41 protein-coding genes, 1 tRNA gene and 7 pseudogenes (2 of these 49 running past the window's edge) are annotated in these 57,671 nt (G+C 65.7%); 16 read left to right on the top strand and 33 right to left on the bottom strand.

Translation table 11 applies throughout. The features are described from left to right. Together LRS12_RS10900 and LRS12_RS10905 are read left to right on the top strand one after the other, a co-directional pair. Positions 1-2,119, top strand: partial view of a TonB-dependent siderophore receptor gene (locus LRS12_RS10900; protein WP_257844598.1) — the 3' portion only. 200 nt of this gene lie to the left of the window's left edge; the window shows 2,119 of its 2,319 coding nt (coding positions 201-2,319); its start codon lies off the left edge, out of view; the stop codon is at positions 2,117-2,119. 83 nt (positions 2,120-2,202) lie between these two features. Further along, positions 2,203-2,887: pseudogene (locus LRS12_RS10905) on the top strand (Fe2+-dependent dioxygenase). Between the two features lie 307 nt (positions 2,888-3,194). Here the strand turns inward: LRS12_RS10905 and LRS12_RS19995 are convergent. The 7 genes and pseudogenes from LRS12_RS19995 to LRS12_RS10935 all read right to left on the bottom strand — a co-directional run bounded on the left by LRS12_RS19995 (position 3,195) and on the right by LRS12_RS10935 (position 12,751). Next, on the bottom strand, positions 3,195-3,707 hold the full coding sequence (locus tag LRS12_RS19995; RefSeq protein WP_308223039.1) for an FAD:protein FMN transferase: 513 nt from the start codon (positions 3,705-3,707) through the stop codon (positions 3,195-3,197). After that, positions 3,598-4,071: an FAD:protein FMN transferase gene (locus tag LRS12_RS20000; protein WP_308223005.1), complete on the bottom strand. Its 474-nt coding sequence runs from the start codon at positions 4,069-4,071 to the stop codon at positions 3,598-3,600. The genes LRS12_RS19995 and LRS12_RS20000 overlap by 110 nt, the downstream gene beginning before the upstream one ends. Positions 4,072-4,169: 98 nt before the next feature. Then, a complete protein-coding gene (locus LRS12_RS10915; protein ID WP_257844599.1) occupies positions 4,170-5,000 on the bottom strand; it encodes a DUF4198 domain-containing protein in 831 nt (276 codons plus the stop codon). 17 nt (positions 5,001-5,017) lie between these two features. Then, a complete protein-coding gene (locus LRS12_RS10920) occupies positions 5,018-5,521 on the bottom strand; it encodes a DUF2271 domain-containing protein (protein ID WP_257844600.1) in 504 nt (167 codons plus the stop codon). Positions 5,522-5,536: 15 nt separating this feature from the next. After that, the gene (locus LRS12_RS10925; RefSeq protein WP_257844601.1) at positions 5,537-6,184 is read right to left on the bottom strand and encodes a PepSY-associated TM helix domain-containing protein; all 648 of its coding nucleotides are present in this window, start codon (positions 6,182-6,184) and stop codon (positions 5,537-5,539) included. A 468-nt stretch (positions 6,185-6,652) separates the two neighbouring features. Continuing rightward, a pseudogene (locus LRS12_RS10930) lies at positions 6,653-11,294 on the bottom strand (NAD-glutamate dehydrogenase domain-containing protein). Between the two features lie 176 nt (positions 11,295-11,470). Continuing rightward, a complete protein-coding gene (locus LRS12_RS10935; protein WP_257844602.1) occupies positions 11,471-12,751 on the bottom strand; it encodes a hypothetical protein in 1,281 nt (426 codons plus the stop codon). A 170-nt stretch (positions 12,752-12,921) separates the two neighbouring features. Here LRS12_RS10935 and LRS12_RS10940 point away from each other — a divergent pair. Beyond that, a tRNA-Thr gene (locus LRS12_RS10940) sits at positions 12,922-12,997 on the top strand. Positions 12,998-13,167: 170 nt separating this feature from the next. Here the strand turns inward: LRS12_RS10940 and paoC are convergent. From paoC to LRS12_RS10960, 4 genes are all read right to left on the bottom strand, one after another. Next, positions 13,168-15,366: an aldehyde oxidoreductase molybdenum-binding subunit PaoC gene (gene paoC, locus LRS12_RS10945; RefSeq protein WP_257844603.1), complete on the bottom strand. Its 2,199-nt coding sequence runs from the start codon at positions 15,364-15,366 to the stop codon at positions 13,168-13,170. Between the two features lie 3 nt (positions 15,367-15,369). Continuing rightward, positions 15,370-16,320 (bottom strand): xanthine dehydrogenase family protein subunit M, encoded by a 951-nt coding sequence (locus LRS12_RS10950; RefSeq protein WP_257844604.1) that lies wholly within the window; start codon positions 16,318-16,320, stop codon positions 15,370-15,372. Then, complete coding sequence (gene paoA, locus LRS12_RS10955) at positions 16,317-16,946, bottom strand: aldehyde dehydrogenase iron-sulfur subunit PaoA (RefSeq protein WP_257844605.1); 630 nt, start codon at positions 16,944-16,946, stop codon at positions 16,317-16,319. The genes LRS12_RS10950 and paoA overlap by 4 nt, the downstream gene beginning before the upstream one ends. Before the next feature lie 189 nt (positions 16,947-17,135). Continuing rightward, positions 17,136-18,050: a formylglycine-generating enzyme family protein gene (locus tag LRS12_RS10960; RefSeq protein WP_257845489.1), complete on the bottom strand. Its 915-nt coding sequence runs from the start codon at positions 18,048-18,050 to the stop codon at positions 17,136-17,138. Positions 18,051-18,161: 111 nt separating this feature from the next. Here LRS12_RS10960 and LRS12_RS10965 point away from each other — a divergent pair, with 111 nt between their 5' ends. Beyond that, positions 18,162-18,305 carry a hypothetical protein gene (locus LRS12_RS10965; protein ID WP_257844606.1) on the top strand — a complete coding sequence of 48 codons (144 nt, stop codon included), beginning with the start codon at positions 18,162-18,164 and terminating at the stop codon, positions 18,303-18,305. A gap of 285 nt (positions 18,306-18,590) precedes the next feature. Here the strand turns inward: LRS12_RS10965 and LRS12_RS10970 are convergent, their stop codons facing one another. From LRS12_RS10970 to LRS12_RS10990, 5 genes are read right to left on the bottom strand one after another with little or no spacing between them, the layout of a single operon-like run. After that, complete coding sequence (locus LRS12_RS10970; RefSeq protein WP_257844607.1) at positions 18,591-19,073, bottom strand: DUF892 family protein; 483 nt, start codon at positions 19,071-19,073, stop codon at positions 18,591-18,593. A gap of 30 nt (positions 19,074-19,103) precedes the next feature. After that, on the bottom strand, positions 19,104-19,376 hold the full coding sequence (locus LRS12_RS10975; RefSeq protein WP_257844608.1) for a hypothetical protein: 273 nt from the start codon (positions 19,374-19,376) through the stop codon (positions 19,104-19,106). A gap of 11 nt (positions 19,377-19,387) precedes the next feature. Beyond that, positions 19,388-20,173 carry an SDR family oxidoreductase gene (locus tag LRS12_RS10980; protein ID WP_257844609.1) on the bottom strand — a complete coding sequence of 262 codons (786 nt, stop codon included), beginning with the start codon at positions 20,171-20,173 and terminating at the stop codon, positions 19,388-19,390. 5 nt (positions 20,174-20,178) lie between these two features. Beyond that, positions 20,179-21,375: a zinc-dependent alcohol dehydrogenase gene (locus LRS12_RS10985; protein WP_257844610.1), complete on the bottom strand. Its 1,197-nt coding sequence runs from the start codon at positions 21,373-21,375 to the stop codon at positions 20,179-20,181. Further along, the gene (locus LRS12_RS10990; RefSeq protein WP_257844611.1) at positions 21,375-21,980 is read right to left on the bottom strand and encodes an SRPBCC family protein; all 606 of its coding nucleotides are present in this window, start codon (positions 21,978-21,980) and stop codon (positions 21,375-21,377) included. Before LRS12_RS10990 ends, LRS12_RS10985 begins: the two co-directional genes overlap by 1 nt. A gap of 171 nt (positions 21,981-22,151) precedes the next feature. Here LRS12_RS10990 and LRS12_RS10995 point away from each other — a divergent pair. Beyond that, positions 22,152-22,449: pseudogene (locus tag LRS12_RS10995) on the top strand (plasmid stabilization protein). 197 nt (positions 22,450-22,646) lie between these two features. Here the strand turns inward: LRS12_RS10995 and LRS12_RS11000 are convergent. Further along, the gene (locus tag LRS12_RS11000) at positions 22,647-22,826 is read right to left on the bottom strand and encodes a DUF202 domain-containing protein (RefSeq protein WP_257844612.1); all 180 of its coding nucleotides are present in this window, start codon (positions 22,824-22,826) and stop codon (positions 22,647-22,649) included. Continuing rightward, a complete protein-coding gene (locus tag LRS12_RS11005) occupies positions 22,823-23,338 on the bottom strand; it encodes a DUF421 domain-containing protein (protein WP_257844613.1) in 516 nt (171 codons plus the stop codon). The genes LRS12_RS11000 and LRS12_RS11005 overlap by 4 nt, the downstream gene beginning before the upstream one ends. Here LRS12_RS11005 and LRS12_RS11010 point away from each other — a divergent pair. Continuing rightward, positions 23,319-23,687, top strand: coding sequence for a hypothetical protein (locus tag LRS12_RS11010; RefSeq protein WP_257844614.1), 369 nt, complete (start codon positions 23,319-23,321; stop codon positions 23,685-23,687). The two genes, LRS12_RS11005 and LRS12_RS11010, sit on opposite strands and share 20 nt — an antisense overlap. On the opposite strand, the gene LRS12_RS11015 is transcribed toward LRS12_RS11010, so the two are convergent. From LRS12_RS11015 to LRS12_RS11025, 3 genes are read right to left on the bottom strand one after another with little or no spacing between them, the layout of a single operon-like run. Then, positions 23,684-26,215, bottom strand: a complete 2,532-nt coding sequence (locus LRS12_RS11015; RefSeq protein ID WP_257844615.1) for a cbb3-type cytochrome c oxidase subunit I — start codon at positions 26,213-26,215, stop codon at positions 23,684-23,686. The two genes, LRS12_RS11010 and LRS12_RS11015, sit on opposite strands and share 4 nt — an antisense overlap. Continuing rightward, entirely contained in the window at positions 26,212-27,141 is a 930-nt protein-coding gene (gene coxB, locus LRS12_RS11020) for a cytochrome c oxidase subunit II (RefSeq protein WP_257844616.1), read from the bottom strand. The genes LRS12_RS11015 and coxB overlap by 4 nt, the downstream gene beginning before the upstream one ends. A gap of 1 nt (position 27,142) precedes the next feature. Continuing rightward, a complete protein-coding gene (locus LRS12_RS11025) occupies positions 27,143-27,523 on the bottom strand; it encodes a cytochrome c family protein (protein ID WP_257844617.1) in 381 nt (126 codons plus the stop codon). A gap of 91 nt (positions 27,524-27,614) precedes the next feature. Between LRS12_RS11025 and LRS12_RS11030 the strand changes: the two genes are divergently transcribed. Then, on the top strand, positions 27,615-28,112 hold the full coding sequence (locus LRS12_RS11030) for a c-type cytochrome (RefSeq protein ID WP_257844618.1): 498 nt from the start codon (positions 27,615-27,617) through the stop codon (positions 28,110-28,112). After that, positions 28,064-28,177 (top strand): annotated as a pseudogene (locus LRS12_RS20360) (cytochrome c); the annotation flags it as partial. The gene LRS12_RS11030 and the pseudogene LRS12_RS20360, both read left to right, overlap by 49 nt. Position 28,178: 1 nt before the next feature. On the opposite strand, the gene LRS12_RS11035 reads toward LRS12_RS20360, so the two are convergent. After that, positions 28,179-28,856, bottom strand: a complete 678-nt coding sequence (locus LRS12_RS11035; RefSeq protein ID WP_257844619.1) for a cytochrome b — start codon at positions 28,854-28,856, stop codon at positions 28,179-28,181. Continuing rightward, complete coding sequence (locus LRS12_RS11040) at positions 28,853-29,584, bottom strand: cytochrome c oxidase assembly protein (RefSeq protein ID WP_257844620.1); 732 nt, start codon at positions 29,582-29,584, stop codon at positions 28,853-28,855. Before LRS12_RS11040 ends, LRS12_RS11035 begins: the two co-directional genes overlap by 4 nt. A 90-nt stretch (positions 29,585-29,674) precedes the next feature. Here LRS12_RS11040 and LRS12_RS11045 point away from each other — a divergent pair, with 90 nt between their 5' ends. After that, on the top strand, positions 29,675-32,092 hold the full coding sequence (locus tag LRS12_RS11045; RefSeq protein ID WP_257844621.1) for a membrane-bound PQQ-dependent dehydrogenase, glucose/quinate/shikimate family: 2,418 nt from the start codon (positions 29,675-29,677) through the stop codon (positions 32,090-32,092). Between the two features lie 200 nt (positions 32,093-32,292). Here LRS12_RS11045 and nagE read toward each other — a convergent pair whose 3' ends face one another. The 6 genes and pseudogenes from nagE to LRS12_RS11070 all read right to left on the bottom strand — a co-directional run bounded on the left by nagE (position 32,293) and on the right by LRS12_RS11070 (position 39,851). Continuing rightward, on the bottom strand, positions 32,293-33,972 hold the full coding sequence (nagE, locus tag LRS12_RS11050) for an N-acetylglucosamine-specific PTS transporter subunit IIBC (RefSeq protein ID WP_257844622.1): 1,680 nt from the start codon (positions 33,970-33,972) through the stop codon (positions 32,293-32,295). Beyond that, the gene (ptsP, locus tag LRS12_RS11055) at positions 33,969-36,278 is read right to left on the bottom strand and encodes a phosphoenolpyruvate--protein phosphotransferase (protein WP_308223006.1); all 2,310 of its coding nucleotides are present in this window, start codon (positions 36,276-36,278) and stop codon (positions 33,969-33,971) included. The genes nagE and ptsP overlap by 4 nt, the downstream gene beginning before the upstream one ends. Positions 36,279-36,351: 73 nt before the next feature. After that, positions 36,352-36,456, bottom strand: a pseudogene (locus LRS12_RS20005) (PTS glucose transporter subunit IIA); the annotation flags it as partial. Between the two features lie 19 nt (positions 36,457-36,475). Continuing rightward, entirely contained in the window at positions 36,476-37,642 is a 1,167-nt protein-coding gene (gene nagA / locus LRS12_RS11060; protein ID WP_257844623.1) for an N-acetylglucosamine-6-phosphate deacetylase, read from the bottom strand. Continuing rightward, complete coding sequence (locus LRS12_RS11065) at positions 37,639-38,682, bottom strand: SIS domain-containing protein (protein WP_257844624.1); 1,044 nt, start codon at positions 38,680-38,682, stop codon at positions 37,639-37,641. The genes nagA and LRS12_RS11065 overlap by 4 nt, the downstream gene beginning before the upstream one ends. Positions 38,683-38,774: 92 nt before the next feature. Next, positions 38,775-39,851, bottom strand: coding sequence for an acyltransferase family protein (locus tag LRS12_RS11070; protein WP_257844625.1), 1,077 nt, complete (start codon positions 39,849-39,851; stop codon positions 38,775-38,777). 217 nt (positions 39,852-40,068) lie between these two features. On the opposite strand from LRS12_RS11070, the gene LRS12_RS11075 reads away from it, so the two are divergent. From LRS12_RS11075 to LRS12_RS11090, 4 genes and pseudogenes are all read left to right on the top strand, one after another. Then, positions 40,069-43,233: a TonB-dependent receptor gene (locus LRS12_RS11075; RefSeq protein ID WP_257844626.1), complete on the top strand. Its 3,165-nt coding sequence runs from the start codon at positions 40,069-40,071 to the stop codon at positions 43,231-43,233. 116 nt (positions 43,234-43,349) lie between these two features. Beyond that, positions 43,350-44,803, top strand: a pseudogene (locus LRS12_RS11080) (tryptophan halogenase family protein). Further along, positions 44,800-46,191: a tryptophan 7-halogenase gene (locus tag LRS12_RS11085; RefSeq protein WP_257844627.1), complete on the top strand. Its 1,392-nt coding sequence runs from the start codon at positions 44,800-44,802 to the stop codon at positions 46,189-46,191. Before LRS12_RS11080 ends, LRS12_RS11085 begins: the two are co-directional and overlap by 4 nt. After that, positions 46,188-47,672: a tryptophan halogenase family protein gene (locus LRS12_RS11090; RefSeq protein ID WP_257844628.1), complete on the top strand. Its 1,485-nt coding sequence runs from the start codon at positions 46,188-46,190 to the stop codon at positions 47,670-47,672. The genes LRS12_RS11085 and LRS12_RS11090 overlap by 4 nt, the downstream gene beginning before the upstream one ends. On the opposite strand, the pseudogene LRS12_RS11095 reads toward LRS12_RS11090, so the two are convergent. Next, positions 47,669-48,441: pseudogene (locus LRS12_RS11095) on the bottom strand (GntR family transcriptional regulator). The gene LRS12_RS11090 and the pseudogene LRS12_RS11095 sit on opposite strands and share 4 nt — an antisense overlap. Before the next feature lie 39 nt (positions 48,442-48,480). After that, positions 48,481-49,542, bottom strand: a complete 1,062-nt coding sequence (locus tag LRS12_RS11100; protein WP_257844629.1) for a glycosyl hydrolase family 18 protein — start codon at positions 49,540-49,542, stop codon at positions 48,481-48,483. An 89-nt stretch (positions 49,543-49,631) separates the two neighbouring features. Here LRS12_RS11100 and LRS12_RS11105 point away from each other — a divergent pair, with 89 nt between their 5' ends. Continuing rightward, the gene (locus LRS12_RS11105) at positions 49,632-52,184 is read left to right on the top strand and encodes a family 20 glycosylhydrolase (RefSeq protein WP_257844630.1); all 2,553 of its coding nucleotides are present in this window, start codon (positions 49,632-49,634) and stop codon (positions 52,182-52,184) included. Positions 52,185-52,222: 38 nt separating this feature from the next. Here the strand turns inward: LRS12_RS11105 and ggt are convergent, their stop codons facing one another. Beyond that, entirely contained in the window at positions 52,223-53,944 is a 1,722-nt protein-coding gene (gene ggt / locus LRS12_RS11110; protein ID WP_257844631.1) for a gamma-glutamyltransferase, read from the bottom strand. Positions 53,945-54,510: 566 nt separating this feature from the next. On the opposite strand from ggt, the gene LRS12_RS11115 reads away from it, so the two are divergent. After that, the gene (locus LRS12_RS11115) at positions 54,511-56,151 is read left to right on the top strand and encodes a TonB-dependent siderophore receptor (protein ID WP_257844632.1); all 1,641 of its coding nucleotides are present in this window, start codon (positions 54,511-54,513) and stop codon (positions 56,149-56,151) included. On the opposite strand, the gene LRS12_RS11120 is transcribed toward LRS12_RS11115, so the two are convergent. Continuing rightward, positions 56,135-56,913 (bottom strand): IS5 family transposase gene (locus tag LRS12_RS11120; protein ID WP_374580061.1). Its coding sequence is split into 2 segments (ribosomal slippage): positions 56,135-56,556 and positions 56,556-56,913, totalling 780 coding nucleotides; the frame shifts between segments, so codons are not numbered across the junction. The two genes, LRS12_RS11115 and LRS12_RS11120, sit on opposite strands and share 17 nt — an antisense overlap. Positions 56,914-57,062: 149 nt before the next feature. Here LRS12_RS11120 and LRS12_RS11125 point away from each other — a divergent pair. After that, on the top strand, positions 57,063-57,671 hold the 5' portion of the coding sequence (locus tag LRS12_RS11125) for a TonB-dependent receptor domain-containing protein (protein ID WP_374580819.1). It continues 597 nt past the right edge of the window; only the first 609 of its 1,206 coding nucleotides appear in the window; its start codon is at positions 57,063-57,065; its stop codon lies beyond the right edge, outside the window.

A 57,671-nucleotide genomic window follows, 5' to 3' on the forward strand; every position in this document is an offset into this window, starting at 1 on the left:
CCGCGACACGCCGCAGACCGTCACCATCCTGACCAACAAGGTGATCGAGGAGCAGAATCTGCTCACCCTGCGCGACGTGCTGTCGACCGTGCCGGGCATCACCTTCGGCGCGGCTGAGGGCGGCATCGCGCCGAGCGACCAGATCACCCTGCGCGGCTATTCCGCATCGTCCGACATCACCACCGACGGCGTGCGCGACAGCGCGCCCTATTCGCGCAGCGACCCGTTCAACCTGGAACAGGTCGAGGTCACCAACGGCGCCAACTCGGTCTATAACGGGTCGGGTTCGGTCGGCGGGTCGATCAACATCGTGACCAAGCGCCCGCAGGCGGAAACGGCGATCGCGGTGCAGGGCGGGATCGGCACCGACGACTATTATCGCGGCACGATCGACGCCAATGTCCGCGTGAGCGAACTGATCGCCGTGCGCCTCAACGCGATGGTGCACCAGAACGACGTGCCCGGCCGCGACGTTGAAAATTACGAACGCTGGGGCGTCGCCCCGGCGGTGACGATCGGGATCGACGGCCCAACCAGCCTGACGCTGCAGTACCTGCATCAGGAAGAGACCAACATCCCGCAGTACGGCGTGCCCTATTACAAGAATGCCGTGTTCAACGGCGCACTGCCCGGCATCGATCGCAGCGACTATTTCGGCTATCGCAACATCGACACGCAGGAGATCACCGTCGATCAGGCGACGGCGACCTTCGCCCATGAATTCAGCGACAAATTGTCGATCCGCAACCTGACGCGGTGGCAGAAGGTGCAGCAGCTGACCATCGTTGGTCCGCCGCAGGGCAGCTTCTGCCTGCCCGGCAATGTGCAGGGCAACGGCACCGCCTGTCCCGCGACCGTCCCGGTCGGCTATTATCTGATCGGCGGTCCGCGCGGGAACCTGCGCGATACGACCAGCGAGCTGATGTACAATCAGGTCGATCTGTCGGCGCAGTTCGCGACCGGTGCGATCGAGCACAGCCTGGTCGTCGGCGCGTCGGCGGGGTGGGAGAAGTTCTTCCTCTCGACCGGCAACGTCTATCGCAACGCCAACGGCACCGTCGCCAACGCGACCTATCCGTTGATCAACTGGGCGAACCCCAATGAGGTGGTCCCCGGTCCGGCCGGCTTCAACTACGGGAGCAACGTCTATACCGGTCCGGTCAACTTCTTCGAGAGCGGTCGCCAGCGCGGCGAGGTGACCAACTATGCCGTCTACCTGTTCGACACGATGAAGCTCGGCAAGTTCGAGCTGAACGGCGGCATCCGCTACGAGCGCAACCAGGGCAATTACCAGACCGACACCGGCACCGCTGCGACGGTCACCACGCCGCAGGGCGCGATCGTCACCGGCCCGCGCTTCCGCAACACCGCCGATCTGTTCAGCTATCGCATCGGTCTGGTCTACAAGCCGGTCGAAGCGGTGACGCTCTACGCTGCATATGGCAACGCGCGGACCCCGTCGCAAAGCGCGGTCAATGGCGGCTGCACCGCGCTGACCTGCAACGTCGATCCGGAAAGCGCCAAGAACTACGAGATCGGCGCAAAGGCCGAGATCGGCCGCGCGCTGTTCAGCATGGCCGCGTTCCGCAACGAGCGCGACAAGTACAAGGTGCCGTCGAACGATCCGACGCTGCCCGATCAGGTGCTCGACGGCCATTCGCGCGTCGATGGCATCGCGGTCAGCGCAACCGGCAACATCACCCCGGCATGGTCGATCACAGCCAACTACACCTATCTCGAGCCGAAGCTGATCCGGTCGGTCGCGGTGGGCAGCCCGGACCCCGCAGCGGGCGCGGAGCTGCAGAATGTCCCCAACCATTCGGGCAGCCTCTACACCACCTACACGTTCCCGTTCGGGCTAAAGCTGGGCTATGGCGTCACCTATCAGGGCAGCTTTGCGCTGAACCTGCCGACGGCGACATCGGCGGTCGTCTATCGCTCGGACGATTATCTCGTCCACAATGCGTCGATCTCCTACGACATCACCAAGGATCTGAGCGTGCTGGTGAACGTCAAGAACATCACCAACGAGCTCTATTACACCCGCATCCGCAACAATGGCTGGGCCACGCCGGGTGACGCGCGCTCGGCGGTGCTGACCGTGGGCTACCGCTTCTAAAGGCTAAAGGGGGAGGAGCGGGTGACGGCAATCCCTGTCCCCCTGCTTTCATCCGCTCCGACCCCCCCTTTAGAAGGCACATCATGCTGATCGCGATTCCAGACCTGCTCGATCCCGCCACGCTCGCCGAGCTGCGCGCGACGATCGACGCGGCGGAGTGGATCGACGGCAACGCGACCTCCGGCCATCAGTCGGCGCTCGCCAAGCAGAATGAGCAGCTGCCCGAGGACAGCGCGGCAGCGAAGGCAGCGGGGAAGCTGGTGCTCGACGCGCTGGGGCGCTCGCCCTTGTTCTTCGCGGCGGCACTCCCGCTCAAGGTGTTCCCGCCCTTGTTCAACCGCTACGGCGTCGGCCAGACCTTTGGCGTGCATGTCGACAGCGCGATCCAGAATCCAGCGCGGCACCGATTTCCGCATCCGCAGCGACCTGTCGATGACCGTCTTCCTCGAAGACTCCGCAGCCTATGACGGCGGCGAACTGGTGATCGAGGACCAGTATGGCGTCCAGCGGGTCAAGCTCCCCGCCGGCCACGCGATCCTCTACCCCTCGTCCAGCCTGCACAAGGTCGAGCCGGTGACGCGCGGGACGCGGGTCGCATCCTTCTTCTGGCTCCAGTCGATGGTCCGCGACGATGGCGCGCGTCGCATCCTGTTCGACCTCGACCAGAGCGTCCAGCGCCTGACCGGGCAAGTGGGCGGCACGGACCGCAGCGTCATCGAACTGACTGGCGTCTACCACAACCTGCTGAGGCGCTGGGCGGACGCCTGACGAGCGACTATTTACAGGTGGGCCTCGATCGGTATCAATCGTTCGTGATGCAGGATCGACTCCGACTTCTATTCCGCATGTGCTCGGTTGCATTCTGGCTGGGCTTTGCAGTCGCGATGTTTCGACTCGCCCAAGGGTGGCATGTGCCAAACTGGCTCTGGTTATTGGTTCCTGTTTTCCTCGTGGCCGAGATTGCGGAACGAGTCCGAAGCAAGCCGGCCAATTAGGCGCGAAAAGCCAGCAAGTATTCTTCATCGGCGGCGGGCGGACGCGTAATGTTGCATGCGCTCCTGCCTCCGCAGGAGCGCTAGTCCAACATCGCCCGCAGCCCGCTCGACAACCACTCCCCGTTACCGCGTACCACCAGCTGCGCCGCCAGCCCCTCGCGCTCGGCCAGCGCCTTCGCCGCTTCCGGCTCCAGCACGGTCAGCGCGCTCGCCCAAGCGTCGGCGTGACAGCAATCGGCGTGGATCACCGTGACGCTCGCGGTACCGTGCGCGATCGGGCGGCCGGTGCGCGGGTCGATGCTGTGGCTGCCCTGTGCCGAGGCGCGGCGATAGTCGCCCGAGGTGGCGACCGCGATGCCGTGCAGAGCGATCCTCAGCGGGGCGAGCGCCATGCCCGGCGGCGGCTCGACATCCACCCACCAGGGCTGGCCATCCGGCTGAATGCCGACACCGACCAGCTCGCCGCCGATCTCGACGAGGAAATCAGCGCAGCCAAGGGCGCGCAACCGCGTCGCGACCGCGTCGACGGCATGGCCCTTGGCGATCCCCGACAGGTCGAGCCGCGCGGGGCGGACGCGGCGCAGGCGGAGCAGGGGGGGCGTCGAGCTCGATCGCGCCCGGCCCGGCCGCGCTGCGGGCGGCATCGATCGCGGCATCGCTCGGGGCATCCTCGCGCGGTCCCGGCGGACCAAAGCCCCACAGGTCGACCAGCGCTCCGATTGCCGGATCGAACGCCCCATCCGACCGCGCCGCGATATCAAGCGCAACACCCATGACGTGAATGAATTCCGGCGCGATGCCGTGCCACCCGCCCGGCGCAGCGGCGTTGATCTGGCTGAGCTGCGAGCAGCGCTCCCAATGGCTCATCTGCGCGAGGATATGGGTGAGCACGCCCTGGATCGCGGTCTGCACCCCCGGTGGCGGCGCGACGATCGTTGCCGACCAGCGCGTCCCCATCGTCTCCCCGCCAAAGCGCGCGACAGCGGCGTCGGCCCGCCGCCGGTGAAAGGCGGCGGGCGACAGCGTCGGGGGAATGGCGATACGCGGTTCGGGCGTCAGGGCGCCATCACCTCGACCGTCGTCACATAGCTCGCCCGGCGGCCACCCGGCGCGGGCGCGCCGCCCTCTTCGCCGCCCGCGCGCGGGGTGGTGACGTTGATCCAGGTCATGCCCGGATCGCTCCACTTGATCGTGACCTTGCCATCCGCGCCGGTCGTCAGATCCTGCTGATGCAGCTGGTCGCGATAGCGGATGCCGCCGGGGATCACCGTGACCGCCAACCCTGCGGTCGGCTTGCCGTCGAGCAGGAACTGGAAGGTCGCGTCCTCACCCATCACCAGGTCGTTGGGGTGCGTCACCGGTACCAGCTCGATGCCCTTGCCGGTCGGCTTGAACACGGTGGTGGTCGGCTCGCCTGCGGTCACGAAAATCTCGTTGCGGTTGCTGTTGATGCTGGTGCGCACATCGGTCGCGCCCGCCGGGATCACGCTCGCCAGCTTGTCGGCGGTGGTGCCGCGCGGGAGGCGAACCTCTTCCCCGTTCAGCTTGTAAGATCCCATCACGCCCTCGCTGGCGTAGAAGATCTTGTAGGTGCCGCGCTGCTGGATCTGGACGTCGAGCGTGGTGCGGTACCGGCCGGTCGCCTTGTTCTTGACCTCACCCGCCGTGCCGTCGGGCAACATCACCGCAATGTCGGCGCGCAGCGGCTGATGCTCGAAATAGAAGAGGTCGTTCGACACGGCGGCATCGACCGTGACCCACACGTCCGCGCCTTCGCCCGACACGACGGTCATCGACGGCATCATCCACTGGCGGTGCGCCTGGACGCTGGCGGGAAGTGCGACCGCAGCGACTGCGGTGGCGATCAGGATAGTGCGCAACTTCATGTGATGATCCCCTTGGTTCAGCGCTTGACGGTGAGCGTGACCGCTCCGAGTTCGGATGTGCCGGCGGCGCGGGCGGTGCCGCCCTTGGGCAGCGAGAAGGGGATGCGGACCAGTTCGCGCCCGCCCACTTCGCGCGCGGCCTCGACCACCAGCGTGTAGTTGCCCGGCGTCAGCTTGGGTTTGAAGCTCACCTTGTGCGTCCCGGGTGCCTTGGTCGCGCCGGTCACGCCGGCGGCGGGGAAGCGCATCGTGCGGCCCGACGCGCGCCACCATTGGCGCACGTCACGCAGCCACTTGGTGCCCTCATTGTTCTTCAGGTCGACATCGTACCACACCGACAGCGTCTGGGCCGGGCCGCCCTCCTTCTCGATCCACATGGCGACATAGGGCCGGTGATATTCGGCGACCGTCAGCCTTGGAATCGTGACCGAGACATCGAGCGTCTGCGCGGCGGCCATCCCCGGCGCGAACAGGCCAGCGCCCAGCGCGGTGGCGGTCAATCCGGTTACGCGAAACTGCATTTCGGGCGGCTCCCTTTAGATATGGATGAAGAAGATCGCGAGGAACGCGGGGATGACGAGGCCCGCGCCGACCAACGGCCAGGTGCTCGGGCGGTTCTTCGAATGCATCTGCAACAGCACCAGGCCGGTGAGCGAAAACACGATGCAGGCGAGCACGAAGATGTCGATGAACCACTTCCACACCGTGCCGCTGTTGCGGCCCTTGTGCAGGTCGTTGAGCCACGCGATCCAGCCGCGATTGGTGGCTTCGGTGGTCACCGCGCCGCTCGCCCGGTCGATCGCGACCCAGCCATCGCCGCCGGGGCGGGGAAGCGCGAGGTAGATCTCGTCCGCCGACCATTCGGCCTCGCCGCGCGCGTGGCGGATGTCCAGATTGCCCTCGACCCACTCGGCGACCGGGGCGGGCAGCGGCTTCTTCGCATCGGGCGCGTCGTCGGGCCTGATCGCGGGCAGCAGCTGCGCGGGCAACTGGCCCTTGCGCTCAATCGTCTGCGGCGATCCCTCGATCTCGGCGGCGTGGTTGAGCGTGAACCCGGTCACCGCGAACAGCAGCAACCCGACCAGGCTGATCGCCGAACTGATCCAGTGCCAGGTGTGCAGCTGCTTCAGCCAGAAAGCCTTGCGGCTGCGCTTGGCACGCGCGGTCGTGGTGGTTCCGTGCATCGGGGTGGGGACAGCCTAATTGCGATTCGTTCGCAGCACTAGCGCGAGTGATTCGCAATTACAATCTGGCGCGTGCGTCGGACTAATCTAACCCTCCCCCGCCAGGGGAGGTGGCACGCGCAGCGTGATGGAGGGGAGGAAGCACGACGGCCGAGGCCGCTGCGTTCTCATGACCGAACAGCTTTGCGACATTCCCGAGGGGATTCGTCGCATGCGTGCGTAGCCCCATGGCGCGCTTTCACGCGACATGTTCGCATGACGTGGTTCGGCTACCGCGCTTCATCGGCCCGATGACGACCGGTTTCGGCGCGGCCAGCGGGTCTTCCGCAGCCCAAAACCCTCGGAAACCCACGCCTCTCCGGGGGTGGGCTTTCCTACAATAACCTATTTGGTTGCAATGGCAGGACCGGATATCAGAAGGGAGGAGGCAAGTTCACACATTTCGCATGATCTCGCCCGCCTCCGTTTTCACCGCCCCAGCAGCACCCGTGCCTGCCCGGCAATCTGCGCCAGCATCGCGGCGTTGGGCGCAGGGGCCTTCTTCGCCCGCTCGACCAGCGTCACGAACTGGCCGACCCGCGCGGCATGTTCCGCCAGCCAGGCATCGACCTCGGCCTTGGGATCCTTGCCGGTGCCGCGCGCGAGGAACTCCAGCCGCAATTGCTGGAAATCGCGCGCCAGGCCCGCGATCAGCAACCGCTCCCACGGATCGCCCGCGACGATGCGCGCGGCATTGGCCTGTGCCCAGTCGAGCCCCAGCGCCTGTCCCAGATGCGTGAAGGCATGGGTCAGCTCGGTCTCGCCGATGCCGCGCCGCTGGCCCAGATCGGCAAGACCCACCGCGCCGTCCAGCTCAAAGATACGGACGATCTTTGCGACCAAGGCCGCCGGTGCGCCCGCCGCCTCCAGCTGCGCGGCGATGCGACCCGACTGCGCCAGCGCCTCTTCCTTGAGCAGCGTCTTGGCCTGGCGATCGAGGCTGTCGATGCCGGGCTTCAGGCGGTTGAGCATCGCGCTGATGTCTTCGCCCGGGCGGCACACGCGCAGCAGATCGGCGATCTGCGATCGGGTCGCGACCGCGATCTCGTCGAGCACCGCAAGGCGCGCGCCCTCGCTCATCGCCGCAGTCTCGATCTCTTCCCACAATGGCTGGAGGCCAAACAGCCGCTCGGTCACCACGAACATCATTGCGATGTCGCGCAGCGATGCGCCTTCCTCTTCGGCCAGCTCGAACGGGTGCAGCACGCCCAGCCGGTTGACGATGCGGTTGGCCAGCTTGGTCGCGACGATCTCGCCGCGCAGGCGATGCTCGCCGATCGCCTTGCGGAAGGTTTCGCGCATTGCGGGCGGGAAGGCGGCGATCAGGTCGCTCTCCAGCGCCGGGTCGAGGCCCAGCCCGCCGCTTTCGATCGCGTCCTGCAACGCCAGCTTCGACGTCGCGAGCAGCACGGCAAGCTCCGGCCGGGTCAGTCCCGCGCCGTCCTGCGCCCGGCGCAGATATTCCTCATTGGTCGCCAGCCCCTCGACCGCGCGGTCGAGCCGACCCGCACCCTCGAGAATCTCGGTCAGCCGCACGAAGCTCGGCACCGCGACCGGGCCATCATTCTCGAGGAACGACAGCGCCAGCGTCTGCAGGCGATTATCCTCCAGCACCAGATGCGCGACATCGTCGGTCATCGACGCGAGCAGGGTGTTGCGGTCGCCCATCTCCAGGCGACCCTCGATCACCTCGCGGTTGAGTGCGATCTTGATGTTGACCTCATTGTCCGAACAATCGACGCCCGCCGAATTGTCGATGAAATCGGTGTTGATCCGCCCGCCGCGCATCGAAAAGGCGATGCGCGCCGCCTGCGTCACGCCCAGATTGGCGCCCTCGCCGATCGCGCGCGCGCGCAGGTCCTCGGCATTGACGCGCAGGCGATCATTGGCGGGATCGCCGACCTCGATATGCGCCTCTGCGGCGGCCTTCACATAGGTGCCGATGCCGCCGAACCAGATCAGATCGACCGGCGCCTTGAGGATCGCGGAGATGAGCGCATTCGGCTCCATCTCCTCGGCCTCGATGCCCAGCGCCGCGCGGACTTCCGGCGTCAGCTTGATCACCTTTTTCAGACCGCGCGAACACGCCGCCGCCCGCCGAGATCAGCGATGGATCATAATCCGCCCAGCTCGATCGCGGCAGTGCGAACATCCGCTCACGCTCGGCCCAACTCGCCGCCGGATCGGGATCGGGGTCGAGGAAGATGTGGCGATGATCGAACGCCGCGACCAGCTTGATCGCCTTGGACAAGAGCATGCCGTTGCCGAACACGTCGCCCGACATGTCGCCGCAGCCCGCGACGCGGATGCTCTGCGTCTGGACGTCGGTGCCCATTTCCAGGAAGTGGCGCTGGACGCTGACCCACGCACCCTTGGCGGTGATGCCCATCGCCTTGTGGTCGTATCCGACCGAGCCACCGGACGCAAAGGCGTCGCCCAGCCAGAAACCGCGTTCGATCGCGATGGCATTGGCGACGTCGCTGAACGTCGCGGTGCCCTTGTCGGCGGCGACCACGAAATAGGGGTCTTCGCCGTCATGGATCACGACGCTGTCGGGGTGCACCACCGCGCCGCTGACGATATTGTCGGTGATCGACAGCAGCGATCGGATGAAGATGCGGTAGCTTTCCTTGCCCTCCTCGAACCACGCATCGCGGTCGATGCTGGGGCTGGGGAGCTGCTTGGGATAGAAGCCGCCCTTCGCGCCGGTCGGCACGATGACGGCGTTCTTGACGCGCTGCGCCTTCATCAGGCCGAGGATCTCGGTGCGGAAATCGTCGCGCCGGTCGGACCAGCGAAGGCCGCCGCGCGCGACCGGACCGGCGCGCAGATGGATGCCCTCGACGCGGGGCGAATAGACCCAGATCTCCCGCCACGGCAGCGGCGCGGGCAGATTCGGCACACGGCTGCTGTCCAGCTTGAACGCCAGCGCTTCGGCGGCGGCGGGAGCATAGGCGTTGGTGCGCAACGTCGCGCGGATGACACCGGAAATCGCGCGCAGGATACGGTCGTCGTCGATCGCGCTGACCGCGTCGAGGCCTGCGGCGATGGCGGCGTCGGCGGCGGCGATGGCGGCGGCGCTGTCCTTGGCGCGCGCCGGATCATGCGCGGCGGCAAAGCGGTCGACCAGGGCAGTTGCGACGGCCGGGGCGCGGCGCAGCGCCTCGACCACCGTGACCAGGCCGTAGCTGAGGCCGGTCTGGCGCAGATAACGGAACCAGGCGCGCAGCAGCACGACCGATGCCGGGGCCAGGCCGCCCTCGACGATCAGCCGGTTGAACGCATCATTCTCCGCGCGCGCCTCCAGCACGGCGGCAATCGCGCCCTCGACCGTCGCGGTCTCACCCTTGAGGCCGCCGCCGGGCAGCTCGACCTCGAAATCATGGATATAGGCGTCGGCATCGCCCGCCAGCGCGGTCGGCACTTCCTCGATCACGCGGAATCCGAAATTCTCGAATACCGGCACCGCGTCGGAGAGCGGAAGCGGCCCGCCCAGGCGATAAAGCTTGATCCGCAACTTGCCGTCATGGTCGTAGATGCGCACCGACCGGGCGTGGACGTCGCTCAACCCGGCGATCCGGACGATATCGCGCGCAGCCTCTTCGGGTATATTGCCGTTGCGGTAGCCGAACGGGAAGCAGGGGGCGTAGCGCAGCGCCAGCCGCGCCGCGCGAGACGGCGTTGCGCCATCCTCCCGCAGCGCATGCTCGACTGCGGGCAGCCAGCCGCGCACCATCCGCTCCAGTTCGACATCGAGCGCGGCGGCGTCGGGCATCCGCCCCTCGCCACGCAGGTCGAGCGTGTAGCGCAGCAGCGCCACCGGCCCGTCCTCCAGCGCGATCGACCAGCTGAGCAACGAGGCATTGGCGCGCTGTTCCAGCATCTCGCCAATCGCGACGCGACGTCCGGTCGAGACATCGTCGCGCGGCAGCCAGACAAAGGCGAACAGGTGGCGTCCGAGCTGGCTGCGGATCAGCACCAGCTTGGGGCGCGGGCGATCGGTCACCGACATGGCGGTGAGCGCGATTTCCTCCAGTGCAGCGCCGTGGAAGGCGGTGGTCAGATCGTGCGGCAGCCCGCTCAGTGCATGCGCCAGTGCCTTGCCGGTATGGCCGCGCGGGTCGAACCCGAACTTGCTCTCCAGGCTTGCAATGCGCGCCCGCAGCATCGGCACCTCATCCGGGGTCGAATGCAGCGCCGCGCTGGTCCACAGGCCGGCATGAATCGACAGCCCGGTTACTTCCGAGGCCCCGTCTTCCCCCTTCGCGCGCAGCGGCACCAGCACCAGATCGAGCGGCGCGCGTCGATGCACGGTCGAGATGAAGTTGGACTTGAGCAGCAGCGGCGGCTGTCCGCCCTGTTCGAACCATTCGACCGCCAGCTTGCGCGACGCCTCGGCGAGCAACGGCGTGTCGAGGTCCATGCGGCAAATGCCCGCCGCATCGGTGACGCTGCCATCGCGGTGCCAGTTTTCATGTCCGACCAAGGTCATGCTGCCGCCCTGGAACCACCGCAGCAGCGCGGCCCCTTCGGCATCAGCGATGCGGTTGGCGTCATCGCTCATCGCACGGCGCAGCTCGCTCCAGTCGGTGACTGCGGCGCGGACATGGCGCAGATTGCGCTCGAGATCGCGGACCAGCCCCGAGCGATCGCGCGCGTCGGCGCGTTCGAGTTCGAGATAGACCATCGATTCGCGCGATCCGACCCCGTCGCGACTGGCGCCGATCCCGACCAGCGTGCCGTCGCCCGCGCGCTCGACCGCGACGACCGGGTGAATGATCCGGCGGATCGCGATGTCATGTGCGGCGATCGTCGCGGCGATCGAATCGACCAGGAAGGGCATGTCGTCATTGACGACCGCCAACCGCATGGCGCGGCTATCGTCGCCAAGCCCGGTTTCGAGCGCCACCCCGGGCGTGCCCGGCGCGCGCGTCGCCGCGGCCTCCGCCACGAACCTTGCGGCCGCGGCGCGGGCGGTTTCGTCGAACCCCTCCAGCTCCCCCGGCAGGGCCCCATCGGTGAGGCGCGCATGCAGCGCCTCGGCGAGCGACTTGATCGGCGTCTTGCTCATGGAGCCGCGCTATGCGCCCGCAAAGGCTGCGGCTCAAGGCTTGCTGCACCGCACCGTAACATTTGAGACTAAATTGCCCGGATAGCGGTAACGCGGGACAAAAAAATGCGCGCGAACCGGGTTTTCGGACCAGTTCGCGCGCAGCTTGGGAGAAGACTTCGGGGAGGGTCAGGTGTTCATGCGGCAGCCTTGCGCAGCGCACGGTTGGACAGCGCGGCATCGTCGTCGATCCGCGCAACGATATCGAGTTCGCCATCGGCACCCGCGCGCGCGAGCAGCAGGACGAATTCCTCCGTGCCTGCCGCCATCTGAACATGCGCGATTGCCGGACGCGCGCGCAGTTCGGCGCGGACCTGATCGAACAGATCGGGCTGCGGCGCGGGCTTGCGCAGCGCGCGCTCGGCCTTGACGATCCCCTTGATGCCACCCTCGGCCGCGCCGATGAAGGCGTCGAGTCCGCCCTCCGCCACGTCGTGGCGGCGCGCATGGCTCATCACCGCGGCGAATTCGGTCAGGCGGGTCTTGTCGTAATCGGTGCCGAAGACGAGCTTGGCAGCAGCGGTCATTGGCGCGCGCGCCTGGACCGTGATGCCGGCATCGGCGAGCAGTTCCGCATAGTCCTCGGCATACGTCTCCGACGCGCGCGCGAAATCATAGGCGCGCGAGAGAGCGCGGTAGAGCGACGAGCGGCTGCGCGTGTCGGCGGCGCGCGCGGCGGCGGCGGTCTCGCGTGCGATCAGCAGCCGGTCGGCGAGCGAATCGGGGGCGGGGGCCGCGACCGGAGCCTCGGCATCCTCGACGATCACATCATCGTCGAACCCGGCGCTCGGCCCGTCAGCCCAGACCGGCGCGGCGACCAGCGGGGTCGGAGCGGTGCGGCGTGCTTCCTCGACCTCGCGCTCCAGCCGCGCCTGGGTCTCGGCGTCGACCAGTTCCTTCCAGTTGATCACGCCATAGATGAAATCGATCGCGTCGCCATCGGACGAGAACGGCATCAGGATGCCGCGGTACAGCGTGTTGTGACCGCGCTGGCCGACAAACTCGGCCTCGAAGCCGATCGGCGCGCGGTTGGCGATGATCTGGAGATAATGGTCGGTCAGCCGCGACAGCAGCGACCGGCTGGGCACCTCGCCGACATGAGTAATGTCGGCGGTGACCCCGCATTCCTCCCGCAGCGAACGGCCAAGATAGCGAATCGCAGGGTTCTCGACGCCCTGACTGAAGTCGAGCAGCACGCTGTGCGGACCGAAATCGGCGATATTGCCCGGATCGAGATCCTCGATCGACGGATAGGCGCGTCCCTGAAGTAGCGAAACCCAATGATTATAGGCGCGTACATGCATGCGCCGCTCGTCCGATCCGATCGACAGGCGATGCGCGTCATGCGCCGAATCGGTCACGCCGGTGTCGTCGTGATCGGTGTCGGGACGGTCATCGAGTCCGCGGGCGGTGTCCATGCGCATGCTCCACAAAGGGCAACGGCCCTCAATCCAGAGCGACTCTGCGCTGCTTGTGGTAAATACTGCGTAAAGGCCGCCAATCGGCAAAACCCGCCCGGCCCCGCTTGTCAGCTACAATCAAGGCTGGTAAGCGCCCCCACCTTCCCCGCCGAACACGCGCGGGGCGAGCCGCTTTAGCTCAGTTGGTAGAGCATCGCATTCGTAATGCGGGGGTCACAGGTTCGAGTCCTGTAAGCGGCACCAGCACATATTGAGAACATTGTAGAAAACCGCAGAAATCTGCGGTAAAATGACCACTGTCGGTCCGCTAAGGTCTCACTATGTTCCATCGGGGCCGCCCAAAAGGGGCCACGAATCGGTGGGCCACGAGAAATGACAGGAGGCGTGGCCCTCATTCGTCTGAGGCGTGCCAGTCACGCGATAGCGGGAAGCCTGTCGAGATACTTGTCCAGCGTCAGCGGATAGTGGCGGACACGGATGCCGGTTGCGTTGTAGACAGCGTTGGCGACCGCCGCGCCTGGGCCGCAAATCCCGAGTTCGCCGACGCCCTTCGCTTTCAGGGGCGAGATCACCGGATCGAGCGTGTCGAGAAACACGCAATCCTGATGCGGAATATCGGCGTGGACCGGGACTTCATATCCCGCCAGGTCGTGGTTCACGAACAGGCCGAAACGCTTGTCCACCGCCAGCTCCTCCATCAGCGCGGCGCCCGCCGACATCACCATCGCGCCGATCACCTGGCTGCGCGCCGAGAGCGGGTTGAGGATGCGACCTGCATCGCACACTGCCAGCATCCGACGAATGCGCGTCTCACCGGTATAGGCATCGACAGCGACCTCCGCGAAATGCGCGGCATAGGTCCCGATGTCATACTCGCGCTTGAAGGCACCGTAGCTCATCTCTCCTTCGGCGGACATCGCGCCTGCATCGGTCAGCGCGAGAGTGCGGTTGCCCAGCCTGATCCGGCCATCCTCGAACTGCGCCGCGTCACCGTCGAAGCCGAGCTTCTCACCGATCGCACGGCGCAGCGCGAGGCAGGCGGCATAGACGCCCGCCGTCGAACTTGCCGCGCCCCATTGCCCACCCGATCCGGCAGCGACCGGAAAATCGGAATCGCCCAGGTCCACGGAGACGCGGTCCAGTGGCACGCCCATTGTCTCCGCTGCAGTCTGGGCGATGATCGTGTAGCTGCCGGTGCCGATATCGGTCATGTCGGTCTGGACGGTGATGCGTCCGTCTGCGGCCAGTTTGATCCGCGCCGCAGACTTCATCGTCGGAGCGCCGCGATACCCGGCGGCGACGCCCATGCCGATCAGCCACCGCCCTTCGCGCACCGCACCCGGCTTCGCATTGCGCTTGCTCCAGCCGAAGCGCTCCGCCCCTTCGCGCAGGCATCGGGTAAGATGGCGATCGGAAAAGGCGCGTTGCGGGTTGCCCGGGACCGACTTGGGCTCATTGCGGATACGAAGTTCGACCGGATCCATACCCAGCTGTTCGGCCAGCTCGTCCATCGCAACTTCCAGTGCCATGTGCCCGGGTGCTTCGCCGGGCGCGCGCATCGCATTGCCCTCGGGCAGGTCGAGCGTCGCGATATAGTTCGCCGTGATGCGGTTCTCGCCGGCGTAGAGCTTCGGCGTCTGCAGCGTGCCGTTCTCGCCATCCTCGCCATTCAGATTGCCCGACCAGTTTTCGTGCGAGATCGCGGTGATCCGCCCATCCTTTTCGGCGCCGATCCGCAGCCGCTGGATCGTCGCGTGACGGTGGGTCGCATTGTTGGCCATCAGGGGGCGCTGCATCGCGATCTTGACCGGTCTGCCGGCCGCCTTTGCGCCGAGTGCGGCGAGCACGGCGTCGGCACGGACGAACAGCTTTCCGCCGAAGCCGCCGCCGATATAGGGCGAATCGACCCGGATGTTCTCTGCGGGGATGCCCAAGATCTGGCTCATTGACCGTTTGGCCCAAGCGATCATCTGGTTCGAGGTCCAGATCGTCAGCCGGTCGCCCTCCCATGCCGCGATGGTCGCGAACGGCTCCATCATCGCATGGCTTTCGTCGGCGGTGTGATAGCGTGCGTCGATCTTGACCGGCGCGGCGGCGAACGCTGCGTCGAAATCGCCCAGTGTCCTGCGGTCCGGCCTGTCTCCGCTGCCCTTGGCGAGGGGCGCGTCGGGTGCCGCCTTCTCAAGGTCGAACGCCCCTTCGGCCCGGTCATAGCGGGTCTGGATCAGTGCCGCCGCAGCGCGGGCCTGTTCGAACGTTTCGGCCACCACGCAAGCGATCGCCTGATGATAGTGAGAAATCTCGCTGCCGCCGAACAGGGGCGCGTTGTTGAATTGCGGCTTGCCGACCGGCTTGGTTTCGGGCGCGGCGACCACGGCCAACACACCCGGAGCCGATTTCGCCGCGGCGGTGTCCATTGCCACGATCCGCCCCTTGGCGATGGCCGATCCGACGATGAAGCCATAAGCCTGGTTCGCGACCACGTCGTGCCGCTCGGCGGCATAGCGCGCGGTGCCGGTGGTCTTGAGCGGACCGTCGATGCGCGGCGTCGCCTTGCCGACGATCCTGGCCTTGTCGAATAGATTGGTCCCGGCGGGGGCGTTGAACTCCATCGGTCAGCTCCTCGCGTCGGCGATCACGCCCGCGAGCGCCCGCTCGGCAAGCGTGATCTTGAATTTGTTCTCTTCGGTCGGGCGCGCCCCGGCAAAGGCACGCGCGACGACTGCCCCGGCGCCCTGGGGCAACAGTGCCTCGGCCGCTTCGACCCGCCACGGCTTGGGCGCGACGCCGCCGAACGCGACGCGACCGGTCCCGTCCTTTTGCAGCACCGCCGCGACCGACACGAGTGCGAACGCATAGGAGCTGCGGTCGCGCACCTTGTGATAGACATGCCTGCCGCCAATCGGCTCGGGCAGGGTCACCGCGGTGATCAGCTCGCCCGGCTCCAGCGCCGTTTCGATATGGGGTGTGTCGCCCCAGAGCCGGTGGAACTCGGCGATCGGAATGGTGCGCGTCGCCCCATCGGGGTTCACCGTCTCGACCATTGCGTCAAGCAACCGCAGCGCGACGGCCATGTCGCCGGGATAGGTTGCGATGCACGCGTCGGACGTGCCGATCACGCCGAGCTGGCGCGAAAACCCGCCGATGGCGCCACAGCCGCTGCCCGGCTTTCGCTTGTTGCAAGGCAAGTTGGGGTCATAGAAATAGGGACAGCGCGTGCGCTGGAGCAAATTGCCGCCGGTTGTCGCCTTGTTCCGCAACTGGCCCGACGCTCCCGCAACGATCGCGCGGGTCAGCACCGCATAGTCGCGGCGCACCCGTCGGTCTGCTGCCAGCGCGGTGTTGCGCACCATCGCGCCGATCCGAAGTCCGCCCTCCCCGGTCTGCTCGATCGTGTCGAGGCCCAGCCGGTTGATGTCGATCAGATGCGTCGGTGCCTCGATCTCCAGCTTCATCAGGTCGAGCAGATTGGTGCCACCGGCGATGAACCGTGCGCCCTGCACCCGCGCCGCCATCGCGGCCGCCTCGGCCGGCGAGCTTGCGCGCGAATAGGTGAAGGCCTTCATGCCTTGGCTCCCGCGACATCGGCCATCGCATCGACGATATTCGAATACGCGCCGCAGCGGCACAGATTGCCGCTCATCCGCTCGCGCATCTCGATATTCGTGGCGCGCGGCCTGGCGGCGACGTCCGTCTGGGCATGGCTTGGAATGCCGCGCTTGATCTCGTCGAGCACCGCCACTGCTGAACAAATCTGGCCCGGCGTGCAATAGCCGCACTGATAGCCGTCATGTTTGACGAACGCCGCCTGCATCGGGTGGAGCTTGTCGGGGGTGCCAAGCCCCTCGATCGTCGTGACCTTGTCGCCATCGTGCATCACCGCGAGCGTCAGGCAACTGTTGATCCGCTCGCCATTGACGATGACCGTGCAGGCGCCGCACTGACCGTGGTCGCATCCCTTCTTGGTGCCGGTCAGCTTGAGATGCTCGCGCAATGCGTCGAGCAAGGTAGTGCGGACATCTAGGTCGAGTTCGCGCAGCTTGCCATTTACGGTTAGGGTAACAGGCATGGTGCTCTCCGCCGCCGGTATGCGGGACGCCGCAGATGCGCGGACCTGGCTGGCGGCCACTCCAGCGGCTCCGGCGGCTAGAACACCACGCCGGGAAAGGTTCAACAAGTCCCGATGATCCATAGCTGGCTACCCTTTGTCCCGCGCCGATGCCCCCGCGTCCCGTACCGATGCCCCAGCGCAACGTATCGGACCCCAAAAAGTTACCCGATCGCGGCAATCTCTCATACGCGATTCAGCTGCGAAGTCTGCCGCTGCTGCTCAGCAGCCATTCCTCCGCTAAAGGGACAGACTTCTCATTCGATTGCGGCCTCAATGGCCGCGGACGACACAGCGGAAGCCGATATGGCTGGTCGCGCTGTCGATCCCCTGTGGGTGGCGGGCGGCGGGGCGGTAGCGCTGGCAATAGTTCGGTGCGCAAAGATGCGATCCGCCTTTCAGCACCTTGCGTCCGATCTTCACCTGCGGCGTCGCGGGATCGAGGCTGTCGCGTAGTCTGGCGCCGCGCGGGTTGGCGGCGACGCAACAGCTTCCCTTGGCCTTGGCCGGTGCGCCTGTGCCATACCAGTCGCGCGTCCATTCCCACACGTTGCCGATCATGTCCGACAGGCCATAGTCATTTGCTGGGAAGCTGCCGACCGGAGTCGTGCGGAAACTGCCGTCGCTTTTTGTGGAGGCGAAGGGGAACAGCCCCTGCCAGTAGTTGGCGAGTACCGCACCGTCCGGCGCAAGTTCGTCGCCCCAGGAAAATTCCCGGCCTTCATGCCCGCCGCGCGCGGCGAACTCCCACTCCGCTTCGGTCGGCAGCGCCTTGCCGGCCCATTTGGCATAGGTTTCGGCGTCCTCGAACGCGATATGCACGACCGGGTGGTCTTCCATGCCGGCGATCGAGCTGCCCGGCCCAGTCGGATGCCGCCAGTCGGCGCCGGGGACGAAGTCCCACCAATTGCCGTGATCGTCGAGCGGGACGGGGGCGGGGGGCTTGATGAATACGAGCGAACCCGGCACCGCAAATGCGGGATCAAGGCCGGGGTAGAGCTTGGGGTCGGGCGGCAGTTCGGCGAAGGTGCGATAGCCCGTCGCCGCGACGAAGGCGGCGAATTGCGCGTTGGTCACCGGCGTCTCGTCGATCCAGAACGGATCGACCTTGACCCGCTTCAACGGCCGCTCTTCCTCGTAAAACTGCTCAGAGCCCATGGTGAAGGTGCCGCCCGGAATATGGCGCATCGCTTCGGGGGCGGTGGCGGGCAGGGCGGCGGATTGCTTCATCATCGCCCTCGAATATGGGGTCTGGCCATCGCGGTTGAAGCCCCGGCGCGATCAGACGTCAGGCCGGAAATGAAAGCGACGATCGACATCGCCAATGCCGTCCTGACCCTGCTTGCCGAACGTGAACCGGGAACACGCTACGCCCAAGCGAGGTCGCACGGAAGATTGCGGCAGATGGGTCTGCAAAGAACAGGGTGGATTGGCGAAGTGTGATGCCGTCTTCATGCGACCAATCTCCTCGTGCTTCTGCCGAAGTTGGGATTGATCGGCTGATCCTGTCGCAGCGGAAATGTGCGTACTCGTTACGGCTGCCGATGCCCATATGCGGACTATCGGGTCCGGGAGCCAAGGGACACGGTGGTCTCAGTATCTCCTCCGCACGGTCGTGCCGCGCTCGAGATCATGCGGCACTCTATGGGCGCACAGGTCGCGCCTTCCACCGATCAGGATGTTTCGCGCGGGTTCGAGCCAGACCAGGAAAGCTGAGGAACATCCGCCTCACATCTCCCCGGTCAGCGCTACGAGCAATTGCTCGAGCCGCGCATCGGCCTCGATCTCGTCGTCTCGGCAGGCGTTCAGGGTAGCGCGAGCCTGAGCGGCGCCAAGGCGCCGCGCCAGGTGGATTGCGGTTTCGTAGCTGACACGCTCGCTTTGCTTGCCCTTTCGAAATGCACCGCACAGGGCGATATCGCGCAGCCCGCCAGCCCTGATCGTCGTCGCATCGCGGGCGGCGTCGTCCAGAATGGCGCGCAGCCAGATATTGGGCGATCCTTTCAGCGCTGCGCCGCGCTCGCGCAACACCTCCGTGAGGCGCTGCGCATGAGTTTCTGCCCGCGCATACTCGCCAGCGAGAAACGTCGCTATCCCTTCGCCTGCATGCTCGCTCAATGCGTCCGATCGTTCGATCCACCCCCGCTTCGCGTCCAGCAGATCCTGGATCGCCACGACGAACAGTTCCGCAGTGGTGGATGTCTGAGTCATGGTTCAGAAGTCCAGCCAACAGATCATGCCTCAACCGTCCGCACGATCCTTCGGATAATCCTCGGGCTTCACTGTTCCGACGACCGGCCGGTCCTCGACCGCCTCGGGGCGCTGGCCGCCGGGCGTATCCTGCCCACGATCGAGCGTATCGCTCGGACTGCGCGCATCGCCCTCGCGCTGATGCTCGGTCGAGAGGTTGGGCCGCGGCTGCGTTTCGGTGTGGCTATTCGGGGCGATGCCCTTCTCTCCCGGCTCGGTCGAGAGGTTGGGGCGGGGTTGGGTTTGGGTATGTTCGTCGGCCATCATATCTTTCCTCAATCCTTGACCGAGCCCGGCTCGGCCATTCCGCGATGCATTTCTGCCAGAACCGACTGGGGCACGACCCCGGAGGCAGCGACCCGCAACTTGTTGCTGACCCCCGATACGAAATGGCCCGTGCCCGCCAGCATCGCCGACCATCCGTCTTGCGCGACTTTGGCCGGGTCTGCCTTGTCGTCATCCTGACCGACTTCGGTGTCGAGCATGCCGGCGCGGGCGAAGAAGGCGGTATCGGTCGCTCCGGGCATCAGGGTGGTGAGCGTAACCCCATCGACATCCTTGAGCTCGTTCCTCAGCGCCTCGGTGAAATAGTTGATGAACGATTTGGTCGCGTTGTAGATCGCGTTGAATGCACCGGGGATGTAGCCCGCAATCGAGCCGGTCACCAGAACCCGTCCCTCACCGCGCGCGACCATGTCCCGAAGTACTTTCTGAAGCAGGTAGACCGTGCCGGTGACATTCGTATCGATCGAATGACGCCATTTCGCGACATCCTGTTCAAGGAACGCGCCGCCCGTTCCCACACCCGCATTGGCGATCAGGATATCGATCCGTCGGCCGGCTGCCGCAGCGAGCAATCGATCGACACCTTCGATGCCCGAAAGATCGGTCTCTACGGACTCGACCTTGACGTCGTATTTGCCGAATTCCTCCGCGACCCCCCGGATCTGGGGCTCGTCGGCGACGACGATCAGGTCATATCCCGCTTGCGCGGCGAGCCGCGCGAGTTCGAGGCCGATCCCGGTCGAAGCGCCGGTGACGAGTGCAAGTCGATTGGACATGGCTCTTACTCCGCTGCCATCTGGGCTTCCATGCCGGGCTTCAGCACAACCTTGGTCACCTCGTTCTGATTGTCGTGGAACATCTTGTACCCCTCCGGTGCCTGTTCGAGCGGGAGGGTGTGGCTGATCAGGAAGGTCGTATCGATCTTCCCTTCGAGGATCGCCTGCAGCAGGCCGGGCATATAGTGCTGGACATGGGTCTGGCCCGTCTTGAGCGTCAGCCCCTTTTCCATCAGCGCGCCGAGCGGGAACTTGTCGACAAAGCCGCCATAGACCGCCGGCATGGAGACACGCCCGCCCTTGCGACACGCGAGTATCGCCTGGCGGATCGCATGCGCGCGGTCGGTCCCGAGGAAGGTCGACACCTTGATCTGGTCGATCACATTGTCGACGAAGAAGCCGTGCGCCTCGAGACCGACCGCGTCGATGCACGCGTCCGGCCCGATGCCGCCGGTCATTTCCATCAGCGCTTCATAGGTCTTGCTGTCCTCGAAGTTGATCGTCTCGGCGCCGAAGCGCTTGGCGAGCTCGAGACGGCGCGGGAAATGGTCGATTGCAATGACCCGCTCCGCTCCCATCAGGAACGCCGACTGGACCGCGAACAGTCCGACCGGGCCGCAGCCCCAGACCGCGACAGTATCGCCGGGCTCGATCTGCGCATTTTCCGCCGCCATCCAGCCGGTTGGGAGGATGTCCGAGAGGAACAGGACCTTCTCGTCCTCGACCCCCTCGGGAATCACGATCGGGCCGACGTCGCTGAACGGGATACGGACATATTCCGCCTGTCCACCCGAATAGCCGCCGGTCATGTGGCTATAGCCGAACAGGCCGGCCATCGGTTGGCCGTACAGTTCCTGCGCAATATCCTGGTTGTCGGCGGGCAGGCCGTTGTCGCACGCCGAATATTGATGCTTGGAACAATGATAGCAGGCGCCGCACGAGATGGTGAACGGCACCACCACGCGCTGGCCTTTCTGAAGCGTCGATTTCGGGCCGACCTCGACCACCTCGCCCATGAACTCATGGCCCAGGATGTCGCCCTTCATCATTGTCGGGATGTATCCGTCGTAGAGATGCAGGTCGGAGCCGCAGATCGCGGTCGCGGTCACCTTGATGATCGCATCGCGCGGGTTGAGGATTTCGGGGTCGTCGACGGTATCGACGCGGACGTCATGCTTGCCGTGCCATGCCAGTGCGCGCATCAGTTTTTTCCTTCTTCCATCTGGGCACGACTGCGGGCGCCGGTGGCAATCTCCCCCGTCTCCATCAGTTGCTTGAAGCGGCGCAGGTCGCGGCGTGCCTGGATCGCCGGTTCGCGCTGGAACATCTTCGCGATCACCTTGCCGATGATGCCCGCAGGCGGGTCATAAAGGATGGTCGCGGTCACGATGGTGCCGCGGTCGCCCTGCGCGTCGCGAAAGTCGATACGGCCGCTATTGGGCACGTCTGCGCCGTCTTCGGACGCCCATGCGATCACCTCGCCGTCGACTTCCTGGGTGATCATCGACGTCCACTCGACGGTCTTGCCGCCGGGAGCCTTGACCACCCAGCGCGAACGCTTGTCATCGAGCATTTCGACTTTCTCGACATTCTCCATGAACCTCGAAAGCTTGGTTAGGTCGCGCCAATAGGCGTAAAGTTCGGCACGCGGACGCCTGATGGTGACAGTGCGGGCGATCAGAGTGTCTGCCCCGTTGCCGGGCGCATCAATGAGAGTGTCGGTCGCGGCATCTACTGCTGCGGTGGGGTGTTTCGAGGACGCGAGCGGAGCGTCGTCCGCGCGCGCGGGATCGATCGTATCTGCCATGGCTGATCCTTGCTGAAAGGGTGCTGCGTCAACGAGGCAGGCGACTGGAGTGTTCCCCAGGACGCATGGAAAATGCTTATTCTAACATATGTTATGGGTCCGCGGCGGTCCGGAACCAAGCCTGTGGAAGAAGCGCTTTCAACGGCATCGATGATCGACGGGAGACGTGTGATGCCGCAGGGCGACAAGGATAAATATACCGACAAGCAGAAGCGCAAAGCCGAGCACATCGAGGAAGGCTATGAGGATCGCGGCGTCAGTCACAAGGGAGGCCGAACGCCGCGCCTGGGCCACGGTGAACAAGGAGTCGGGCGGAGGCAACAAGTCCGGCTCCGGGCGCGGGAAGAAGGACAGCCACGAAAGCGCGCGCAAGGGCGGTCACAGGAGTGGATCAAGTCAGAGTTCGGCCAAGCGCTCGGCGGCGGCCAGGAAAGGCTGGGAGACGCGCCGCAAGCGGGGCAACGGATAAATCGCTTAGACCAGAAGCCATATCGCTGCGGCGAGCGCCGCAGTAGCGACCGAGAGCATCCACGCCAGCATCCGAATGCGTATGGGTGACAGGCTCGAGACCTTGTGTGCCTCCAGCTGACTGATGATCCGGCATGCTCGTCGTTCGGCAGACAGAAACACGAAGATCGCAATCAGCAGGAACGCTGTTGCGATCGCCTAGGCGATCCAGAGTGGTTCGAGCGTTCGAAAGAGCGCGTTGAACCCAAGGCCGAGAGCGACCGCGCCCATGCCCGTGCGCACCCAGCCGGCAAAGCTGCGTTCATGCGCGAGGACGGTCCGATCCTCGGCAAGATCGGTCCGGTCTTCGGCCAGGTCGCTGCGTTCCTGCGCGCTCATGCACTAGTCCCTCTGATCGAGTGGAGAGCGGATCGATCACCGGCGTCGGCCGCAGCGACCACACTGAAGCTGCCATCGGTCTCGAGCACGACTGCTGCGACCTTGCTCAGGTCGCCGAAGCCCGCGCCGCGTATCGCAGAATGGATTTCAGACTCAGTCACGCGTTCCACGCGAAGCGCTCGCTGGTCGATTACGCCATCCGTGAGCAAAATCCGCGCCTGAGATTTCACAAGCCGTTCGACCCACCGATAACGGATGGCCAGAAACGCGATGACAAACTGAAGCAGGATGAGAACTGCGAATGCGAGCACGCCTTCCGCCAGCGCGACATCCTTGGTGAGCAGGATGGTCGCGAGGGTCGAACCCAGCGCAATGGTGACCACCAGATCGAACGCATTCATCTTGGCGAGCGTGCGTTTGCCGCTCATCCGAAGAATGGTGATCAGCGCGAGATAGGCGGACGCGCCGAGCAGTATGACCCGGGCCAGTCCGGTGAAGCTGTCGAAAAGCATCGTTTTCTCCCTCATGCCGTCCGGTCCAAAGGTGAACGCGGCGCGGCGCGAGCTGTTTCAGATCAGCAGCGCGACAAGCCCCCTGCCACAGGATCGCTATTCCGCCGACGGCGATGCCCCACAGCGCAACGACCCGTATCCAGTCGCTTTCCGCATCCGGGGCGCGGTTCAGCCATGCACGTCGACCGATCAAGGAAAGCACAAGCAAGCAAACAAGCGTCAGCGCGATCGTCAGCCCGCGCGCGAGATCGGTGGTGAGAAAGATGCTCCCCACCGCATACAAAGCGAAGAAATGGACCGCCCAGACCAGCAGTCCGCCGAGCAGCAGGAGCCAGCTTCGCACGCCTAACCTCCGAACGCGCGGGTGAGGATCGTGGTCAGCGCGCCCTGGCCCGCGGCATAGGTGACGAACAGGACGCACAGATCGAGGCTGTTATTGCGCGGTCGAACGATCATGCCCCGGCTGTTCCGCGCGGAGATATAGCCGGCCATCAGCAATCCGATGAACGCGAGCAAGGCGGTGAGCGTCAGCAGCATGTATACGATCGCGCCCTGCCCGCTTGCATCCGGGCGCAGGCCCGAGGCTTTCCAGAAAGCGATATCCGCGCCCACCGCCGCGGACAGCGCGATCGACCCGCACAGGAACAGCACCCCCGGCGTCCAGAGCTGTGTCCGCTCCCGCGCCAACATCACCCGCGACCAGAGCACCAGCCCGGCTGCCAGCGCATAGAGCGGCAGCGCGACCGCCGCACCGCTCCATCCGGCGGGAGCGACCCAGAAAGCGGGCTGGACGCCATAGAGATAGAGGAAGCTGAACACCGCCATTGCGAAGATCATGCCGATGACGATCAGCAGGATGACCATCGCCCACCAGCCATGGGTGCGCGGTCCGGTGACATAGGTGGGCAGCATGATGCCCGCGCCGACATCGACCTCCGCTTCCTTGACGACCCGGTCGGTGTCCCAGAGCCAGCGCAGCGTGCAGAGCACCGCGAGAACGCCCGATACGAAGCCGGGCGTATAGGCCTGAACCGTCAGCAGCAGGAAGAAGCCGGCGGTGAAGATCGCGGCGAGCAATGGCCAGGGCGAAGGGCCTGGCATGATCTGGAGATATTCAGGCTCGGCGCGCAGCGGGCTGGTAATGATCGTCTCGCGCAGGCCCGTCGGCGCATTTGGGAGCAGGTAGCGTCCCTGCTCGACATCCTCACAGATCTTCGGATCGTCCCACAGCGGCTCGCGACTGCGCACCACGGGAATGCTGCGCGCCGAATAGAGGCCGGTCGGCAGCCATTCGAGCGTGCCCCCACCATAGACATTTCCCGCGTCATCATCGACGGTGAAACGGAAGTTCCGCGCGAGATCGACCAGGAAGACCAGCACGCCGGCCGCAAGCACAAATGCCCCGAGTGTCGAGATCATGTTGGTGACCTCCCACTCGCGCCCGGGAAGATAGGTATAGACCCGGCGCGGCATGCCCATCAGGCCAGTCAGATGCATCGGCAGAAAGGTCACCTGCATGCCGATGAACATCAGCCAGAAGGCCCATCGGCCCAGCCGCTCGCTCAATGCCCGGCTACTGGTCATTGGCGTCCAGTAGTAGAAGGCGGCGAACAGCGGAAACACCATGCCGCCGATCAGTACATAGTGGAGGTGCGCGACGATGAAGTAGCTGTCATGCGCCTGCCAGTCGAACGGGACCATCGCGACCATCACGCCGGTCAGCCCGCCGATCACGAAGGTGACGAGGCCCCCGATCACGAACAGGGTCGGCACGTTGTAACGCGGCTTGCCGACCGCAAAGGTCGCGATCCAGGAGAAAATCTGGATGCCGGCGGGTACGCTCACCGCCATGCTCGCCGCCGAGAAATAGCCGACCGAGATGTTGGGCATGCCGGTGGTGAACATGTGGTGTGCCCACACCCCGAAGCTGATGAAGCCGGTGGCTAGAAAGGCGAGGACGATCAGCGAATGGCCGACCAGCCGCGTGCGCGCCAGCGCCACCACCATCATCGAAACCAGGCCCGAGGCGGGCAGGAAGATGATGTACACCTCGGGATGGCCAAAGAACCAGAAGAGGTGCTGCCAGAGCAGCGCGTCGCCCCCGCGCGTCGGATCGAAGAAGGGCCAGTTGAACGCGCGCTCGATCTCGAGCAGCAGCGTGCCGAGGATGACGGCAGGAAAGGCGATGATGATCATCACCGCCATCACCAGCATCGCCCAGGCATAGACCGGCATCTTGGCGAGGCTCATACCCGGCGCGCGGGTCCGCAGCACGCCGACGATGATCTCGATCGCGCCCGCAATCGCGCTGATCTCGATGAAGCCGATGCCCAGCAGCCAGAAGTCGGCGTTGATGCCGGGCGAGTAGGTAAGGCTCGTATAGGGCGGATACATGAACCAGCCGCCGTCCGGAGCAAGGCCCACGAACAGCGAGGCGAAGAAGCACAGCCCCCCGACGAAATAGGCCCAGAAAGCATAGGCCGACAAGCGCGGAAACGGCAGGTCCCGCGCCGCCAGCATCTGGGGCAGCAGCATCACGCCGATCGCCTCGACCATCGGCACGGCGAACAGGAACATCATCACCGTGCCGTGCATGGTGAAGAACTGGTTGTAGGTTTCCTGCGGCAGGATGCCCTGCAGCGGCAGCGCAAGCTGCACGCGCATCACCAGAGCAAGGATACCGGCGAGCAGGAAGAACAGGAATGCCGTCGCGACGTAGAAGAAGCCGACATAGTTGTTGTTGACGGCGGTCAGCAGACCCCAGCCCCTGGGCGCGGCCCAGATCCGCTTGAGCTCCTCGACCTCGCCCTCGGGACGCGGCTCGCTGGTCGGGAAACGGTCGAGCAGTGCCGGGTCGAACCCGGTCTCCGACCTCATTTCTGCGCCTCAAGATAGACGGCAAGCGTCTCAAGTTCCTGCGCCGACAGCATCTTGTAGGGCGGCATGCGGTTGCCCGGCTTGATCGCCTGGCTGTCGCCGATCCATCCCATCATCGTCCCGCGATTATTCGGCAGGATGCCGGCACCGAGCGAGCGGCGCGATCCAACATGCGTCAGGTCCGGCCCTGCGGTTCCGTTGGCATCGGTCCCCGCAATACGGTGGCAGGCTGCACAGCCGGTCGAGCGGAACAGCGCTTCGCCCTCCATCGCGATTGCGGAGCGCGGTGTTCGGCGCGAAGCCAGCCATGCGTCGAACTCCGCCGGCGCGTGTGCAACGACCACAAACCCCATCAGCGCGTGGGGACCACCGCAATATTCGGCGCATTGCCCGGCATAAACGCCCGGCTTGTCCGCCTGGATCGGCAATGTGTTTCGGCGTCCCGGAACCATGTCGAGCTTGCCCGAGAGGCGCGGTACCCAGAAACTGTGAATAACGTCGTTGGATTCAAGCTCGACCAGCACGGGACGGCCGGCGGGAATGTGCAACTCATTGGCGTCGAGCATGAAGGGCTGTCCCTTCGCGTCGAGATAGGCGACGCGCCACCACCACATCTCGCCCGTGATCCGCACGCGCATCGCATCCGCCGGGAGCGGCGCGGTCAGATTTCGGGTCAGGGACAGGCCGTAGATCAGCAGCGCCGACAGCACCACCACCGGAAAAACGATGCCGCCCGCCCAGACCATCGTCTGACCGCCGAGCCGCGCCTTGAGCGATGCCCCGCCGAACAGCGCGATCCACAAAGCGGCGAGGACCACACCGAGGACAGCGACGGCCATTGCGATCAGAACCCAGCTCAAAGTCGCAATCGAACCGGCATAGGGGCCGGCGGGGTCGAACACGGGGATGATTGAGGCGAAATTCATTTCACCGATCCCCGGTGGCGTAGAGATAGGCCGCGACGTCGCGTGCTTCGTCGCGCGTCAGCGGCATGGCGGGCATGGTTGTGCCGGGGAGCGTTGCAGGTGCATCGCGGACATAGGCGGCAAGCGTGTCGGGGCGATTGGGAAGCCGACCGGCGATCAGTCCCTGACCCGCAAATCCTTCAAGCGAGGGCCCGGTTCGACCCCTGGGCCAAGCAAGGCCGGGAACAGTGTGGCAGGCGCCGCACCCTGCACGCTGGATCGTCACGAGGCCCCGGGTGGGATCGGCCTGCGGCATATGCTGCTCTGCGTCGGGAGGCGGCTTGCAGGCGACCAGAACCAGCATTGGAAGCATCACGGGCAGCAGGATTTGGGCGTCCGGCAATGATCCCCCTTTGCGATACGCTTGCGACGGGCGTTTCACCTCCGGAACCGTCGCCACACCCTGTCGGTTCCGTGAGGCGATGGAATTGCGCATGCTTTACCTGTTGGCGGGAGCCGCCCTTGCGGGATGCGGCGGCATCGAGCGCGGGTCGGCGGACCGGTTCACCACCAGCGGCGAATTGCTGGCGGTAAGCGGTGGCGATGCGGGCGCACCCAATGCCTGCCTTACCTGTCACGGCGTGGACGGGCGGGGCAACGGCGCTGGCACGCCAAGGCTCGCAGGATTGGATCGCGGCTATATGGTGGCGCAGCTCGAAGCCTATTCGAGCGGTCGGCGGCGTCATCCCGAGATGGAGTGGATCGCGCGCAAGCTCACTCCGGCCCAGCAGGATGCGGTTTCCGCATATTATGCCGAGATGGCGTACGACGCGGCGCCCCGAGCGGCACGCGGCACTGCGGCGGCAAAAACCCTCTATCATCGCGGCGATCCGGCGCGCGGCTTGCCGCGTGCGCATCCTGTCATGGCACGCGGGGCGAAGGCGTGGGTGCGGCCAATCCGCCGCTTGGCGGACAGCCTTCTGCCTATCTGAGCCATCAACTCGAACAATGGCGGCAAAGCGCGCGCCGCAACGATCCTGAGGGCGCGATGCAGCGGATCAGCCGGGCGCTGTCTCCGGAGGAATCCGCGGCCGTTGCGGCTTATGCTTCGTCTCTTCCCGGGGATCCTGCGCATCGGGGATCTCCGGCAACATCCCGCGCAGCACATCGTGCCGATCCCAGAAGTGGTGCTTCAGCGCTGCCCCGACATGCAGCGGAATGACCACCAGCAAGGTGACGACGAGCACCAGATGCACGTCCTCCGCCAGATCCATGATCCGCCAGCGGGTGGTGAGCGGTAGCTGATCGAACGGCAATTGCGGCCAGGGGATCACGCCCGCCAAATAGAGCGGACCGGGTTCGGCGATCGACGACCACATCACCCAGCCGCTGAGCGGCAGTCCGAAAAAGGCGATGTAGAAGACATAATGGATCGCATAGGCGACCTGCGTCTGCCAGCCCTGCCTGTCGGCATCGTTGATCGGCCCCGGGATCATCAGGCGCCAACCGAACCGCGCCAGTGCAAGCAGAAGTACGGGCAACCCCGCAGCGCTATGCACCTGATAGGCGAGGAGCTTGTCTCCGCCCGCAGGCAGCCAGCTGCAATAATAGCCCCAGCCGAGCTGGAAGAGGACGAGGAACGCCATCACCCAGTGAAAGGCGATCCCGACGGGCGAGTAGCGACTGCGCTCGGTATGCCCGCGCGCCCATCTGCGCAGGGCCGATGCAACGCTCATGCAGCGGCCTGTTCCCGCGCGAACCAGCGCCCGAGCAAGGCGAGCGCAGCGGCGAGGTACAGGCCGGCACCCGGTGCCCACATGATGAGACCGGCAAGTTGCTGATCTTCGAGCGGGGTCAGCCCCCACTCGAACGGGGCGAGATAATGCGGCGCGTAAAAGGGGGCCGTGGAGAAAGTCAGGAGCGCGCCGAGCAGCCCCATCTGCACCATGGTCGCAAGCAGTGCCGCGATCCCGCCGGTCACCGGGGCCGCGCGCGCCGCGCGCCACAGCGCGAGCGCGGTCAGCAACAGGCTGAACTGCATCGCCCAGTAGATGGCATGATTGGACAGCGCGGCCTCATAGGCAGCGGGCACATGCCAGAGCCAGAAAGTGGCAGCATGGACGCCCGTCCACGCCCCCCAGCCACCGGGAACGCGCCGGAGGGGCAAAGCCAAGGTCAGCAGCGGCGCGGCGAGGGCCGTCAGAGCGATATGATGCACCGCGCGGGCGGAGAACAGCGCGGAGGTCAGCGCGCAGAAAGGCGACACGAACAGGACGAAGAGCACGGCCGTCGCAGCAAGCAGCACGCGGCGTTGGGATGGGTTCGCGCTTCCCCAGCGCCACCACAGCAGCGACAGACCGGCAAGGCATAGGATCAGCAGCGGATCGAAATTCCACCGCCCCGCCAGCTCGATCGGGGCGGGCGCGATCCCGCAATAGGGTATCCAGGTGGCTGGTGGGTTCATGCTGCTCGACAATTGCCCCCGTTGAATTCGCCGGACCCATCCGGAACTGATCGCAGCGGGGTCTGTTCCCTTTGCAACAGGAGGGACAGCATGCTGGATCACGCCGCCGCCCGTCCCCGCGTCCGTTCGCTCTATGCGGCTGTCGTGGGTGCCATCCTAGCCATCGTCGGTTCCGTGCTCGCGATCGGGGGTGCCTGGCTCGCCCTCCTCGGCGGTTCACCCTATTATCTGATTGCGGGCATCGGGCTCCTCGCATCGGGGATATTGCTGGTCCGCGGACATGTCCTGGGCGTCTGGACCTACGTCGCGACATGGGCGCTGTCGATCCTGTGGGGCTTGTTCGAGGCCGGTCTGGATGGCTGGGGTCTCATCCCCTTCGCGGTCGGTCCAACGATCCTGCTCGTACCCGTCCTGCTGACCTTGCCCGTGCTGGGTGGCTATCGATGGCGCATCTCGATCGGCGCGTCCGGCCTCGCACTGCTCAGCCTTGTAATTGCTGGCCTCGCGATCTCCCGCGTCAATCGCAGCGATCCGGGCAGCTTTCCCGGCGTCATCGCCTCGAGCGTCGCCGACCCATCGCCGATGCGCGTCGGCACCGACTGGCCCGCCTATGGCGGCACCTATGCTGCGCAACGCTACTCCCCGCTGGGACAAATCACGCCGGAGAATGTCGGCAAGCTCGCACGTGCCTGGGTTTACCACACCGGTGACATGCCGGAGGGCGATCCGAAGGACAGCAAATATGGCGCGGAGACCACGCCACTCAAGGTCGGCGACACGCTCTATCTCTGCTCGGCCACCAACATCCTGATCGCTCTCGACCCCGCCACGGGCAAGCAGCGCTGGCGCTATGATCCGCAGGTTTCGGACGACTGGATCCCTTACACAGCAGCCTGTCGTGGCGTTGCTTACTATGCCGCGCCCAACGCTTCCGCTGACGCTGAATGCGCCGCGCGGGTGATCGAGGGCACGCTCGACGGTCGCCTGATCGCGGTCGATGCGCGTACCGGAAAGCCCTGCTCCGGCTTCGGCACCAATGGCGCGGTCGATATCAAGCGCGGCATGGGCGCGGTCGAGCCGGGCATGGTTTCGATCACCTCGCCGCCGACCATCGTACGCGGTGTGATCGTGACGGGGCATCAGGTGCTCGACGGTCAGAAGCGCAGCGCGCCTTCGGGCGTGATCCAGGGCTTTGACGCGATCACCGGCGAATTGCGCTGGGCATGGGACATGGTGCATCCCGACCGGACCGGCCTGCCGCCCGATGGTCAGGAATATGCGCGCGGCACTCCGAACATGTGGACGATTGCGAGCGGCGATGAGGCGCTGGGCCTCGGCTATCTGCCGATGGGCAACAGCGCGGTCGATTACTGGTCGGGTAGCCGCAGCCCGCAGGAAAATGCATTCTCGACTTCGCTCGTCGCGCTCGATGTCACGACCGGCAAGCCGCGCTGGCGGTTTCAGACGGTGCGCCGCGATGTGTGGGACTATGATCTCGGCGCGCAGGCAACGCTCGTCGATTTTCCAAGTGCCAGCGGCGTCGTCCCGGCACTGATCCTGCCGAGCAAGCAGGGAGACATGTACGTTCTCGACCGGCGGACAGGTCGCCCACTGTTTCCGGTACAGGAGCGCGCGGTGCCCCGGACCGGGGTAGAGCCGCAGCTTCGCAGTCCGACCCAACCCTTTTCGAGCTATCACACGCTCGCCTTCCCCGCGCTCGAGGAACGCGACATGTGGGGTATGTCGCCGATCGACCAGATGGTCTGTCGTATTCAGTTCAAGCGAGCGGCCTATGATGGCCCCTATACCCCGCCCACGGCTGACCGGCGTTTCGTTCAATATCCGGGCTATAATGGTGGCACCGACTGGGGCGGTATTGCAGTCGATCCCGTCCGGGGCGTGATCGTCGCCAACTATAACGACATGCCCAACTATAACCGGCTGGTCCCACGGGCTGAGGCTGAACGGCAAGGCTTCCCCGCGCCGCGCGGCGAAGAGACGGCGCGCGGCGGCGACATGGGCGACAGCGGACACGGGTCGCAAGACCCTCAGGCCGGGACCCCTTATGCCATCGCGGTCAATCCCGGCTGGCGCCTGCCCCTCACCGGTCTGCTCTGCAAGCGACCGCCCTATGGCGGCATCCGCGCGATCGACATGCGCACCGGCAGGACGATCTGGGACCGCCCATTCGGGACAGCGCGGCGCAACGGCCCCTGGGGCATCCCCTCGATGCTGCCGGTCAATATCGGCACCCCGAACAATGGCGGTGCCGTCGTCACTGCGGGCGGGCTCATCTTCATCGCCGCCGCGACCGACAATCTGGTCCGCGCGATCGATATCCGGACCGGCGAGACGCTGTGGCAGGATACACTTCCTGCTGGAGGGCAGGCGACGCCATCAGTCTATGAGGTCAACGGCAAGCAGTATCTGGTCATCATGGCTGGGGGGCATCACTTCATGGAGACGCCCATCGGCGACGCCATGATCGCATACGCCCTGCCCGATTGATTGCGGGGGGCGAAGCCGACCATATTCCGAATCTCGCGATGTCGCCCCGCAGCTAGTGGCAGAATCAGCCCGGCAGCACTTGGGCCGACACTTGTCCACTTTTGGGTGGCCGCAGCATGGAAGAAGCGGTCTTTCGTCCAGCAAAGGTGGCCCACTATTGGCTCGGAATGTCAGGACCCCTGGATCGAACCCTCCACCACTCACTTGAGCAGTAGGTGAAAAACCCTCGCTTCGGGCTGGATCGCGCCGCGAGTCGCGCTGGCCAGGGCGGAGGTGTCGACGCATTCCGACGCCGCGACCTCAATCCGCAGTCGATCTTGCAGTGACTGACAGCCGATGATGTTCGACGCACCCCCCAGCGCTTCCACCAGCGCCGCGCTGAGCGCTGATTTCGGCGTCGCGGGTTGTGCCGGGCTTTGTCCATCTGGCGAGGCGAGATGCCGCGTGCCCAACGCCCCACGAATTTCCTCCGCGATCAGGTCGGCAAGCGGCCCGAGCACGACCTGCGTGGCATTGGCCGAGGGGCGGATGATCCCGCGTGCGCCCAGAGCGGTCAGCGCGGCATCGTCGATCGCATTCTGGTCGGCGACGATCAGCCGCAGCCGCGTGGTACAGGCATCGATGCTGGTGAGATTGTCCGCGCCACCCAGCGCCGCGACAAACTGCGCGCCGCGTTCGCCTTCGACCGCTGCGCTCGCGGCCGAGGCTGTTTCGCGCTCGCGCCCCGGGGTCGCCAGGTCGAGCTTGCGGATGAAGAAGCGGAACAGACCGTAATAGAGCAATGCATAGACGGCCCCGACCGGCAGCAGCAGCCACGGCTGGGTCGACAGCTTGAAGTTCAGCACATAGTCGAACAGCCCGGCGGAGAAGCCGAACCCCAGCTTGACGCCGAGCATGTGCATCAGCGCCATCGACAGGCCGGTGAGCACGGCATGGATCGCGTAGAGCAACGGCGCGAGGAACATGAAGCTGAACTCGATCGGCTCGGTCACGCCGGTCAGGAAGCTGGTGAAGGCGAGGCTGAACAACATGCCACCGACCGCCTTGCGACGCTCGGGCCGTGCTTCGTGGTACATAGCGAGGCAGGCGGCGGGCAGGCCGAACATCATCACCGGGAAGAAGCCGGACATGAACGCGCCCGCGCTGTCGTCCCCGGCGAAGAAGCGGCGCAGATCGCCGGTGACGCTGCCGAAATCGCCGATCACGAACCAGGCGATATTGTTGATGATGTGATGCAGCCCCGTGACGATCAGCAGCCGGTTGAGCACGCCATAGGCGAACAGCCCGAATTCGCCCGACCCCACCACGCCGCGGCTGACCCCGTCCATCCCGCTGCTGATCTGCGGATGCAGCCCGCCGACCAACGCGGCGAGGCCGAGACCGGCAATGCCCGCCGCGATCGGGACGAAACGGCGGCCGCCGAAAAAGGCGAGATATTCGGGCAATGCGATGGTCGCGAACCGGTTGTAGAATTTGCCGCCAATCAGGCCCGACAGGATGCCGATCGGCACCTCCAGCCGGTCGATCTGGCCCGTCACCCAGGTCTTGTTCGCCAGCGCCGCTGCGGCTTCGGGCAGGCCCGCGCCAACGTCCGCCGGCGCGACAAGGAAGGTCTGCGCGCCGGTCATCGTGGTGAGGTAGCAGGTGATCCCCGCCAGCGCCGCCGCGCCATTGCCGTCGCGCGCGAAGCCCGTCGCCACGCCGATCGCGAACAGGATGCCGAGATTTTCGAAGATTGCGGCACCCGCCGCCGAGATGAAGGCGATGTCGAGCAGATCGGGCTGGCCGATGCGCAGCAACAGGCCCGCGATCGGCAGCACCGCAATCGGCAGCATCAGCGCGCGGCCGAGCGGCTGGAGCGCTTCGAGGATTTTCTTCATCGAATGGTCTCCGCAAAGGCGCGGACGAGCGCGCGGACTTCTCCGGCCGAGCTGCAGTCGAGCGCGGCGTGGGCATGCGCCTGCGCCTGCTTCAGCGTAAGTGCGCGGACGATCGCCTTGGCCTCGGCGACGAAGCCGGGCACCACCGACAATTCGGTCGCGCCCAGCCCGATCAGGATCGGCACCGCGAGCGGATCGGAGGCAAGGCCTCCGCACACCCCGACCCAGCGTCCGGCACCGTTGCCGCGACGACAGGTCTCGGCGATCATGCGCAGCACGGCGGGGTGCAGCGGATCGACCTGCGCCGCCACCGCCGGATTGCCGCGATCCATCGCCAGCACATATTGGCTGAGGTCGTTGGTCCCGATCGACAGGAAATCCGCTTGTACCGCGAGCAGGTCGGCAGTGATCGCCGCCGCCGGGGTTTCGACCATTACCCCGATCTCGACGCGTTCTGCGATGCCCAGTTCGCCGCGCAGCCGGTCGACGATCGTGCGCACCGCGACGATCTCGCCAACGCTCGCCACCATCGGCAGCATGATGCGGCACTGGCCGACCGGCTGGACGCGCAGGATCGCGCGCAACTGGGTGTCGAGCAGATCGGGATGCGCGAGGCCGACCCGGATCCCGCGCTGGCCCAGAGCCGGATTTTCCTCCACTGCGAAGGGGAGGTAGGCGGCGGGCTTGTCGCCGCCGATATCGAGCAGGCGGACGATCACCGGCAGACCGGGCAGTGCGTCGGCAATCCCCTGATACGCGGCGTGCTGCTCATCCTCCGACGGCGCGGAATCGCGACCGAGGAACAGGAATTCGCTGCGCACCAGCCCTGAACCCTCGGCCCCCTGCGCGGCTGCGGCGCGTGCGTCCTCGACGCTGCCGAGATTGGCGAACAGCTCGATCCGCATGCCATCGGCGGTGTGGCAACGATCGGTGGCAGACGCGCGCGCGGCGTCGCGTCGGGCGTTGCGCGTCGCGATCCGTGCGGCAAAGGCGACGCTCTCTGTGTCGCATGGCGCAACCGTCGCGCAGCCGGTCTCGGCATCGAGCAGCAGTGTCACGCCGGGCGTCGCCGCATCCAGCGCGTCGCCCATCGCGACCAGCGCGGGAAGCCCCATGCCGGCGCACAGGATCGCGACATGTGAGGTCGGCCCGCCGCGCGCGAGGCACAGGCCCGCGGGGCGGGATTCGGCAAGCGTCACCAGTTGGGAAGGGAGCAGATCGTCCGCGACCAGGATCGCCCCGGGCGGCGCATCCTCCGCATCGGCCCGCGCCCCGGTCAGTACACCGAGCACCTGCCGCTCGATATCGATCAGGTCGTCGATCCGCTCGGCCAGATGGGCGTTCCCGGTCGCGCGCAATGCGTCGATCTGGTCGTGCACCGCGCCACGCCAGGCGAAGCCCGCGCTGGCGCCCTCGGCGATCCGCGCATCAGCTGCGGAGGCGAGGCCAGGGTCGTCGAGCAGGGCGAGATGCGCGGTCATCACCGCCGCCACCTGTGTGCTACCCGACGCGGCGCGCGCTGCGATGTGCCCGGCAACGCTCGCCCGTGCCTTGCCAAGCGCTTCGCGCTCGACCTCGACCCCCTTACCCTCGCGTTGGACGGCGATGGCGGCACGGTCGATCCGCACGACCGGCCCCATCGCAAGGCCAGGCGACGCAATCACCCCGCCAATCTGCCCGGGCTCAAGCAGTGTCGCGGCCATCGGGGCGGGCGCAGCGCCGGAAGCGCCCTCTCCCATATCGGTTTCGAGGAGCGCGACCGTCGCCGCGAGTGCGCGCTCCGCGTCGTTGCCGCGTGCCTCGATCGTCACGTTGTCACCCAGCCTTGTGCCAAGCGCGAGCAACGCTACCGGGCTGCGCGCGTTGCCGCGCTTGTCGCCGAGCACCAGGTGGACGTCTCCCTCGAAGGCGCGCGCGCACTCGGCGAGCCGGGCAGCGGGACGGGCGTGGATGCCGTGGGGCAGGCGCAATGTCACCGTTTGCGCGACTACCGTCCCGTCGTCCGACCAGCGGCGCTGCACCGGTGCGACCGGCACGAGCGCCATGAGTTCCTCGCACGCACCGACCGCGCGATCGACGATGCGGCGGGTGATCGTGAACCCATCGGAATTGGTGACTACGATCGGGGTGATCAGGCTCGCGGCGGCGAGCGCGACGGCGTCGAGGTCGAACCGGATCAGCGGATCGCCGCGCAGCACGCGCGTGCCGGGAGTCACCAGCGGGGTGAAGCCGCGCCCCTTCAGCGCGACGGTCTCCAGCCCGATATGGATCAGCAGTTCGACGCCCTCGTCGCTGCGCAGCGACACGGCGTGCGCGGATTCTGTGCAGCGTCACGATCTCGCCGTCGCAGGGCGCGCAGACAATGTCGTCGAGCGGGTGGATCGCGACCCCGTCGCCCATCATCCGTTCCGCGAATACGGGATCGGGAACCGAATCGAGCGGGGCGGCCCAACCCCGGAGCGGCGAGGTGATGATCAGCGCCATCGTGCCGCTGGTCCTTTCGCTATTGGGAAATGCGCTGGCGCGCAGGAGTATCAGCGCCAACCGGAACGCCGCCGATCCAGGTGCCGGTCGGCCGGAGGTCGCGGTCGAGGCAAACCCAGTCGGCACGCAGCCCGGCGGCGAGCGCGCCCCGATCCCCGGCGATCGACAGGAATCGGGCAGCAGTCGTGCTCGCCATCTTCGCGGCATCGGGGACGGACAGACCGGTCACCTCCACCGTGTTGCGCAGCGCCGACGCCATGTCGAGATGGGTGCCCGCCAGCGTGCCGTCGCTGAACACGCACACGCCGTCGCGCACGGTGATGCGCTTGCCTTGCAGCACGAATTCGGTCGCGGCGGTGCCGACGGTCGGCATCGCATCCGTGACCAGCATCAGCCGATCGACGCCCTTGGCCTTGACCGCAATCCGCACCGCTGCCGGGTGGAGATGCGCGTCGTCGACGATCAGCCCGCACCAGATGTCCGAATCGAGCGCCGCGCCGACCAGCCCCGGCGCGCGGTGGTGCAGCGGCGACATCGCGTTGAACAGATGCGTGACACCCGACAGCCCCGCGCCGATCGCGCGCGTCGCCTCGTCATAGGTTGCGTCGCTATGCCCGGCGCTGACGATCACCCCGTGGCGAGTGAGCGTGGCGATATCCTCCGGCGCGCATTGCTCGGGTGCCAGCGTCAGCATTACTCGCCCACGGCGCGGCGCGGTGAGCAGCGCAAGCGTATCGCGGTCGAGCCGGCGGATGCGGTGCGCCTCATGGATGCCGCGCTTCGCCTCGTTGATGAACGGCCCCTCGATATGGATGCCGACGACGCCCGGCACCCCCTGTACGATCGCTGCATCGACTGCGTCGAGCGCGGCGGCGATCTGTGCTGCGGTGTCGCTGATCAGCGTGGGGAGGAAGCCGGTGGTGCCGAACCCGGCATGCGCCGCGCCGATCGCGGCAATTGCCTGAGGATCGGCATGGTCGTTGAAGAGCACCCCGCCGCCGCCATTGACCTGACAGTCGATGAAGCCGGGCAGCAGCCAGCCGCCGTTGAGATCGATGGTCGCATCGGCGCGGCTGCTGCCGACTGGCCCAATCGCCGCGATGCGCTCGCCCGCAACCGCGATATCGGCGGATTCGAGGACTTGCCCCGGAGTCGCGACGCTCCCGTTCTGGATGCGGACAATCATAGGGTTTCGGTGACCTTGCGCAGGTGCGGCGGCGCATCGGGGTTCAGCCCACGCGCCAGCGCGACGGCGTTGGCGAGAGCATAGAAGCTCTGCACCATCAGGATTGGCTCGATCGCCGGATGCGCCGCCAGCGCGGGCAGCTCCGCGTCGGCCGCGACCGGATCGGCGAGCAGCAGCTTTGCGCCGCGCGCGCGAAACTCGGTGGCAGTCTCCCGCACACTTGCCCCGGCGCGGTCGCTGCCGCCGAACGCCAGGACATGGAAATCGCGCCCGACGATCGCCATCGGCCCGTGCCGCACCTCCGCCGCGCTGAAACTCTCGGCATGCAGGGCACAGGTCTCCTTGAACTTGAGCGCGGCTTCCTGCGCGATACCATAGCCGTGGCCGCGGCCGAGCACGAACAGATTGTCCGCGCCCGCCAGCGCCGAAACGCCCGCCGACCAGTCGAGCGCCCAGGCAGCGCGGAGCAGGTCGGGCAGCTGCGCCACGCCGTTCGCAATCGTCGCGTCCTTTGCCCATGCGCCGGTCAGCGCGGCAACCGCCGCGAGCGAGGCGATATAGGATTTGGTCGCCGCCACGGACCGCTCCGGCCCGGCGGACAGCGCGATCACTTCATCGGCAAGGTCGCGCAGCGGCGCATCCTCGGCATTGACCAAGGCGACGACAAAGGCACCCGCGCGGCGGTGCAGCGCGACCGTGGCGAGCAGGTCCGGGCTGCGCCCCGATTGCGAGATGGCGATCACCAGCCGGTTGCCCGGCACGACCGGTGCATCGAACAGGGTCGCGACCGACAAGGCCGCTGACACGACCGGCACGCCGGTGCGCGTCTCGATCAGATATTTGGCATAGGTCGCAGCATGGTCCGACGATCCGCGCGCGCAGGTGATGACCGTCTCGGGCGGATGCGCGACCAGCCGCGCGGCGATCCGGGCAAAGGTGGCGCGATTGGCGTCGAGCATGCGCGCGACCGCGTCTGCAGCTTCGCCCGCCTCGCTCTCCATCAGGGTGGTGCGATCGGCCATTGCCGCTGCCCCCGCCATTGCCTGCCCTTCCCTACCACGCGCCGAACCATGTCGCGCCGACGTCTGGTACTATAGTTGTTATATTGGTCTCATCAAGAGGTATTCCTCGTTCAAATCTTGACGATCCAGTTCTTGCGCCGCAGCCACTCCATCGCAGCCCAGATCAGGACCATGTAGATTGCCACCGGAATCAGCGATGCGACCGGATCGCCCAGCGTTGCGCGGCTCGCGTGGAACGGGATGAGCAGCAGATCCCAAGTCACCACGCTCGCGGTCAGTTGGTGTAGCGTATAGGCGGCGATCGCGTTGGTGCCGAATGCGATCATTGCGGTGGCGGCAAATCCGGGCGCGCGCCCCTCGCGATCGAGCAGTGGGTGGAGCGCAGCGAGCGCCAGCGTGGTGATGCCGGCGGTGACCAGCACGAAGCTGCTCGACCAAATGTCCTTGACGATCGGAAAGGCAAGGCTCCACGCCGCTCCAGCCGCGACCATCGCGCCGCCCGTAATGGCGAGCGCACTGGTGCGCCCACTGCTGCGATCGCGCAGCATCTCGCCCAGTGCGACCCCGATCAGGCCCTGTGCGATGGCCGGAAGCGTTCCCAGAATTCCTTCGGGATCATAGCCTTCCGGGCCCTGGACATAGAGGTGGGTACCGAGCACGACGCGGTCGAGCGAGGCGACGAAATTATGGCCGCGCGCCCAAAGATCGTTGGGCAATCCGTCGAGTGCCGGAAGCAGGGTGAGCGGCCAGTATCCGATCAGGATGACCGCGATCAGTGCCATTCGCACGCGCGGTCCGCACGCGAGATAGAGCAACGCGCAGGCACCATAGACCAGCCCGATCCGCTGGAGCACGCCGAGCACGCGAAACTCGCGCGCGGCGAAGTCGGCCGCCCAATAGAGGTTGGACAGGATCAACCCGAGCAGGATCAGCCGCCCCGCGCGTGCCAGCGCCTTGCCCTGTTGCCCCTCCGCGGAATCGCGCAACGAAAAGGGGATGGCGATCCCCACCATCGTCAGGAATCCGGGAAAGACGAGGTCGGCGAGGGTCAGGCCATCCCAACTCTTGTGCAGCAGGATTTCCGCGACATTGGCGTCCGCGCCCCATTTCATCGCTGCGGCCGAATTGACCAGGATCATCCCTGCGACGGTCAGCCCGCGCAACACATCCAGTGAAATCAGGCGCATCGCGTCCCCTCCCTGTCTCAAGACCTGCCCCCCGCACGAACAATTCCTGCGTCGTCGCAAATTTGCAATAGACAGCATCTTGGATTTGTAGTCTATTGGTAATAGCCCAATGGCGTAATTGGTCTCATTAAAGTTCGTAGGGAGCGAGCGGAGGCCGGGAAAATGGGGAGACGGGGACATGATCGAACGGACAGTCGCGGCTGCGCGAGGGCGTCGCTTGCTGCAGGGGGTTTGCATCGCCGCAATGGCCAGCGCCATAAGTGCGCCGGCGCTGGCGCAGGATGCTGCCGAACCGGATGATGCCGAGACGGTCGTCATCACCGGTATTCGCGACAACATGGAATCGGCGCAGAACCGGAAGCGGTACGCCGACACGGTGATCGATTTGATCACCGCCGAAGATATCGGTTCCTTCCCCGACAAATCGGTTGCCGAGGCACTGCAGCGCGTGCCGGGCATCACCGTCATCCGCTTTGCCGGTACCGACGATACCTCGCACTTCTCGGCCGAGCCGTCGGGCGTCATCGTCCGCGGCCTCAGCCAGGTCCGCTCCGAATTCAACGGCCGCGACGTGTTCAGCGCGAACAGCTCGCGCGGACTCAGCTGGCAGGACATTTCGCCCGAACTGCTCGGCGGGATCGACACCTACAAGAACCAGACCGCCGACCTGATCGAGGGCGGCATCGCCGGCACCGTAAATCTGCGCACCCGTGTACCGTTCGACAGTCCGGGGCAGCTTATCTCGCTGTCGGTCAAGGGCAGCTATGGCGACATCGCCGAGGAGCCGACGGCGGATATTTCGGGCATCTATTCGAACCGCTGGATGACCGGCATCGGCGAGGTCGGCCTGATGGTCAACGGCGCCTATTCGCACGCGATCACCGGCAGCCAGGGCATCCAGTTCGAGCGTATCGGCATTTTCGACAATGTCTTCGGCCCGGGCCTGCAATATATCCCGAGCGGAATCTTCCTCCGCGACAACGAATATGACCGCAAGCGATACGGCGTTGCAGCGGCCTTTCAGTGGAAGTCGCTCGACGAGACGATGCAGGTCACCGGCCAGTACAACCGGTCCCAGTACGACAATAGCTGGCGCGAACATTCGATCTTCTCCAGCGCCTTCAACCCGGACCTCTACGGTCGCCCGAGCGACTACAGGTACACGGACAACAGCCAGGTTGCGCCCTTGCAGGGTACCGCGCCCTTTGCCTTCGATTCAGATGGCGACTTCCTGTCGGGCTGGTGGTCCGCGCCGCGTCCCTATGTCGGCGAAGGCAACGACAATCTGGGCCTGGGCGTGAACGAAGCCGGGCAGGCATTCTACAATCGCTGCTACGCTTGGGAAGGCTGCACCAATGCGCGCCGCGCGCCGCAGGTGGATACCGCCGCCAACGCGCTGAGCAACAAGCAGATTACGCAGGATTTCGGCCTCAACTTCCGCTGGGACGTGACCGACCGGCTGCGCGTGACTCTGGACGGGCAATATGTCGACGCCAGCGTCAGCAACTATAACGCATCGGTGCTCGCGCGCACCTATGCCAACACCTTTGTTGACCTGAGTGGCGACTATCCGCGGCTGCAATTCTCGTCGGGAACCGCCGACAACATCAACCTGTCGCCCGGTGGGTTCACCAACGCCAGCAACTATCACTATTACGCGATCACCGATCACACCGAGGACAGCGAGGGCGAGGAGATCGCATTGCGGCTGGACGCCGAATATGCGGTGGACTCGAGCTGGCTCGACGCGATCAAGGTCGGCGCGCGCTATGCCGACCGCGATCAGACGGTGCGCTGGGGCGCGTACAACTGGGCCAATATCGCGAATACCTGGACCTATAGCCAGGCCCCCTATTTCAACATCAACCGACCGGTCTATCCAGGTGGCAGCAATGCGATCCACACCTTCGGGCAGGATTTCTTCGCCGGCAATCAGACCAACCAGCATTCGTTCGTGTTCTACAACATGGACCGGCTGGTCGATCGCGAGACGCTGGCCAGCACGCTGGGTCGCCCGGCGCTGGGCGTCGGCGAATATTATCCGGTCTGCTCGGGTGCAGGCTATCGCGCGGGTGAGACGGTCACCGGCGACTATGGCTGCTATCTGCCGAGCGAAATCCATCGTGTGAGTGAGCGCACCGCTGCTGCCTATGCGATGGCCAAGTTCGGCGGCGATGGTCTGGCGATCGGCAGTGTCAAGATTTCGGGCAATATCGGCGTCCGGCTGGTGTGGACGGAAGACGCGACGGTCGGCGCGACCACCTTCGCGAATCCGTTCAACGCGACGGACCTCACTTGCGTGCGCGGCGTCGATGGTGCGGGCAATCCGACCGCTACCGCTGGTTGCGTCATTACGCCGGCCGAAATCGCGTTCAACAATGGCGCTACGGTTGCCGACACGACGCGGGTCAATCATTTCCACGCGCTGCCCAGCTTCAACATCAAGTTCGACCTGACCGACAAGCTGGTGTCGCGCTTTGCCTATTCGCGCGCGATGTCGCGACCCGATATCGGCCTGTTGCGCAACTTCCTGAACGTCAACCGCCTGTCGCCCAACCTGTCGGATCGGACCGACCCCAATGTCACGCGCGACGCGGCTGGCAATCCGATCGCCTATGATTGGCAATATACCGGCACCTCGGGCAATCCCGGGCTGAAGCCGATTACTGCGGACCAGGTCGACCTGACGCTCGAATATTATTTCGCACGCGCCGGATCGCTGACGTTCACCGGCTTCTACAAGCAATTCTACGACTATATCCAGGCCGGCCAGTTCAACCTGACCATCGCCAATAACGGAGTTACCGAACAGGTTCGGCTGAACCGTCCTGTCAATGGTGAGGGTGCCAGCATTTACGGAGCCGAAGCGTCGTTCCAGACCTTCTTCGACTTCCTTCCGGGGCCGTTCGACGGGTTGGGGGTCCAGGCCAACTACACCTATGTCAAGAATGACGGGATCGAGACGGTCAATCTGACCAACGAGACCGGTGCCGGCACCGCCGGCGGCGGCATCTCCTACGAGAGCTCGACGGTGAAGGCCAACGCGCTCGAAGGCGTGTCGGAGCACAGCTTCAACCTGGTCGGCATGTACGAAAAGGGGAAGGTGTCGGCGCGCGTCGCGTATAACTGGCGCTCCAAATATCTCGTCACTGCGATCGACTGCTGCGTCGGATTGCCGATCTGGCAGGGTCCGACCGGTTATCTCGATGCGTCGCTCCGCGTGCGGGCGACCAAGGAGATGGAGTTCGTGATCGAAGGGTCGAACCTGCTCGGGACAGACACGGTGCTCTACCAACAGGTCGACTCGACCGGGCTGCTCAAGGCGGCATCCTGGTTCAAGAACGACCGGCGCTTCCAGGTCGGCCTGCGGCTGACCTTCTGATGCGGCGCGCGGCACCGGTCTCCAACGGGACTGGTGCCGCAGTCGCGCAGCGCTAAGCTTCAGTGATGGGTGAACGGTTCGACCTGGTGATTGTCGGCGGCGGGACCGCCGGCTGGATGTGCGCGGCGGCCTGTGCGGCCAAGCTCGATCCGGTGCGCGTGCGCGTCCGCCTGATCGAATCCGAAGAGATCGGCACCGTCGGCGTCGGCGAAGCCACGCTGCCGCAGATGAAGGATTTCAACGACTATCTCGGGCTGGATGAAGTGGCGTTCATGGCCGCGACCCAGGCGAGCTTCAAGCTGGGCATCGAGTTCGTCGACTGGGGACGCAAGGGCGACCGCTATATCCACCCGTTCGGGACCTTCGGCCGGCCGATCGGGGAGGCGGATTTCTTCAGCTATTGGGCGCGCGCGAACGCGGCGGGGCAAGCCGCGCCGCTGCCCGATTATTGCATTGCCATCGCGCTGGCCTGGGCCAACCGCTTCGCGCTGCCCGACGGCAAACCGGGCGATGTCCGCAACGCATATTCCTACGCCTATCATCTCGACGCCTTTCTCTACGCCCGCTTCCTGCGCCGCTGGGCCGAGGAACGCGGGATCGAGCGGGTCGAGGGGCGGATCGTCACGGTCGAGCGCGACGGCGAAGACGGACGCATCTCTGGCGTGACGCTCGCGTCGGAAGCGCAGGTCACCGGCGACCTTTTCGTCGATTGCTCGGGCTTCCGCTCGCTGTTGCTCGGCCAGACGCTCGGCGTCGATCTGGAGGACTGGTCGCACTGGCTGCCGTGCGACAGCGCGGTGGCGGTGCCGTCGGCGCGGTCGGACGACTTCACCCCCTACACCCGCTCGACCCGCCGCCCGGCGGGCTGGCAATGGCGCATCCCCTCCAGCACCGGACCGGCAATGGCTATGTCTATGCCAGTTCGCATATCTCGGACGACGAGGCGGCGGCGACATTGCTCGCCAATCTCGACGGCGCAGCGCTCGCCGATCCGCGCGTGCTGCGGTTCAAGGCGGGCAAGCGAAAGCGGGCATGGGATCATAATTGCATCGCCATGGGTCTGGCGGGCGGGTTCCTCGAGCCGCTCGAATCGACCAGCATCTATCTGGTCCAAATGGCGATCATGCACCTGCTGACCTTGCTGCCTGACAGCCCCGAAATCGACCCGGCGCTGCCCGCCGAGTTCAACCGCGTGATGGATGTCGAATATGACCGCATCCGCGATTTCCTGATCCTCCACTATGCCGCGAACGAGGCCGATGCGCCGCTGTGGCAGGCGGTTACGACGATGGAGCTGCCGGATTCATTGAACGGCCGGATCGAGGCATTCCGCCATCGCGCTCATGTCCCTGCCTATCGCGACGGCTTGTTCGGCCCGACCAGCTGGCAGGCGGTGTTCGTGGGGCAGGGGATCGTGCCGCGATCGGGCGACCGGCTCGCCGATGCGATGCCTGCGGAGGTCCTCAAGCAACGGCTCGACGGTTTTGCCGCATCGGTGGCACAGGGGATCGCCGACGCGCCGTCGCACGCCGATTTCGTCGCGCGCTATTGTCCGGCGGCGCCGTTATGAATCCAGTGCAGACCGTGGCGGTGCGCGGCGGCGGGGTTGCAGCGCCTATGGCGGCGCTGGCGATTGCGCGCGCCTTCGGGCGGCTTGGTGTCGAGGTGACCTGGCAGGACACCGGCGCGCTTCCACCGCCGCACGCCGCGCTCGCCGCGCCGCCGGACCTCGTCACCTTTCACCGATTGCTGGGCCTGGGTGACGCCGCGCTGATCGACCGCGCCGCCGGTACGCTCAGCCTCGGCCAGCTCTATGCCGGGTGGAACGAGGGCGCGGACTTCCTCCACGCATGGGGCGATGCGGGCACGCCCTTTGCCGGGCGGCCATTCGTTCAGCACTGGACCCGCGCGCGCCATGCCGGACTGGCGGTGCCGCTGGAGGAATTCTGCCTCGCCGCCGTCGCCGCGAAGCATGGCCGGATCGGCCAGCCGCGCGACCCGGCGACGCGACAGGCGGTCAAGCATGGCTGGCACCTCGACGCCGCCGGCTATGCCGCGCTGCTTCGCGACGCCTGCCTCGCCGCCGGAGTGCGGGTCGCACCGGCGCAGGAGTCGCCGCCCGATGCCGACCTTCTGGTGGATGCCGATGGTAGCTGGTCCGAAGCGGCGGCGAGTCCGGCGCGCTGCGACCGAATGATCCTCGGTTCGGCAGCCAAGTCCGATCCCGTCCCGCTCCACACCCGCGCTGTCGCGCATGCGGCGGGGTGGACGATGCTGACCCCGCTCGGCGACCGGGTGGCGGTGGCTTGCCACTATGACAGCGCAAACATGGCCGAAACCAACGCGCGGATGGTGATCGCGGAGGCAGCGGGGGGCGTTGTCGATGTCGGTGCGCCGATTCCTGTTGCGGCTCGGCGTGTACCCGGCTGGACCGGCAAGGTCGTGACGATCGCCGAGCCCGATGGCGAATCCGCGACCTTTGCCGCATCCGGCCTGCTCGAACTCCAGCTCGCCATCGCACAGCTGATCCTGCTGTGGCCGGTCGACCGCGACGCGATGCCCGAGGCTGCGCTCTATACGACCGAGCTGGTGGGGACGCGCGCGCGGATCGACGATTTTGCTGCGCAGCATTTCCACCTCGCCCACCGCGCCGGACCTTATTGGGACGCCGCCCGCGCGGCCCCGATTTCCGCGGCGCTGAAGGCAAAGCGCGACCTGTTCGCCGCGCGCGGCATGTTCGCGCATGGCGACCATGAGGCGCATGTCGAGGATGGCTGGGCCTTGTGCATGGCGGGGCACGGCATCGTCCCGCGCAGCCCGGACCCGCAGGCACTGACCGTCGACGAGCAGCAGTTGATGGCCGAATTCCAGCGCCAGTTGCGCGCCATCGCCAACGAGGTGCGCGCAATGCCGACACATGCGCAGGCGCTGGCCCAACTCAGGAGTGGTGCAGCATGAGCGCGCGGACCCGACCGGTACGCCGCATCGTCATTCTGGGCGGGGGCAGCGCCGGCTGGATGACCGCCGCCGCGCTCGCCCGCGCGTTGGCGGGACAGCATCATGCGATCACGCTGATCGAATCCGAGGCGATCGGGACGGTCGGCGTCGGCGAGGCGACCGTGCCGCCGATCCACGAGTTCAATCGCTATCTGCGGATCGATCCGGCGGAGTTTCTCCGCGCCACCAATGGCACGATCAAGCTGGGCATCCAGTTCGACGGCTGGGGCGGGACCGACGCGCGCTATTTCCACCCGTTCGGCTATCTCGGCGTCGAAATGGGCGGGATCCATTTCCACCATTATTGGCTGCGGCATCTGGCGGCGGGCGGGGACCCCGATCACGCGCCCTATAGTCTCGAGACGCTCGCCGCGCGCGCCGGGCGGTTCGCGCCCGGGGCGCGGCACGGCCCGGTGCATCACGCGGTGCATTTCGACGCCGCCGGCTATGCCCGCTTCCTGCGCACCCATGCCGAGACGGCCGGGGTGGTGCGGGTCGAGGGCAAGGTGGCCGAGGTGCAGCTCGATCCGGAGGATGGGTTCATCGACTCGCTGCAACTCGACGATGGGCGCACGGTCGAGGGCGATCTGTTCGTCGATTGCTCGGGCTTTCGCGGGGTGCTGATCGAGGGAGCGCTGCACAGCGGCTATGTCGACTGGCGCCACTGGCTGCCCTGCGACAGTGCGGTGGCGATGCCGTCGCAGCGACAGGGCGATCCGCCCCCGTTCACCCGCTCGACCGCTCGTGAGGCGGGGTGGCAATGGCGCATCCCGCTCCAGCACCGCGACGGCAATGGCTATGTCTATTCGAGCGCGCATCTGGGGCATGAAGACGCGGTCGCGAAGCTGACCGAACGGCTGCCCGGCGCGGCGCTGGCCGAGCCCAACCGGCTGCGTTTTGCTGCGGGGCATCGGCGGGTGATCTGGAACCGCAACTGCGTCGCGATCGGGCTGGCGGGCGGGTTTCTCGAACCGCTCGAATCGACCTCGATCCATCTGATCCAGACCGCGATCATCCGGCTGCTGGCGCTGCTGCCGCGCGATGGGTTCGACCCCGGCATCGCCGCGCGCTTCAACCGCGAGACGATCAACGAGGTCGAGCGGATCCGCGACTTCGTGATCGCGCATTATGCGCTGGCGGGGCGCGGCGACACGGACTTCTGGCGCGATGTCGCGGCTGCGCCGATCCCGGACAGCCTTGCCGAGCGGATCGACGTATTCCGTGCGACCGGCAACATTTTGTTCGAACCCGGCGACCTATTCGGCCCGACCAACTGGTATTGCGTGCTGACCGGGCAGGGGGTGCGGCCGACAAGCTGGCACCCGATCGCCGATGGCTTGCCCGCCGACGAGCTGGCCCGGCGGCTCGCGACGTTACGCGGGCGGGTCGCCGAGCAGCTTGCCGAGCTGCCCCCGCACACCGCCTTTCTCGCCAGCCTCTAATTGCTGTTGAGTTCAGCGACCACGTCATAGGCGTCGCCGCGATAATAGCTCTGCGTATATTCAGCCGTCCGCCCGTCCGACAGGAAAGCCGCGGCGCTCGATGAACAGCCCCGGCGCGCCCGGTTCGATTCCCAGCACCTCGGCCTGCTCGGGCGTGAACGCGATCGCGCGCAACCGCTGCAAGGCGCGCACGGGCAGATGATCGTGCGCCTCCAGCGCGGCGTAGAGCGAATCCCCGACCACCTCGACCGAGGGCAGACAATAGGCGGGGATCGTCGCATATTCGAGCGCCATCGACGTGTCGTCGGCATAGCGGATGCGGTGGAAACGATAGACCAGCGAACCCGGCGACAGGCCGAGCGACAGCGCTTCTTCAGGCGTCACCGTGCCGGCTGTCTTGCTCACCCACTCGCTGTACGGACGACGCCCGCGTGAGATCATGTCCTGCGAGAAGGAGGTGAGCTTGGAGAAGCTTTTTCTCGACGCGCGGCCGCGTGACAAAGGTGCCCGCGCCGCGCCGCCGCGCGACCAGCCCGTCGCTGACCAGTCCGTCGATCGCCTTGCGCACCGTGATGCGCGACACGTCGAATTCCTCGGCCAGGTCGCGTTCGGTCGGGATCGCCTCATCCGCCTTGACCACATGCCCGTCGATCGCGTCGCGCAGGACTTTTTGCAGCTGGAGGTAGAGGGGGGTGGGGTCTTCCTTGTGGAGCGGCCCCACAATTTCGATCAGCGACAAGGACGTTGCTCCACCTGCGGTCGGGCGCATCCGCGCCGCACCCACATGTGTTGCATTGGTATGCTCGCGTCAATTGCTGGCGCGCGTTTCCGCTGCGGAAAGGCCCCGAAGCGCCGCACGGGTCAGCGCATGGTCTGGGCTGTCCTGCGACAGTTCCCACACCATCACCCCGGCGGCGATGCGCTGGGCGAGCCGCGCCTTCGCCTCGATCGTCGCCGGGCTATTATGGGTGATGTAGCGGCAGCCGGCGCACGCCTTGCCTACCGTGTCGCCGGTGGCGGCTTGGGGGAAGGCAGACACGAGGTCGCGATAGGACCAATTGGCCGCGTGACCGTTGAAGCCATAGCCGTAGAACGGCACGCCCAGCACCAGTCGATCGCGCGCGACGCCTCGCTCGCGCCACAGCTTGAGGTCGCGTTCCGCCATTGCCAGCGTCGCATGTTCGGCGCCCGCAGGTCCCCAGCTTGGCCCGATCGCGTCATAGGACATGACGTTGACCAGATCGAAATAGCGGATCGAGTCGATCGGGATCATGCCCCCTTCATAGGATGCGGTGGCACAGGTCAGCAGCTTGCCACGCGCCTGCATCGCCCGCGACAGCGCGGCGATGAACGGGGTATAGTTCCCCGCCCGGTCGATCGCGGTGAGCAATTCGCCCTCCAGATCGACATCAACCCCGTCGAGGCCCAGCGTGTCGGACAGCGCGACCAGCGAAGCGACCGTTGCATCGCGCTTGTCGGAGGCGAGCAGCGCATTCCAGTCGCCCGAACAGGACGGGATCACGCCGCCGCCGATCGACACCAGAACCTTTGCGCCCTTGCTCCGCAGCTGTTCCACCCTGGCCCGCAGCTCGGCGACGCCGGTAGCTGCGCCGAAGGGGGCGGGCATGCAGGTCAGTTGCCCGTCATTGACGAACGCGCCGCTGGCGTCGGGGTTGGCGAAGGCGAGGTTGAAATGCGTGTAATCCTCCAGCCGGGTCCTTGCGATGGTGAGGTCGATGCCCTTGAACGCCGCGACATAGCCGACCATCACCGGCTTGCTCGGTGCGGCATGCGCGGTTGAGGCCGATAGGACTAATGCAAAACCAATCAGGCTGCGCAGCGCAGCGTACAGCTTCGACATATACGACATATCGCGGTTCTCCGTCCGAATCGACCTGATTGACCTGTGTCGAACGATATGACAACTTGAATACAAATCGTCGAGAGGGAGCAATGCGGATGCGCGGATTGAGCTGGATGGGGGCGATGGCGCTGATTGCGGTGACGCCGGCCATGGCGCAGGGCGTCGCCCCGCCGCAGAAGGCTCTCGATCACCTCGCCGCTGAAATCGACTATCGCTTCGAAGTGGTCGACAATCGCCCGACCTGCCCGGAAGGCATGACCAATTGCTTCCTGGCGACGATCACGCTGACGCTGCCCGACAAATTGCCTGCATCGTTGCGGACGGGGCTGGACCTCTCGCTCTTTTTCAGCTTCGTCAATCCGCTCGACCGGATCGAAAGCGACCTGTTCGACTATCGCAACATCAATGGCGATGTGCAGCAACTGACGCTCAAGCCCGGCGCGGTGCTGCGTCCGGGCGCGCGGCATGTCGTCAAGCTATGGGGCGTCGGGTCGCATTTCTCGCGCGCGGTGGTGATGCCCAATGCCTATCTGGTAGCGAAGGCGCGGGAGGCGCGGGTGATCGCGGCGACGCGCGATGCGATCGACCCCGATACCGGTCTGCCCGCGCTGCGTTTCGTCGCGTCGATGACCGATGCCGCGCGGCTCACGACCAAAAGCGATAGCGACAAGACGGTCTGGCTGACTCCGGAGCGTGCATTCGTGCAAAACGCGGAGCGTGCCGCGCCCTCCGCAAAGGGCATCGTGATCCTTCCGCGCCCGAGCCATGCTGCGCAGCATGATGGCGAGCTGGTCGATCTGACCAAGGGCATCCGCGTGACGCTGACCGGCGTCGATCGCGCGGCAATCGCACCCGCACTGGTCGCGCTCGGCACCGACGAGAGCGGGAAGTTACCGCTGCGCGTCCGCGTCGATCCGACCGCGGGACTCGCTCCCGAATCCTATCGGCTCGACGCCCGCGCTGACGGCATCGCGATCACCGCCGCCGATGCGGCAGGGGCCAGCCACGGCCTGCGCTCGCTTGCCCAGCAGGCGGCATTTGAGCACCGAAAGATGCGCCCGCTTACCGTCGAGGACGCACCGCTCTATCCGCATCGCGGGCTGCACCTCGACCTTGGCCGCAACTTCCATGGACGCGACCAGATATTGAAGCTGGTCGAGGCGATGGCAGCGTACAAGCTCAACAAGCTGCATCTGCACCTTGCCGAGGACGAAGGCTGGCGGATCGAAATCCCGGCGCTGCCCGAGCTGGCGCAGATCGGGTCGGTGCGCTGCCACGACCTGGAGGAGAAACGATGTCTGCTTCCCCAGCTTGGCGCGGGACCGTACGGCCAGCCGGGGGTCAATGGATACCTGACTACAGCCGACTATGTCGCCATCGTCCGGGCAGCGGCGGCGCGGGGGATCGAGGTGATCCCATCGATCGACATGCCGGGCCATTCGCGCGCGGCGATCGTCGCGATGGAACGCCGCCACGACCGGCTGATCGCCGAGGGGAAGCGCGCCGAGGCCGACGCCTATCGGCTGATCGACCCCGCCGACACCACCAAATATCGCAGCATCCAGCATTACACCGACAACACACTCAACGTGTGCATTCCGTCGACCTATCGCTTCGTGGATACGGTAGTCGATGCGCTGGCGGCGATGCACGGCGACGCGGGCGCCCCGCTCAAGACCTTTCACCTCGGCGCGGACGAGACCGCCGGTGCCTGGGTCAACTCGCCCGCGTGCAAGGCGATGATCGCGGATAATGGCGGCGACGCGCGCAACCTGACCCCGCGCTTCATCGAGCGGGTCGCCACCGGGCTTGCGGCGAAGGGCATCCGCGTCGGCGGGTGGAGCGACGGGATGGGTCATACCGATCCGGCGCGCATGCCTGCCAATGTGCTGACCAACATCTGGGGCGTGCTCCACACCGGCGCGATCCGTGAGGCGCATGACCAGCTCAACCGCGGCTGGGACGTCGTGCTATCGATCCCGGACCTCGGCTATTTCGACATGCCCTATGCCCCGGACCCGGAGGAAGGCGGCTATTACTGGGCGTCGCGCGGGGTGGACAGTCATCAGGTGTTCGGCTTCATGCCTGACAACCTTCCCGCCAACGCCGCGCTGATCCCCAATATCAGCGCACAGCCCCAGCGGATCGACGACCAGCCGGTGCGCGAAGCGGGACGCCGTATCGCAGGTATTCAGGCTCAGCTGTGGAGCGAAACCGTGCGCAGTGACGCGCAGGTCGACTACATGCTGTTCCCGCGCCTGCTCGCGCTGGCCGAGCGGGGCTGGGCACCGGCGCGCTGGACGCCCCACTATCGGCCCGGCCAATCCTATGCATGGCACGACCCGCGCGTGGATCGCGCGGCGCTGGCCGCCGACTGGCGCGACTTCGCCGGGCGGGTGTCGGCACAATTCGGCCGCCTCGGGGACATGGGTATCGCGTATCGCGTCGCTCCGCCAGGCGCGCGTATCGTGGCCGGGAAACTGGAGGCGAACGCCGATTTCCCGGGCGTGACCATCGAGTATCGCGAGCGTGGAGGTCGGTGGGTGCGCTATCAGGGGCCGGTGGCGGTGAGCGGGCCCGTCGACCTCCGTAGCCGCTCTGCCGACGGCGAGCGGAGCAGCCGGACCGTCACGGTGCCGCCATCCTAGTGTCTGGGGCGCGAGGCTGCCGTTGATACCCGGTGCGCCTACTGCGCCAATGCGACACCCTCGCTGCGCGGATCGGCGGCACCTCGCCACGCGCCGCCGGCGTGCTCGACGGCGTTGACCTTGGACCCGAGCGGTGCCTCCCGCGCCGAATGGCCCTTGGCACGCAGGGCGTCGAGCACGCGGCCGGTGTCCGCCGAGGGTTCCATCAGCAGCGTATTCTCATCAAAGAACAGATTTGGAAGTGCAATCGCCTCGCTCACCGGCAATCCGAAATCGAGCACGCCGATCAGCGTCTTTGTCACATGCATGATGATGCGCGGCCCGCCCGCCGATCCCAGCGCAAGGATCGGACGATCGTTGGCATCATATACGATGGTCGGCGACATCGAGGACAATGGGCGCTTGCCCGCCTCGACCCGGTTGGCCACCGGAAGACCGTCGCGCGCGGGCACGAAGCTGAAATCGGTCAGCTCGTTGTTGAGCATCATCCCGTTCGCCATGAGCTGGCTGCCCCAGATATCCTCGATCGTCGAGGTCATCGCAACGACATTGCCCTGGGCATCCACAGCCGAGAAATGCGTGGTCCCGGCTTCGGTCGATCGTGTTGGTGCCCCCCTCGGAGCCGCGCCCGGCGGATTTCCATGACGCACCGACGGCAAGGCCCGGTCCATGCGGATCAGGCGCGACCGGCGTGCCAGATAGTCGGGGTCGATCAAGCCGACCAGCGGGACCGACACGAAATCGGGGTCGCCGATATACCGGCCTCGATCGGCATAGGACAGGCGCATCGCTTCGGCGATCACATGCCATGCGTCGGGTGAGCGCGGGCCGAGACGCGCGATGTCGAAGCGTTCGATCATCCCCAATATGCCGAACACGGTGGTCGCCCCGGACGAGGGCGGGCCCATTCCGCAGACCTTGTAGATCCGATAGCGGATGCATACCGCATTGCGCGACGTAGCGGTGTAGCCCGCCATATCGGCAGCGATGATCTGGGCAGGGTTGCGCCTTGCCCCGGCGGTGGCGGCGATGATCGCGTCGGCATTCTGACCGCGATAGAATGCGTCGGCTCCCTCGCGCGCGATCCGGGTGAGCAGTCCGGCCAGCGCAGGGTTGCGTACCGTCGCGCCTTCGGTGAGCGGGTGCCCGTTTGGCGCGTAAAGCGCCTGGGTTTCGGGAAAATCCTTCCAGCGCGGTGCCGAGCGCGCGATGAAACGCGCCATCATCGGGGACACCGCGAAACCCTGTTCGGCATGGCGGATCGCCGGTTCGAAGAGACGCGCCCAGGGGAGCTTGCCCCAGCGGCGATGCGCTTCCTCCATCAACCTGATGTTGCCGGGAATGCCGACCGACAGTCCGCCGGGATAGACATCGTCATAGGGACGCGGCGTGCCGTCGGTGCTCAAGAAGCGATCCGGTCGTGCCGCGGATGGCGCGCGCTCGCGCCCGTCGATCGTATCGATCAGGCCGTGGCGTGCATCATGGTGAACGAAGAACCCGCCGCCGCCGATGCCGCTGGATTGCGGTTCGACCACGGTAAGCGCCAGCATCATCGCGAGCGCGGCGTCGGTAGCGCTGCCTCCCGCACGCAGTATCTCCACCCCCGCTTCGGCGGCGCGCGGATCGGCGGCAGAAACGACTCCTTGCGCGCTCGCGGTAACGGGACTCGAAGCGAGAAAAGCCAGCGCCAGGATCGCGGAATGCTTCAGCAATAATTGCAACGGCAGCACGCGCGTGGCCGATATGCTCCACCTTCTCATCCCGCCCCCTTCAGCTTTGAACCGTATCGGCCGATCGGTTCATGCTCGAATGGCTGGGCCGGGGCCAGCCGACTTTCATTTCCCGGCCTAGAACCGGAAGTTATGGCGAGACGTCTATTGCCGGCGGTGTCGACAGCAGCGTCGCCATAGTGCTTCCACCCGTTCCTCCCCACCCGGTCTCGATAATCTGCTCGTGCGATCCGTTCTCTGCGGATCAGCTCGTCATTCCGTTGGGCGCTCCTCGCCGTTGCTCAACTGAATCAGGCATCGTTTCCCGCCCATCAGTTCGACCGTTTTCGGAAGGACAACTCGGGGACGGTGTTGAGCGCTTCTGAGGATGACGATGCGGCGCACGACGGGACAATGGCCAGCGAAGGGTTGAAAAGCCGGAATGCGTTTGCTACAGCATTTCCTTAGATAGAATGCTGTTCCGCTCATCGGAATTAACTGACGCCAGTTGGTGACGCGACACAGCTAGCTCCTTTGGGCCTACCGTCAGGGTGTGTGGCTCGGCACGTGCGTTCGAACTGGAAAGAGAAAAGACTGACATTTGGGAGGAGAGGATCATGGCTATTCGGCTGGACGGATCGGTACCGACGATCGCGATTGTATTGGCGGCGTCGTCTCTCGGAATCGCACCCGCGTTCGCGGTCGAACAGGAAGCTCCCGGGAATCCGGTGCCTCAACAGAAAGCCGCCGAGCCTGAACAGAAAGCCGGGCAGGGCGAGACGCCTGCAGAGGAAATTGTTGTCACTGGTTCGGCTCTTCGCGGCGTCGCTCCAATTGGATCGAACCTCGTCACGGTCGATCAGGAAACTGCTGCAAAAGCGGGCGCTACCAACCTGAGCGAACTGATCAACACCGTGCCGGCAATGACCACGGCGGGCTCGGAAGGGCTCGGCGAGAACGTATTTTCCTATTACTCGCCGCAAATCCACCAGCTGGCGGGGAGCGCGAGCAACACGACGCTGGTTGTGATTGACGGTATGCGCGTCGCCGGTTCCGGCATCCGATATGGCCAATCGGATCCAAACATTCTCCCCATCAGCGCGATCCAGCGGGTCGAGGTACTCGCGGACGGTGCGTCGTCAATCTATGGTTCTGATGCCGTCGCTGGTGTGGTGAACTACATCACCCGGCCAACGTACAGCGGAGCGAAAATATCCGCCAGAGCCAGACTCGCGGACAGTTGGCACAGCATCGACGTCAATGGCATCGTGGGAACGAAATGGACTACCGGCGGCATCTATGTCGCGGTTCAACATGTATATGCCAGTCCACTGGCGGCGAAGGACCGGGAATTCCTGAGCCGGGGCGATTTCCGTTCGGTCGGCGGCCGTAACACCAACACGTTCAACTGTATGCCAGCCACGATCCGCACGACGGCGACCGGGACGACGCGGGCATATCTGTCGCCTTCGGCGACGACACCCACAGACCTCATTACGGACAATGCGCCCTGCAATAATTCGATCTATGCGGGTGCGCTTAACAGCAGTGAGCGCACCAACGGGCTGATACGCCTACACCAGTCGTTCGGTGACCGATTGTCGATGACGGCCACCGTGAATTACAATGTGTTGGAGAGCATCTACGACTTTGGTCCCGCGCTGGTCAACAACGTGACCGTCTTTGGACCCGGCTTCGCTCGCGCCAACCAGATCAATCCATTCTATATGGCACCGGCGGGAGAACCCACGGTGACACAACAAATCGTATCCTTTGCCTTGATCAAACCTGACAATTACTATGGAACGCAGGACCAGGAGAGCGAAACGCTGTATCTCTACGGCAACGCCGAATACAAATTGTCCGATAGCTGGACCGTAACCCTCAGCAATGCGTATGGGGACAGCACCGGCTTCTCGCGCGACAGGGATACGATCTGCACCATCTGCGTTCGGCGAGCGCTGAACGGCTCGGTGAACGCAAACGGAAGTGTTAATGCCGCTAATCCAGCCATTCCGCTGACGACGGCGAACGCGCTGGACGTCTGGCAGCCCAATGCCGGCAGAACCTCGGCTGCGGTTCTGGACAGCCTTTACGTCAACCAGGGCTTCACCAGGCACATCAACAGATTCAGCCAGACAAAGCTGGAGGCGCAGGGAAAATTGTTCGCATTGCCGGCCGGCGACGTGCGTCTGGCTTTCGGCGGCGAATATTATTGGGCCGAACAGCTAGGGTCGGGACTCATAACCACCATGTGACGGCTGCGGCGAGGTAGATGGCGCTGAGGAAGTTGGTGGCGAGCTTGTCGTAGCGGGTGGCGATGCGGCGATAATCCTTGAGGCGGCAGAACATGCGCTCGACGGCGTTGCGGCCCTTGTAGAGCGTCTTGGAGAAGCAGCTTTTCCAGCGGCGGTTCGTCTTGGAGGGGATGTTCGGAACGGCACCCTGCCGCTCGATCAGGTCGCGGATCGCATTGCTGTCGTAAGCCTTGTCCGCGAGCACGATGGTGCGCGGCGCGAGATCATCGAGCAACACATCGGCTGCGCGGCAGTCGGCGACCTGGCCACCGGTCAGCAGGAAGCGGAGCGGCCGACCTTCGCCGTCGGTGAGCGCGTGGAGCTTGCTGTTGCGGCCGCCCCGGCTGATCCCGATCGCCTGGACGAGCGCCCCCCTTTTCCACCGCCCGCGGAGCGGTGCGCCTTCATATGCGTGCTGTCGATCAGGACCTCGGCGGGCGGCCCGCCTGCTGCCGCGAGCGTGACGAACAGCTCCTGCCACACACCCTTTGCCGCCCAGCGCACGAACCGGTTGTAGAGCGTCTTCCTCGGCCCGTAGCAGGCCGGCGCGTCGACCCAGCGCCCGCCCGACTTCACCACATGAATGATGCCGCTGATCACCCGCCGATCATCGACCCGCGCCACACCGCGCACCTTGTCCGGCAGCAGCGGACGCAGCCGCTCGAACTGGGCTTCACTCAACCAAAACTCGCTCAAATCCACGCTCCTGCTGGCGCAGCGCATGAATCACATCCCAGCCGCCAAGGGAATCCCGTTTATGGGTCCCGACCCTAGTCCTGGATGTCGATGCGTCGGGAGAAGTTGGCTTCAACCTCGACCGGAATGCCCTGTCGGGCTATGTCGAAGTTGCGGTTCCGCTCGTCTCTGAAGACATGGGTATACCGCTCGTCCGGCGGCTCGACCTGAGCCTTTCGGGTCGACATGACGAATTCAGCGATGTCGGCGGCACCACCAATCCCAAGATCGCAGCTACTTGGGAGGTGATTGAAGGCCTGAGGCTGCGCGGCAACTTTGCAACCGCGTTTGTCGCGCCGCCTTTGGCTGTGATCGGGATTCCGGAGCTCGGCTATCGGCGGAGAGCAGCTGGGGTGCTGAACTCCGGCGCCTTCTTCGTTCCGCTTGATATTTATCCGGATGCCAGGCTGCTGCCCGGTTGTGCGACTGCGGTTACCGTGTGCCAGATCGGCACTTCGGTCAATCCGGGCCTGACCCGCGACTATGGCATCGGGCCTGGCGCCAAGCCGCAGACGGGCAACAGCTGGTCGATCGGCGTCGACTTCGCACCGCCGCAGATCCCCGGCCTTCGGACATCGGTGACGTTCTGGAGCAACAAGTTCCGCGACGGCGTAAATCGACTTGAAGTCACGCAACAGCTTTATTCCGTCACGATGCGGGACCGACTGACGATCTGCCCGACAGGTTGCACGACGGCCCAGATCAACGAGTTCGGCAATGTCGCCAACGGCGGCTCAATCGACGTG

Source organism: Sphingomonas sp. J344 (genome assembly GCF_024700005.1).
Taxonomy (GTDB): Bacteria; Pseudomonadota; Alphaproteobacteria; order Sphingomonadales; family Sphingomonadaceae; genus Sphingomonas.

Coding starts and splice junctions, on each gene's coding strand:
- LRS12_RS11000 (WP_257844612.1), bottom strand. CDS start 22,826: ATGAGCGCGCAGGAACGCAGCGACCTGGCCGAAGACCGGACCGATCTT.
- LRS12_RS10985 (WP_257844610.1), bottom strand. CDS start 21,375: ATGCGCGCACTGGCATGGCACGGCAAGCATGACGTCCGCGTCGATACC.
- LRS12_RS10970 (WP_257844607.1), bottom strand. CDS start 19,073: ATGACTCAGACATCCACCACTGCGGAACTGTTCGTCGTGGCGATCCAG.
- coxB (WP_257844616.1), bottom strand. CDS start 27,141: ATGAATTTCGCCTCAATCATCCCCGTGTTCGACCCCGCCGGCCCCTAT.
- LRS12_RS20000 (WP_308223005.1), bottom strand. CDS start 4,071: ATGGGGACGCGCTGGTCGGCAACGATCGTCGCGCCGCCACCGGGGGTG.
- nagE (WP_257844622.1), bottom strand. CDS start 33,972: ATGAAGAAAATCCTCGAAGCGCTCCAGCCGCTCGGCCGCGCGCTGATG.
- LRS12_RS10925 (WP_257844601.1), bottom strand. CDS start 6,184: ATGCACGGAACCACCACGACCGCGCGTGCCAAGCGCAGCCGCAAGGCT.
- LRS12_RS10990 (WP_257844611.1), bottom strand. CDS start 21,980: ATGGCAGATACGATCGATCCCGCGCGCGCGGACGACGCTCCGCTCGCG.
- LRS12_RS11100 (WP_257844629.1), bottom strand. CDS start 49,542: ATGTCGTATATGTCGAAGCTGTACGCTGCGCTGCGCAGCCTGATTGGT.
- LRS12_RS10950 (WP_257844604.1), bottom strand. CDS start 16,320: ATGAAGGCCTTCACCTATTCGCGCGCAAGCTCGCCGGCCGAGGCGGCC.
- LRS12_RS10920 (WP_257844600.1), bottom strand. CDS start 5,521: ATGCAGTTTCGCGTAACCGGATTGACCGCCACCGCGCTGGGCGCTGGC.
- LRS12_RS11070 (WP_257844625.1), bottom strand. CDS start 39,851: ATGCGCCTGATTTCACTGGATGTGTTGCGCGGGCTGACCGTCGCAGGG.
- nagA (WP_257844623.1), bottom strand. CDS start 37,642: ATGATTGTCCGCATCCAGAACGGGAGCGTCGCGACTCCGGGGCAAGTC.
- LRS12_RS11040 (WP_257844620.1), bottom strand. CDS start 29,584: ATGAACCCACCAGCCACCTGGATACCCTATTGCGGGATCGCGCCCGCC.
- paoA (WP_257844605.1), bottom strand. CDS start 16,946: ATGGATCATCGGGACTTGTTGAACCTTTCCCGGCGTGGTGTTCTAGCC.
- LRS12_RS11115 (WP_257844632.1), top strand. CDS start 54,511: ATGGCTATTCGGCTGGACGGATCGGTACCGACGATCGCGATTGTATTG.
- LRS12_RS10935 (WP_257844602.1), bottom strand. CDS start 12,751: ATGGACACCGCCCGCGGACTCGATGACCGTCCCGACACCGATCACGAC.
- LRS12_RS11030 (WP_257844618.1), top strand. CDS start 27,615: ATGCTTTACCTGTTGGCGGGAGCCGCCCTTGCGGGATGCGGCGGCATC.
- LRS12_RS11005 (WP_257844613.1), bottom strand. CDS start 23,338: ATGCTTTTCGACAGCTTCACCGGACTGGCCCGGGTCATACTGCTCGGC.
- LRS12_RS11035 (WP_257844619.1), bottom strand. CDS start 28,856: ATGAGCGTTGCATCGGCCCTGCGCAGATGGGCGCGCGGGCATACCGAG.
- LRS12_RS11085 (WP_257844627.1), top strand. CDS start 44,800: ATGAATCCAGTGCAGACCGTGGCGGTGCGCGGCGGCGGGGTTGCAGCG.
- LRS12_RS10980 (WP_257844609.1), bottom strand. CDS start 20,173: ATGTCCAATCGACTTGCACTCGTCACCGGCGCTTCGACCGGGATCGGC.
- LRS12_RS10960 (WP_257845489.1), bottom strand. CDS start 18,050: ATGCGCCATATTCCGGGCGGCACCTTCACCATGGGCTCTGAGCAGTTT.
- LRS12_RS11015 (WP_257844615.1), bottom strand. CDS start 26,215: ATGAGGTCGGAGACCGGGTTCGACCCGGCACTGCTCGACCGTTTCCCG.
- LRS12_RS11045 (WP_257844621.1), top strand. CDS start 29,675: ATGCTGGATCACGCCGCCGCCCGTCCCCGCGTCCGTTCGCTCTATGCG.
- paoC (WP_257844603.1), bottom strand. CDS start 15,366: ATGGAGTTCAACGCCCCCGCCGGGACCAATCTATTCGACAAGGCCAGG.
- LRS12_RS11090 (WP_257844628.1), top strand. CDS start 46,188: ATGAGCGCGCGGACCCGACCGGTACGCCGCATCGTCATTCTGGGCGGG.
- LRS12_RS11105 (WP_257844630.1), top strand. CDS start 49,632: ATGCGCGGATTGAGCTGGATGGGGGCGATGGCGCTGATTGCGGTGACG.
- ggt (WP_257844631.1), bottom strand. CDS start 53,944: ATGAGAAGGTGGAGCATATCGGCCACGCGCGTGCTGCCGTTGCAATTA.
- LRS12_RS10915 (WP_257844599.1), bottom strand. CDS start 5,000: ATGAAGTTGCGCACTATCCTGATCGCCACCGCAGTCGCTGCGGTCGCA.
- LRS12_RS10975 (WP_257844608.1), bottom strand. CDS start 19,376: ATGGCCGACGAACATACCCAAACCCAACCCCGCCCCAACCTCTCGACC.
- LRS12_RS11065 (WP_257844624.1), bottom strand. CDS start 38,682: ATGGCGGGGGCAGCGGCAATGGCCGATCGCACCACCCTGATGGAGAGC.
- LRS12_RS10965 (WP_257844606.1), top strand. CDS start 18,162: ATGAAAGCGACGATCGACATCGCCAATGCCGTCCTGACCCTGCTTGCC.